The organism is Helicobacter sp. T3_23-1056 (assembly GCF_053654535.1).
Map to the genome: position 1 here is coordinate 1 of NZ_JBSIUU010000001.1, position 57671 is coordinate 57671.

Sequence of the window (57671 nt, forward strand, 5' to 3'; positions counted from 1 at the left end):
GCAAGAAAGACAAAAAAGACAAGAAAGACTTAAAAAAGCTAACAAAATCACACCTAACACCTTTGCAACAATCAAACAAAACAAACCTACTACACCTAAACCCAAATCCCGCAGGCGATAATATTTCGCCTTTTTTATCCCTTAATCACCGATAAACACCGATTTTTTAGTTATTAAAGGGACGAATTTTGCAAAAATGATTTTGCACATTAAATCTGCGATAAAATCCACATTAACAATCCGTTTTTTTTTTTTTTTTGTAGCATTGTCCCTCGTGCAAATGCGCTACGCAAAAACAAAACCCAAACAGAAAGTCTTAACAAAGTTTTGATAAATTATCTTGCATAGGGGGTTATGTGGATTCTCGCTTTTTTACAAAAGATCTTTACAAATGGCAATGCGCCTAGATTTTGCAAATCCAACGCCACGATTTTACTCTTTCGCACCTTTGCTTTTTAGGTATTGCACTACTTCTAAATTCCCCTCCCCTGAAGCCCCCATTAGTGCTGTGTTGCCATCTTCATTTTTTACATTTATATTCGCGCCTTTTTGCACCAAAAATTCCACTACCTCTAAATGCCCCCACTTTGCAGCTCGCATTAGCGCAGTGAAACCATATTTGCTTTTTACATTTATATTCGCGCCTTTTTGCACCAAAAATTTTACCACTTCTAAATTCCCCTCCCCTGAAGCCCCCATTAGCGCGGTGTCGCCATATTTATCTTTTGCATTTATGTCTGCGCCATTTTGCACCAAAAATTTCACTACTTCCAAACGCTCCCAGCTTGAAGCCCCCATTAGCGCAGTTACGCCGTTTTCATCTTTTTCATTTACATCTGCGCCATTTCTTATCAGGGATTTTACTTCTTCCAAATTCCCTTCGATTGAAGCCTGCATTAGCGGAGAGATGTAATCCATACAAAGCCCTTGAATTGGGATTAGCCCTAGCATAAAAACCAAAAGCAGATTTTTTAGCGTTTTCATTTGTTTGTCCTTTTTTGGGATTTTTTGGATTTTATATTTTGGCTTAGAATCAGCTCGATTTAAAATTTAAAAGCCAAAAACAAAATCTAGGCTTTATGGCAGTCCCATTTTGTGCGGATTTAGGATATTATTTGGGTCAAAGGCTTTTTTTATCGCGCCAAAAAGCTCCATTTCCGCCTTGCTAAAGGCTAGGTGCATAAATGGGGCTTTAGATAGCCCGATTCCGTGCTCGCCACTTAGCGTGCCCTCTAGCTCCACGGCGATTTTGAAAATCTCCTCGATACATTTATGCCCGCGCTCTAGCTCGGCGTCATCTAGGGGCTTGCTTGGGTCGCCCACCATTACATTTGTATGCACATTGCCATCGCCCGTGTGCCCAAAGCAGGGAATCTTAAAGCCATATTTTTCACTCATTTGCCCGATTCTCTCTAGGAGTTCGGGTAGGCGCGAGCGTGGCACGGTGATGTCTTCGTTGAGCTTTTTTTTGCCATAGATATTGATGCTTTGGCTTACATTGCGCCTAGCGAACCACAAATCCTCCTCCTCTTGCGCATTTTGTGCGATTTTAAATTCTATACAGCCATTTTCTTGGAATTTGGATTCTAAAAGGGCGATTTGATTTTTTATTTGCACTTCCAAATCCCCATCAACTTGCGTGATGAGTATCGCGCCTGCTTCGGTGGGCAAGCCTTTGTGGAATTTCTCCTCCACCGCGCGAATGCTTAGATTATCCAAAAACTCCATTGCCACAGGCGTGATTCCGCTTGCCATACTTTTATACACCGCGTTCATCGCAGATTCAATGCTGGGAAACACGCCCATCGCGGATTGTTTGAGTTTGGGCTTGGCGATGAGTTTGAGCGTGATTTCGGTGATGACGGCGAGTGTGCCCTCACTTGCGATTAAGATTCCCGCGACATTGTAGCCCGCGACATCTTTTATGGTTTTTTTGCCCGCACGGATTATCTCGCCATTTGGCAAAACCGCGCGCAACGCCATCACAAAGTCTTTGGTGATTCCGTATTTGGCGGCGCGCATTCCGCCTGCGTTTTCGCTGACATTGCCCCCTAGCGTGCTATAATCTTGGCTTGCGGGGTCTGGCGGGTAGAAAAGCCCGCGTTTTTCCACTTCGTTTTGGAATATTTTATTTACCACAGCGGGCTGGACGCGGGCGATGAGATTTTTTTCATCGATTTCTAGGATTTTGTTGAAATGCTTTTCTAAGGCGAGGATTATCCCGCCTTGTGCTGGGAGCGCGCCACCTGTGAAGCCACTGCCCGCACCGCGCGGAATCACGGGGATTTTGTGCGTGTTGGCGTATTTGAGTATCGCGCTTACATCGCCTTCATCGCGTGGGAATACCACCGCTTCAGGCTCGTATCGTTCGCGCGTGGCGTCATAGCAGTAGGCGAGCAAATGGGCTTTGTCATCATAGCAATTCTCCTCGCCTACGATATTTTTCAGGGCTTTTATGTGGGTAGAATCTAGCATTTTCGTAGTCCTTTTTTATGATTTTGCTTTGGCTAAAAAGTTGTGATTTTAGATAGCGAAATATTACTGTAAATATCACAAAATAGCGCGTGCAATCAATCTTTTTATAAAACTTTAAGTTTTGATTTAAAAAAATTGCTACGCGATTTTAGTAAAAATACTTTTTGCAAAATCATTTTTTGTAAAAATCGCTTTTTTAGCAACGATTGCAACAAAATCTAGCAATGATAAAAAACGCCTGCAAAAATGCTAAAAAACCACAAAATACCCATAAAAAATCCCCAAAAAAAGCATAAAAAAGCGCATATAAAATCCCCTCCAAAATCCCCCCAAAAAAAATGCCATTAAATCCTAAAATCTATACGCATATCCTAGCGTGATAAAGTTGTTTGGCGCGGTGTCGTGGGCTTTTTCTACCCATTTACTAGAATAAGGCTTATACATATATGATAGCCAAAATTGATGAGTGAGATTGTGATAATAATGCACGCCTATCCTGCCCTGCCAAAAGTTAAATTTGCTTATGGTTTTGTTATACGCACCATCGCTATATGAGCCCGCGCTACTATCTTTTGCGCTAGAGCCAAAAAGCGTCATTCCCTCTATGCCAAACCCCACATCTGCGCCAAATGTCCTTTTTGTCGTGGCGATAAAATCATACAAATAGCTTACTTCTACGCCATAATGTATCGAATGATTTATCGCTTCTATCGAGTTTGTGCCACCATAGCTCATATTAGCAAAATGCGCGCTATATCCTAGATTGCCTCGCACGCGCACGCCCATATTTGCCAAAAAATACCACTGAAATCCGCCATTTATGGTTAGAGGTAGGCTTACCCCGCTAGAATCGCTAGGCGTCCTAGGAAATCCCTTAGTCCCCCATATATTATTTTCCACGCCAAAAGCCACGCCCACTTCTACGCCTACAAAGCACCCTGTGGGTGCGTATCGCCCTAGTTTGCCTTGAGTGCAGGGGCGATTTGTTTTCGTAGCTAGGCTATTTGTGCTAGCAACTTCGCTAGAATCGCTTATTGATTCTCCGCGTCTTAGCGCAGCATTTTTACGCTTTAGCTCTAGTAGTTCGTTTTCTTTTTGGAGGGCGTCTAGCTCTTTTAGCGCGGCATTTTTCTTTTGTAGCTCTAGTAGCTCATTTTCGGCTTTTAGCTTGTCGATTCGCTCTTGGACTTCATCGGCTTTTGATAGGCTAGCTAGACTTGCCAAACTCACAAAAGCCAAAACTAATACATAGGGCAAAATAGAAAAATGTTTTGTGATGTTTTTCATTTCACTGCCCCCTAAAATTTATACGCATAGCCTAGCAAAAAGGCGTGATTTGAGACATTTGAGATTTTGGTAGTGCTATATTCATCACTACTTTTTAGCTTGGCTGTGGGGGTGGTGCTGTATGTGCGGATTTTGTAGGAAGCAAAGACTTGATGATTGGCATTGTAGTAATAATGAAGCCCTATACTCGCTGTGTAGGCAAATTTTGTATGAGTTTCAAAGGCTGCACTAGCACTTCGATTATTAGATTCTGTAAAGGTATCTGGAAGCCCTGTAGTGTTTTGCCCTGTGCCAGTCCAAGTGTATGTAGTAGAGCCTGTAGTTTTGTATTTATATTTTGGCATATATGTGCTTGCTTCAAGCCCTATAGGTGCTATATCTAGCCCGATAGTGTGCTTGCCTTTGTCCAAAAAATCCCAAATATACGCTAGCTCTGCTCCGTATTGGATTCCGTGCGCATTTAATATATAAGAAAAATCATAATTGCCATAAGGTTGATTGGTGTCTGGGTCTATTCGCTCATCATAGCCCTTTTCTCTAAAAATCGTATAGTAGTAGTTAGAATATCCTACATAGCCTTTGGCTCGCAAGCCCATAGATTTTGTGAAATACCATTGATAGCCAAATTGGAAGTTTATGGGGAAGTGTGGGTAAGATTTTTTGGTTAGAGTAGGTTCGGTGGTGGTTATGCCTGTTTGGTCATCTGTGTAAGCCCCTTTTGTATTTGCGATTCCTATCCCTAGCTCAATCCCTACAAAGCCACCTTGCTTTGCGTTTTTAGCAGATTTTGCGCTTGAGTTACTCTCTCTCTCTCTCTCTCGTTTGCGCCCCTTAGTGATTGGTTTTTGCGCCGCTCATCATTTATCTGGCTTTGTAAATCCCCGTCTTTTAGCGATTTGTTTTTGCGCTCTAGCTCTAGTAGCTCATTTTCTTTTTTTAGTGCTTCGATTTGCTTTTGGATTTCTTGGCTGGTGGGCTCTGCGTGAGCTAATGTGCCAAATACCCCAAATGCCCCAAATATACTTGCAAACACTCCCGCTAGCGTGAATCTAGCTAGTTTGCTCTCTTTGTTTGCGTTATGGGCTGTGGTGGCGTTTGCCGAGTGTGCTATTTGTGTCGTTTGTGCTAAGAGTTTCATCTTAAGCTCCTTTTGTAAGTGAATTTTAGTGCAAAATGCACGCAAGATTATAACCAAACATTATCAAAGTCTCGCTACTTTTTATGATTTTGAGGTATTTCGCTACGCTCAATATGACAATATGTAATAACTTTTAGCCGTGATAATTTGGAGCTTCTTTGGTAATATCCACATCGTGGACATGGGATTCTCTCAAACCTGCCGAAGTGATTTCGACAAATTCTGCCCTCTCTTGCAAGCTAGATAAATCCTTTGCCCCTAGATAGCCCATAGAGCTTCTTAGCCCGCCTACAAGCTGATGGAGCACATCGCCTATGCGTCCTCTGTATGGCACGCGCCCTTCTATGCCCTCTGGGACTAGCTTTTCTTGGGCAGTGCCTTCTTGGAAATATCTATCTGCGCTTCCCTTTGACATAGCACCGATACTTCCCATACCACGATAGCTTTTATACTGCCGTCCTTGATATAGCACCAAATCCCCGGGGGATTCTTCCGTGCCTGCAAGTAGCGAGCCTATCATCACGCTAGAAGCCCCGAGTGCTAGTGCCTTTGCCACATCGCCTGAATACTTTATCCCGCCATCTGCGATTAGTGGCACGGCGTTTTTTATCGCTACTTCTGCGCAGTTGATTATCGCGGAGACTTGAGGCATACCCACGCCCGCTACGATTCTAGTCGTGCAGATAGAGCCCGGTCCTATGCCGACTTTTATCCCATCTGCACCCGCCGTAATCAAATCCTGCGTAGCTTGCGCCGTTACGACATTGCCGACTATGACTTGGACATCTAGTGTGTTTTTTATACCCTCCAATGTCGAAATGACATTTTTTGAATGCCCGTGCGCAGAATCTAGCACAAGCACATCTACCCCCGCTTCGACTAATGCCTGCGCTCTATCAAGCTGTCCAACCCCGATAGCAGCCCCCACGCAAAGCCGTCCTTGCGCGTCTTTGTTGGCGTTTGGATATTCGATTCGCTTTTGAATGTCTTTTATGGTGATAAGCCCTTGCAAGACATTGTGTTTATCGACTATGGGGAGTTTTTCGATTCTGTGGGCGTGCATTATCTGCTGTGCTTGCTCTAGGCTTACGCCTACATTTGCCGTTACAAGAGGCATTTTTGTCATCACATCGCCTACTTTTTTGCTCAAATCTTTTTCAAACCTCATATCGCGATTGGTAAGAATCCCTATAAGTAAACCTTTTTCATCTACCACAGGCACACCTGAAATCTTGTAATTATCCGTGATGATTTTGGCATCTGCTAGTGAGCGATTGGCTTGGATAGACACGGGGTCGCGGATAATCCCGCTTTCACTTTTTTTGACTTTATTTATATGCTCTGCTTGCATTTGTGGGGGCATATTTTTATGGATAATGCCTATGCCACCATATCGTGCCATAGCAATAGCGGTTTTATACTCGGTGACGGTATCCATAGCGGCGGAGATGATGGGGATATTTAGGCTTATGGTGCGGGTAAGTTTGGAAGTGGTATCTACTTCTTTTGGCAGGACTTGCGAATACGCAGGGATAAGCAAAATATCCTCAAAAGTCAAAGCCTTTGGGAATGACTGAAACGCTATTTTTGGGGGTTTTTGCGGAGTGGATTTTGGTGTGTGAGATTTTTGCAAATGTGATTTTTGAAAACTAGATTTTGTTGCGTGAGATTTTTGGGGGCTAGATTTTGCGTTTGGTTTTGTCGTGGATTTTGCTTTTGTAAATTGCTTTACGGGGTTTGTGGATTTTGTCATTGTTGCTCCTTTTGTGGTTTTTGGTTTTTTAAATCACTTTTAATAAATACAAAATCATTTTTTGTCCAAAATTGCTTGTATTTCTTTAGCGAGGTTTGGTAAATTGCTACGGATAATATCCTCAATAATTGCAAAATTTATCCCATCATAATCGTGTGAAGCAATATTTCTAACCGCCAAAAGCCCCCTTAGATTTTCTTTTGATATTTTTTCTAGCAATGCAAATTCTGCGTCATTTTGAAGTTTTGTAATCTGCTCTTGCATAATGATAAAGTGCATCATAATAGCAGGCTGGGCACTAAGAGAATCACTTAGGGCTTGGCTTATGCCACCACTTTTTTGGCATAACTCTTGTATTTTTTGGATTCTATCTAGCATTTCGCTAAATCGTTGTATCGCATTATTCATTACACGCCTTTTTGCGGTTGTCATCGTTGGTATTATACACCCAAATGGCGTTATCTAGCAATCTTGCTTGTTTGGTATCACTAAGACTAGCTATATCACACAAATCAACTTCTCTTTTAAAATGCTGTGCCAAATCCGCCCTCAATGTATCCAAAAAAATAAATGCCTTAAATCCAATATATTTTTTGCAAAATGTATGCGAACTTTTGATAAAAATATCTATATCACTTGCATTATCTGCGCTCCCTTTGGCAAATGAGCCAAAAAGCCCCAGAGCTTCTATCCCCTCTTTTTGTAGTCGTGGTTGCAAAGATTCCAAAAACTCTAATATAGATTTTTGTGAAATCTTTTGTGGTGTTTTTGGCGTTTGAGGTTTCATATTTTTTCCATAGTTATGCGTAAATTAGCTAAGCGCGCTCTCTAAACTATAAGCACAATCTAGCACACTTTGCTCATCAAAATGCCTGCCGATAAGCTGCATACCGATAGGCAATCCCTCGCTATCATTCCCCACAGGCAGGCTGATAGCAGGCACACCTGCTAGGTTTGCACCAATGGTATAAATATCGTTTAGATACATTTGCAAAGGCGTTTGCATAGCGCGAAATTTGGGCGCAGTAGTCGGCGCGACAGGGCATAAAATCAAATCCGCTTCTTTAAATATTTCCTCAAATTGTGCGCGGATAAGTTGTCGCATTTTTTGTGCTTTTAGGTAATACGCGTCATAATACCCGCTACTAAGCACAAAACTACCTAGCAAGATTCTATTTTTTACTTCATTTCCAAAGCCATTTGAGCGGGTGGAGAGGTATAAATCTTTTAATCCCTGTTTGCTTGCATCGGCATTTTGGGCGCGATTGCCATAGCGCACGCCATCAAAACGAGCTAGATTTGAGCTAGCCTCCGCTGTGCAGATGATATAGTAAGTAGAGATATGCAAACTTGTGTCAAGCATTTGTTTTTGCAAGATTTCATTGCCGCTAGATTCTAGTATTTTTATGGTGCTTTCATACGCTTTTGCCACGCTAGAATCCGCATCTTTGATAAAATCCTTTAACACCGCGATTTTAAACCCTCTCTCTTTATCTAGCTTGCTAAAAGAATCTAAAGGGGGCTTTTTCACGCTTGTAGAGTCGCGCTCATCGCCACCGCTTATCGCATCTAGCAATAGCGCGCAGTCTTCTACATTTTGCGTGATAGGTCCTACTTGGTCTAGGCTTGAGCTATATGCTACTAGCCCATATCGGCTAACGCGCCCATAAGTAGGCTTTAGCCCCACGCACCCACAATAGCTAGCAGGCTGACGGATAGAGCCACCTGTGTCGCTACCAAGTGCTGCGATAGCTAGCCCGCCTGCTACTGCTGCGGCACTCCCTCCAGAGCTACCACCGGGGACGCGTGAGGTGTCGCGTGGATTTTTGGTGCGACCATAGCAGCTAGATTCTGTCGTGCTACCCATAGCAAACTCATCCATATTTGCCCGCCCAAATGCACTCATTCCATTTGCGTGTAGATTCTCTATCGCAGTGGCGTTGTATGGGGATTTGTAGCCTTTTAGGATTTTGCTAGCACAAGTGATTTCCCAGCCCTTTACATTGATATTGTCTTTGATTAAGATTGGCACGCCTTCTTGCCCATCATCGCTAAAATCAATATATGCGTTTAGCTCGGCATTTTGGCTTTGTTGTGCTAGATTTTTGATTTTGGATTTTAGCTCGTTTTGTTCTTCTTTGCTAAGGCTTAATGCCTGCTTTAGCGTTATCATCATTGCTCCTTAGATTTTGCAATTTTTTAAAATGCTTTAAGCATTGTTTGATTTTCATAAAATTTGCGAAATTATAGACAAAAATAGCTTAAAGATTCTAAAATTTGCAGGCTTTATCCTAAGGAAATGTCGCTAGATTTTGTTGTTAGAAATGATTTTATAGCGTTGCTAGATTTTGCTCTAAAAATTCTACGCTGATTTTGCATAGCGATTCTAGCGTTTGATTTATGGATTCAAAGTCTATGGGCGTTTTTATTTGCGCTATAAAATCGCTCAAATTATCCACAAGGCGATTTTACAAACCAAAAAGTTCTAAAACTTGAAAAATTTGCAACGAAAATTAACCCCCTGCATTTGCGTAAATAATGCCCCCTCTCGACTTCAAAATAGCTTAAAAATCTCTCTTGTTTTGCTTTAAGAAATTTTTGCAAATGTTTTTATGCGTATCAATATACTTGTTTTTCATAGTCGCAATCACAACTCAAAGCCCCTTTATGTTAGTTTTTAAGTTTGAGAGAGTTGCTTTTTACTTTTTTAGTTTTTTAGAGGTTTTTACTTTTGGAGTGGGCAAATATGGCAATGTAGCTTGTATGATTATGGAAAGCAATTCTGTGTTTTCAATATCGATTATATAATGCTCCCTCGCACCATCAAAAGGGAATCCAAGCGAAAAATACGCGCTAAAATCCCGCGTGATGTGCTCCAAAACTTCATATTTTTTGATAAACACTTGCTCATCGCAGAGCAAAAACAGCACTTTTTTACGCCCATTTTCGCCCGACACACAGCCACCAAATCCACGCAAATCCTTAATATACACGCAATATTCGCCAAACATTTTCCTCGCGCTAAAGCTAAAATCCCCACTCAGATTCTCATTTAAGCATTCACGCGCACATTGCTCTAATCTATCTAAGACAAAATCTTTAAACTCCGCGCTTGTCGCCATATTTACCCCTTATAAAATCAAAATTCTGCCTAAAAAACCTCTGCTAAAAATGTGTAAGCGCATTGTTTTTCAAAGCATTTTCACAATTCACACCTCAAATTTCCCGCTTGCGACTTCCCACAGATAGAGGCTTGCGATACTACCATAGGGGCTAAACTTCGCCTTATATTTTGCAAAAATCTCTTTTGGGATTTTGCCCTGCTTGCCCTCGCCATTTATCCCATAGAGTAATTTTAGGGCGCGTTGCAATGCCAAATCATCATAGCTTACAATATCCTTTCTCTGCAGGCAAAAAAGCAATATCATCTCCGCCGTCCAAACCCCAATCCCACGCAGTTTGACTAGCTCATCTATCGCCTCTTTATCACTCATTTGCTTCACACGCTCTATGTCAAACTCGTGCGCTTGCACCTTGCGCGCAAAATCGATGATATACTCCGCCTTGCGCGCTGAAACCCCACAAGTGCGCAGATTATCACTCCCTGCGCGAATGAGAGATTCTATGTTGAGCTTAGATTTTGGCGTGAGATTTCGCGCTTTTTGCTTCATATTTTCCTTTGTGCCAAATCTCTCGCAAAAGCGCGCCCAAATGCTCTCTTGGGCTTTTGTAGAGATTTGCTGGGCTATGATATGATGCACCACGCTTGCGATTAGGTCGCTATCTACCTCGCGCCTAATACGCCCGATTTTTTCAATCACCCCCGCAAGCCTTGTATCTTTGGCTTTGAGAGAATCTAGCTCCGCATCACTATAAGCAAAGTAAGTCAAATCGCTCAAATATAGCCTCCATTGCTAGCAATTATTTTGCAATTATAAAACAAAAGAATAACGCCATTTCAATCAATCACAATCCTCGCACCTATATCGACAAAATCACTCACCACAGGGAAATTTGCCATACCAAAATCTTTGACATTGATTTGCCCGCTAAGCGTGATGATGTGTTGAGATTTGGCATTAGATTCTAAAAGCGCGTTTAGCTGTATCGCTTTGGTTATGCCATTTAGCGTGAGATTGCCTTTGATGAGTGTTGGAAATGTTGGAAGTGTTGGGGCAGAATCCTTGCTATTGCTTGTTTGACTTGACTTCACAAACTCGCTCATTTCAAAGGTTATGCGCGGATTTTGCGCGATATTGAGCAGTTTTTCGCTACGCACTATTTCATCGCGCTTCTCACTTTGGCTATCCACAGATTCCGCGCTTATCTCGCCTTTTAGTTGCGTAATGCTGGCATTTTCTACCCTGCCTTGAGCGTGAAACTCCCTAAACTCGCCCACCACTTCGATAAAACCAAATTTTATCACGCGAAAGTAGATTCCCTCTTTTTGTGCGTAATTTGGCATTGTTTGCAATTTCGCGACAAACTCGCCACGATTCGCATTGCTAACCACCACCGCTCCACCAAACGCGATAACCACCGCCACTACAAATCCTACGAAAATCTTTGCTGCTTTTTTCATTTTTTATCCTTTGTTAGATTTTATTTACGCTTGTTATGCAAAATCCGCGCTTTGACACACGCCATTTTCGCACGCAAAGCTACTTGCTACGCCACGCGCCACGCTATGAGGTAGGCTAATAAAATAGCTATCCCCACATTGTTGTGTTTCTAAAACCCCTGCGTTTTCTAGCGTATTTACGCGCTCGCGTAGTCTTTTTGTGTCGATATGTAGCGCAGTGCTTGCCTCACGCTCACTCACGCGTTTAAATCGATTTACAAACGCGACTAAGCCATCATCGCTAAATTCTGCTTCGCGCAAGACACACTTTCCATCGCTAAGCCTTGTGATAATGCGCTTTAAGCCCTCATACTCGATAAAGCCTTGCAAAATCTGGGATTTCTCGCCATAGATGAGCTCTAGCGTGGGAAATGCGCGGATAGATTTTGCGCTCACGCGTTGCAAATCGCTTTGCAACGCCCTTTGTGCCTCGCCATTTTCTAGCGCATTCTCAAACGCCTTTCGCTCATCAAAATCACGCAAAAACTCGCCTGCTAAATCTAGCAACACGGCTTTATCGCTCGTATTTAGCCCATCGCTATGAAATGCCTCGCGCACACGGCGCAAATACGCGCTTTGAGATTCGCTATGCACTAGCTTCATAGCCATTACACAGAGGCTCGCAGGAAGAGAGGTAATATCACTCGCCTTTTTAGAATCTAAATGAGAAATATCAAGTGGCAACCCCGCTCGCGCCCCCGCGTCTAAAAAATGCGCCCTCATTTGCTCTTTTAGCTGTGTAAAGCGCAATGGCGCGAACTCATCATCGCCGATAATCTCTTTGCTATCGCGCACCAAAAGCCCTAGCACATTGTGCATCTCTACATTATCGTTGCTAAATTCGATTTTACGCAACGCCACATCTAGCCCATAGCACCAAATACACATAGGGTCGGTGTATTGGATAATTTTGAGTGTTTTATTTGTATTCATTTTTGCTCCTTTAAAATTTAAATTTTAAAATGTGTGAAACCCACGCACGCATTTGCGCTATGTGTCAAACTACGCCTTTATGCGCATATTTTGCTCAATTTTGCGTGGATTTGCCCTAAGGTGCTGATATACGCTTGATAATCCCTCGCAAAGTTCGCTGTATCGCGCCTGCGGCAAAATCCCTAAAGCCTCTTTTTGCGCTTTGGCAATGTCTTTTTGCAATTTGAGTGCTAGATTTTGCCCCTTTTTGGTAAGCAAAATAAGGTTTTCTTTGCGGTTTTTGGGGTTTTGTTTGCGCTCTAGCAATCCACGCTCTTGAAGAGAATCTATCATTACGCCGATAGTGTTTTTATCGGTGCGGGCGAGCTTTGCGATATGGGTTTGGGAGAGGCTTGCGCTTAATCCCATAAACAAAATCCCAGCTTGGCGGAAATCTAGCTCATATTTGGCATATATGGGCTCTAGCGCGTCATAAAGCAGGAGCGAAATCTGCTTGCAAATAAAACCTAAATGGATAAAATCCTCGCTCAAATCGTGCGTGGCTGTAGTTGTTTTCGCGTCTTTGTTGTTTGGCATTTACGCCTCCTTAAAATAGATTTTACAAATTATGATTTTTATATTATATGAAAATCATAAAATATAAAAATATGATTATATAAAAAATATATTATTAAGTCAAGCGGTTTTGTGAGATTTTGCAAAATATTTTGAAGTGTCGTATAAGACGCTTATGGCGATGGGAAATGGCAAAATCTGCGTAGCGGAGGGAAATGGAGTAAAATATAATTGACTATGATATTGCTTTTATCGTCAATGTTTCATACACTTCGCCAAACTCACTTCCAAGCAGACAATTCTCTAAACTCCGCTGTGAGAACAAAAATCGCCCATCGCACACAAACCCTAGCTCTTCCCAATCTACATTATTGAGCATTTCACAAATCTTTTGCAAACTCGCATTATCCACTTCAAAGCGCGGGAAAATAGCTAGCACCGAGCCATCATAGGCGTTGCAAGGGTGCAAGAAAAAGGGCTTTTTATTGCGTGTCTTGCTATTTACATAGATTCGTGGCGATTTGCTTTTGTAGTAGTCGCGCCCCCATTCCCACCAATTCTGCTCATCAAATTTTTTGATTTTGCGCGCTTTTAGTTGCGATTTAAATTCTGCCAAATACGCGCAATTTTTGCCAAAATCCCCATAAATCATTTTCTTTGTCTTGCCCGTCTTTGCGCTAAATGAGCAGACAAAATCCATATTGCCAAATTTTTCATTTGCAAAAATGCTATCCGCCCCGCTTACCGCACCCACTTTGACAAAAAATAGCGAATTAAATGGGATTTTATAGCGTTTGCGCGTAAAAATTATTTGCCCACTAATGCAGTTAAAAATCTTTTTTTCGTGGCAATCTTGCAGGTTTTGGTAATTGCACTTGCGCGAAAAATCACCCTTTTCAAATCGCCAAATAACGCAATTTGGCTGAGCCTTGCTAAAAATCCGCTTATCGCCAAGTTCCACAAAATCCGTGATACTGCCTTGCCCGTGGAGAGAGGCATTTAGCTTCACGCTTGCCGTGCTTTTTAGAAAATCGCGTGGCGTTATGAAAATTAACTCGCCCCTGTCGCGCAAATGCAACACGCATTTATAAATAAAAAAGAGATAGAGATTGCTCCGCAAGTCAAATATGTCGCTAAAAGGCTTTAGAAGCGACTTTGTAGAATCTAGTATGTCTTGGTAGCGCACATACGGGGGATTGCCGATGATTGTGTCAAATTTTTCGCTCACAGGGTAGGCAAAAAAGTCTGTATTTAGGATTGTGCCGTCATTGCGAGATTTTGTGATTGTGTCAAATATTGCAAAATCGTGGCAATCTATGGATTCCCCCTCCCTTGCGGAGGGGGCTAGGGGGTGGGTAGATTCTATTGCCAAATCATAAAACCCACCCCCTTTATCCCCCTCCGCAAGGGAGGGGGAAATTGTTCCATTGTGAGTGGTTTGCAAAAACGCATAGCAATGTATTTGTGCTTTATCAATCTCTATGCCGATTTTGTTGCTTGGCAAATGTGCAAAAAACGCGCCATTGCCACAGCTTGGCTCTAAAAATCGCGGATTTTCTACGCGTTCCACGCTTCGCACAAGTTTTAGCATATCAGCGACAATATTTTGCGGAGTAAAAACCTGCCCTAAACTTTTAATATTAAGCGAAAGCGTGGCATTTGGCGATTGCAAATGTGGCGTTAGATTCATTTCATAATGTAAGCTAGTTATAGATTAGACAAACAGCGCGTGATAGCCACCCTAATATCATCTGCTTCTGTTGAGCCTTGACCTTCTGCTGTGCAGGTATATACAGGCTCTTGTGTTTTTGCGTCAAGGATTTGGATTGAGACTTCTAAAGTATAGCCACCAATCCCACCTACGACATTTCTTTTTCCACTTTGTCCATAATTTACAACTAAAGCGTTTGTTTCATCTGTAAGTTTTTCCACAACCACTAAACCTTTTTTCATAAGGATTCCAGCGATAGCGTCTCGGGGATTTATGGATTTTTTGACAGAGTATCCATACCCACCATAAGTGCCATATCCAGAATGTCCAACGCCAGAATCCACCGTCGCAGTTTGGCTAATATAAGCAAATCTATAGCCCTCAATGTCTTTGTATTTTTGCGATTGGATAGGTTCTAAAATCGCAAAACACCCAGCGAAAAATATACTAAATAAGATTACAAAAGCAATGTTTTTCATTTTTTATCCTTTTGTGTTTTTGTAACAAAATCTCATTTCCAAAAAACATTTTTATATGCGAAATTATAACCAATGTTTGCAGGGATTTTCAAGCATTTTACATTGTCAAAATCTATGCAAAAACCCCGACAAATCGCTTAAATCTAGCTTTATTAGCAATTCAAGCAAAAAAGCGTGTTTTACTTCGTTTTTTGCTTCGTTTTTTTGTGTTGATTTTTGTGCTTTTTTTGCGTGGGATTTTGCATAAAATCAAGCCTTGCCATATTTTAGGGGATTTTTAGACAATGCTACAAACTCCCCTAAAAGCGCGATATTATTGCTACTCATAAAGTGGATTTTGGGGTGCAGAGCGCGTAAATCCTCCCATACTTTGCGCGAGAGCTCTAAGCCCACTTCGCGCTCATAGTCCTTGCCTTTGGTGCTTGCTACTTCTAGCTTCTCTAGCCAATTTTTGGGGATATACACCCCGGGCAGCTTATCGCGCAAAAACACTGCCACGCGGTAGCTAAGCACGGGGAAAAAGCCAAAAATGATTTGCGTGTTTTGGATAGATTTTCGCGCACAATCCCTGCTAGAATCTGATTGTAACTTTGGCGCGAAATCTTGGCTAAAGTCTTTATTTGGCGCGATGTGTTGCCCCCTATCGCTTAGATTTGCCTCCCCTTTGCCCTCCAAAATCTCGCGCTTTACTTCCTCCAACGCCTCTAGCAAAAACTCCGCAGATTCTCTCTCAAAAATAGGTTGCGTGAAAAACGCGCAAATCGGCGCATTTATTAGCTTGCGCTTGAGCTTTGTTTTGAGCGAGGCGGGGTTGTTGGCGTAAGAATTTATCGTGCTAAAGGCAAATATTTCGCGTGGGCGTGCGATTAGAGGCTTGCCATTTATCGCGATTTTAGAATTTAAATCCGCGATTATGCGCGTGAGTTTGAGTGAATTATCCTCAAAGACACCTTTGGAATCCGCGCAATCCCCGAGCTTTATAGGGTCGCCCGTGAGGGTCAAAAACGCGCGCAAATCAAACTCATTTGCCGCGAGAATCTCCCCGCACAGCGCGATTGAGTTTCTATCGCGCATTGAGAGCGTGCAGATAAGTGGCTTGCCTAAGGCATTTTGGAGCTTTATAGAGCTTAGAATCGAGCTAGGCTTAAAGCGTGCCAGCGGGGAATCCGTGCAGACAAACGCATCGATTGCTTGGCTTAGCGTTGCGCGGGGCATTTGTTGAGAATCTAGATGGTGTGCCGTGCTTTTGCAATGCAAATCTTGCCCTGCGACAGAATCCGCGCTAGATTTTATCGCGCTTGTAGAATCTGCATTGTGCTTAGAGAGATTTTGCGTGAGCGCGGATTTGATTGTGGTGATAAACTCGCTTGTGTCCGCGCTTAGCGGAGGCGTTATCTCAAAGATCAAAAACTCCCTTTGAGCGCGGATTTTATCGATAAGATTTTCAATTTGCTTGCCCATTTATGTCCTATTTTTCGTTTCAAAGATAATATACGCTATTTGATTGCTTATTGATTTTGCTTAACCCACCTCAAACGGATTTTCTTGTCGTTTTTTGGTGAGGTTTGATACAAATATTGACCTTGCGTTGTTGGTATTATATCTAAATTGAAGTTTCTTTATAAATGAAGTAAAAAATTCTCTTTTTTGATTTCTTTAAAACTATTTATCAAAGATTGATTTTATCAACAAAGAATCAAAAAGGAAAGTTTATGCTTCATAAAAAAGAGGTAGTATTTAGATACAATACAAATCCAAAAATAAAGTTTTTATTAAAATCTTGCTAACATTCCGCTTAAGGCGGATTAAGACTAAAATCATTTTTTTTAGAATATGATTTTTACGAAGTTGTTTAAAATGCCAAAATGTATGTTGAAAAAATAGCGTTAGCAAATAATTAGCGCAAGCGACAGAAAATCAATGGCAATGAGTCATAAAAAACCATTTTTAGCACAACAAATAAGGACAAACAATGATTTATCTAATTTCAGATACACATTTTTACCACGACAATATTATGAAATATTCCAACAGGCATTCTGCAAATATCGATAAGTATATCTATGGTTTGATTCGCCATTTAGAATTTATCAACGATGATGATATGTTGCTATTTTTAGGCGATTTGGCTTGGTCGGCTAGAAAAACGCTAGATGGTTGCAAAAGGTTAGTAGCACAGATTCGCGGGCAAAAGCATTTTATTCGCGGAAACCACGATAAATGGCTAAAAGATGTTGATATTTTTGATATGGGATTTTTATCTGTGCAGGATTATATTTTGATTGATGGGACGCTGTTTTGTCATTATCCATTTGTTGATGATGAGTTTAGGTATGAAAAATGCAAGCACGATTATTTGTGGGAAATGTTTTTTGCAAATCCTAAAATCAAAACAATCTATCACGGACATATCCACGATGGACATATCCATAATGGCGAAAATACAACAAATAATTGGTTAGATGTGAATCGCATAAATTGTTGCGTAGATAAAAATCCACAAGGTTATAATGTAGTGAATCTCACTGAATTAGATAACAAAATGGCAGGAAAGCTAAAAGAATATTTGCAGGGAAATTTGGCGTGATTATCGTAATAACTTAACTTAAAATCCCTTTTTGTGTGTTTAATTTAATCTAGCTTTAAATTTTGTTATGCCTTACACATTGTCCCCGCCACAATCCCCCCCGCTTTATTGTCAATGGTAAAATTATGCGTTGCTTGTGGTATTTGGTAAAAATGTGTGAATTTTTGCGTCATTACTTCGATAAATAAACATAAAATTTTGGCACAGGTTTTGCTTTGTCCTTGCTAACTTTTCACAAAGGATTTTCCAATGACAAGCAGGACACAGAAGTTTAGGACCATATCAGCTAGCCTTGCGGCAGCACTTGCGATGGTGGCTTGCACCCCAGCGCAAAATCAAGTAGGGCTTACGCCTCCTAGCGCAGATTTTCAGCCTGTGGGGCTAGATAGACCAAGTTTTGGTGGCTCTTCAATTATGGGCAACCCACCTATGCAAACGCCTATGCCACCAAATGCGTTGCTACAAAGTAGCCTTGTAAATGACGATGAGGACGATGTGCTAGGTGCAAATGGTGCGCCATTGCCAAAGGGTGCAGAGCCTATTATCCAAAATAATCCAAACCTAACGCCTAGCAACTTAATCGAATTGCAAGTCGTTGGCACGGGTGTCGCTCCGCAAAATGCGATTTCGCCCGCGCAATCTACCGCGCTTGCCAAACGCGCTGCGATGATTGATGCGTATAAACTTTTGGGCGAAAAAATGTATGGAATCAAGCTAAACGGACAAGATACCGTGGAAAATATGGCAGTAACAAGCTCTAGCGTAAAAGCAAAAGTCCAAGCCCTTGTGCGTGGCGCAGATGTGGTAAATGTGGATTGCAAAGCGGGGCTATGCCAAGTAACGATGGAGCTAAAACTTGATGGTCGCGTGTGGTATCGCGCTTTGGGCGGGCGATAAAAAAACGGCGATAAAATAGCATAGATTTTAAGCAGATTCTAGCATTTTTGATTAGCGTTTTGTTGCTAGGATTTGTGGCTATAAGTTTTAGATTTTGCCTTAAAGATTTGTGAAAAATTTGTGGCGATTGTGGCTGTGAAACTATGAAAACACGGATTTTAAGGAAAATCTTTTTTGCGAGGATTTTGCAATAATCGTTATAGAATCTTTATGGCAGAATCGTTGTAGAATCTTTTTTAGCAGAATCTTTTTTAGCACAATCGTTGGCAAGTTTTACATTTTCAAAACTTGCAAAAAAGCGCAAAAAAGATTGCCTAAAAATTTGATTTTGGCACAAATGCTCTTTTAAAAAAACGCTTCTATCATTTTATAAGGGAATAAGTTTGAAACATTTAGCACAGCGGATTTTTTCTCTCAAGCGAATGCAACAGCCTATAAACCTGCAAAAAAGCCGATATTTTTGCCAAAAATTTTTTAGCATTGTAGGTATTGTGGCGTTGGCTTTTTTTCTCACAGGTTGCGCTAAAGGGGCGTTGCAAGATTTTTTTACAAATCGTCCTGTAAGCAAAGAGGGCAACGAAAAGCAAGCCAAAATCCAAGCCCAAAGCACCCCTAAAAATACTTCTAAAAAACTTCTTTATATCAACTCAAAAATGTTTCGCTACTACGATTATGCGACTTTTGGCGTGAATGATAAGCAAGAGATTGTTATCGAGCTTTTTGGTGCGGGGAAGAGCATCGGCAATATCGAAATAACCAAGCGCAAAATCTGCATTTTGGGGGATTGCGTGCGCAAAATCCCTGCGGCAAAACGATTTTTTGGCAAGGTAAGTTATGGGGATTTGTTTGATGATATTTTGTTTGGGAGAGATATTTTTCGCGCTGAAGGGCTAGTCGTGGAGGGAAATGACGCGTTTGTGCAACGATTTCAAAAAAATGGCGAGATGATTTATTATCGCCGCACAAAAGAGGGCGTGTTATTTAAAAACACCACCACAGGCGTAACCCTGTCGCTTTTTAACTACGAGCCACAAAAAGTCATCGACTATGAGGAAGACGAGGAAGAGGAAAGAGAGAGGCAAATAATGCAGCGAAAAAATAACGCAACGCCGTAGCGTTTTGAAAGCAAAATTTGCAAAATCTTGTGAATCTAAAATCTATAATAGCAGGCAAAAATATGCAACTAGGCACGATAGAAATTATGGGGCTTGTCGGGTTTGCGCTATTATGTGCGGTATTTTTTTATAAACTTTATTTAATGTTTAAATAATGCGTAAAATCTATCATTTGCGCTAGATATGTTTTTGGCAATGCTAGTTTTGTTTGGCAAAGATTCTATTTAGATTGATTGCCACTAACTCTCATAATGTAAAAAAACACAAACATCAAAAAGAGGAAAAATGGATTTTTTTGCTAGGCTAGAATCTGTGCTTTTTTGTGAGGATATAGATTCTCGTTATGGGCTTTTTAGGGATTTGTATGAGGATTTTTGCGCTGAAAAAATCACACTAAATCATAGCGAAACGATAAAGAAAGATTTTGCGTATTTTTCGCCCTGCGATATGGTAGAGCCTAGCAAAATCCATCGCCACCACGCTATAAAATCCACCACAAGCCTAGCAAAAACCCTGCATTCTGTCGCACATATTGAGTTTTGTGCGATTTCGCTAGCCCTAGATTCTGCCTATCGTTTTAGACATTTGCCAAAAAAATATTATGTAGATTGGCTAGGTGTGGCAAATGAGGAATTTAGACATTTTTTCTTGTTGCGCGATTTGTTGGGTGAGATTGGGTTTGGTTATGGGGATTTTAGGGCGCATTTTGGGCTATATGAGGCGATGAGTGCGACAGGGGAAAATCTTATTTATCGTATGGGCGTGGTTCATCGCGGACTAGAGGCAAAGGGGCTTGATGCAAATCCTTTTGTGAGGGAAAAACTGCTAGAAACTCCGCGTCCTATCAATGCCAAAATCTCTGCTGTGCTTGATGAAATATTGCGCGATGAGATAGGGCATGTAAGCAGGGGAAGTGAGTGGTGGGATTTTGCAAATGCAAACAATGAGGCGCAAAAGCAAAAATGCGTAATAACAAAAAAAACAGAGAATCAAACAGCAAATCACAAAACAAATCAAAAAGAAAATCAAAAAGAGAGAAAATCTAATTTTAGCAAGGAATTTTTGGGGATTTGCGAGAAGTTTAGCGAGTTTGTGCTAGCGGGCAAGGTGCTAAATATGCAGGCTAGATTGCAAAGTGGGTTTAGCAAAGAGGAATGCGAACAAATCGATAGATTTTATCAAAAGAGGTTTGCCAAATAATTTTGCAAAAATGTTTTGCCAAATTATTTGGAATCTTGTTTGGGGTATTGTTTGTGATAGTGTTTGTAAGATTTGGGTTATAATGCACTTGCAAGATTTAGATATTTTTGCCACAACAATACAAAAACATAAAGAATCAAAATGCAACGCAAACAAACACAAAAATCACTAGCCAAAAATCATCATTTTACAGATTTTGTCTCGCTAAAAAAAGCCCTAGATTTTCACTACCACGCGCATAACTCACAAAACGCCATAAATAGGGAAAACCTAGACCCTTTGCTAAAAGTCAAAGAATATATCAATGGGATTTTAGATACAAAAACACAAAATCTACAAATAACTAAGGGCGCGCAAAATCTACAATCTTTGCCACAATCACAAACTCTACAAACTCTACAAAAATCACAAAAACTACAAATGCTACAAAATCTGCCCGCGACAAAATCCACCACAAACGCCACGCAAATATCCAAAAGCAAAATACATAACATTCCCTATATCGCGCTTATTTGCGCCCTTTTTGCTTATGGAAATGTGAGGGCGATTTTGCGCTTTTTGGATAGTTTGGATTTTTCTTTGCTAGATTCTAGGGAGGGGATTTTGGCGAGTGATTTTCCGTATTATCGTTTTCAAAATTCCACCGAAGTAAAGCTATTTTTTTTGGCACTTTGTGAGATGAGGGAGCAAAATACACTAGAATCTCTGCTTGAAAAACGCGATAAATCTGCACCGATTTATTGTTTTATCAATGATTGTATAAAAACGATTTGGCAAGCGGCTTCAAAATGGGCTAACAAGCTAGATTATGCCCTGCCTCCCCATAATCAAAGCGATTTAGGCAAAAATCATTTTAATGGTTTTGCGTTTTTGGTAGGCACGCCTTTGTCAAATAAAGCAAAGTTGCCTAGCTCGCCACTTAAACGCTGGAATATGTTTTTGCGCTGGCTTGTGCGGAGTGATAATATTGATTTGGGATTGTGGGGAGAATCTATCAAAAAAAGCGAATTACTTTTGCCTCTTGATACGCATACTTTTAGCGTGTGTCGCTCTTTGGGGCTTTTGGAGCGCAAAAGCTATGATTTTAGGGCGGTGCTTGAGGTAAGCCAAAATCTAGCCCTTTTTGATGAAAACGACCCGATAAAATATGATTTTGCCCTGTATCGATTGGGGCAAAAAGGCATAATAAAAAAGGGAGAAAAAGTAGATTTTCTTTGTCAATGAGATTTTTAGCAAAAAAGCACAAAAAGCAAAATCTACGCAAAAAAAAGGCAAGACAACAAGAATCAATATTTTTAAAAAAATTTTAAAAATATTTTTAAAAAGCCATCTTAAATGCGCAATTATTTTTTGATTTTTAAAACGATTTATTTTTCTTCTTCTACGACAATATAGAGTTCTTTTAGCCCCTGTGCTTGGAGTGTGTCCATTACCTGCACGAAACTATCAAGATTGCTTTTTGAGTCGCCATTTAGGATTATTGGCGTGTCTTTTTCATAGCTACGAAGTGCTTTTCTTAGTTCTTCTAGGGAGACATTGTCATTATCGATATAGTATTTTCCCTCGCTATCGATGGTGATATTTACAGGCTTTTTGGGTGTATTTTCGTTTGAGTGTTCGCCATCGCTTACCTTTGGGACATTGACTTGTATGCGCGAAGTGTGGATAAAAGATGCGGTAGTTAGCACGATGACAAGTAGCACAAGCATAATATCAATAAAAGGCACAAGATTCATAGAATCAAACTTTTTCATCGCCATTATCTATCCTTATCGTTTTTTAGATTTTTGTTTGTTGTTTGGTGCTATCTTAAACGCGAGGCGTTGCATTGGAGGTGCTTGCCGTGCTTTGTGCCATTGTGCTTTGTGATTGTAGATTTTGGGTGGTGGTGTTTATGCGCTGCATAGTTGGCTGGGTTTGTGTGGTCTGTCTTTGCGGTTGGGAGATTTGCTGTGGATTTTGTGCTGTGGGCTGATATGTGGCATTTGCTTGGCGGTTTGGCATTGTTTGGGTGGGTTTTGTGTTTGGATTATGATGAATATCCCATTTTGTCAAAATCACATCGGCTGACCTTGTGAGTAGGTTGTATGCTACGATACTTGGGATTGCCACGATTAGCCCTGCGGCTGTGGCTTTTAGCGCGAGAGATAGCCCCGTCATTATCGCGCCTGTATCTACAGAATTATCCGCACCGATTTCTACGAAAGTTATCATAATGCCCGCCACCGTGCCTAGCAAGCCCACATAGGGCGCATTTGAGCCGATAGTGGAAATAAGCGTCAAGCGTTTGTGTAAATCTAGCTCCAAAAATCGCTTATCATCATAATCGCTAACGCGCAACGATGAATAAAACCATACGCGCTCTATCGCGATAGCGACAACTAGCACGGATAAAAACGCCAAAAATCCCAACACTCCATAATCTACCATTTCTTTCATAAAAGTCCTTTTTCAAACATAAAATCACAAAATTAAAGCAAAGGATTATAGCACAAACAGAGGGAAAAATATCATATTTGCATTGTTTATAGCTTTTTGCCAAAATCTTTAAAATTTGCCCGCGCTTCTCTATCAAGGATTTTTTTCTTTAGTGCTTCTCGCTTGTCGTGTAGATTTTTGCCTTTTGCAAGGGCGATTTGGATTTTGACTTTGCCTTTTTTGTTGAAATAAATCATTAGCGGGACGATAGTTAGCCCATCTTGTGCGACTTTGCCAAGCCATTTGTTGATTTCTTTTTGATGAAGTAGCAATTTTCTAGCGCGTTTTTCATCGGGGCGAAAATGCGGATTTACGCTTGAAAGAAATGAGATGTGCATACCAAAAATAAACGCCTCCCCTTTGACAAATCGCACAAAGCTATCTTTTAAGTTGCAGCGAGATTTTCGCAGGGATTTTACCTCTGAGCCACGCAGGACTATGCCCGCTTCTAGCTTTTCGATAATCTCATAATCAAAGAGTGCTTTTTTATTTTGTGCTATCATTTTTTTATGTGTTTTTTTAATGTGGATTTGCCTAGTTTGCCTAGCTTGTCTAGTCAAAGAGTGTTTTTGGTTTGCTGGATTCTAAAGGCTTTTGATTTGATTTTGTCGCGCTAGAATCGATATTTGTTTGTTCGCTAGAATCTGCATTAGATTTTACATTAGATTTCAAATTAGATTCCAAATCAGATTCTACATTAGATCTTGTGCTAGATTCTATTTTTGCGTTTTTTACGCGGAAAAAGCTACTTCCGCTACCAGAGAAAAACCACCCATTGCCAAGACTATCAGCCACCTCTAAAAGCTGTGGATATAGCGCGCACGCAGGGGCAAATAAATCATTTAGCATAGCGATATTTGCAAACCTCTCACACGCAAAGGAAGTTTGCTTAGATTTTGTAGCTTTTCCTCCCAAGCCCAATGCCTCAAAATCTAGCCCCTCGCCAATGTCTAAAATCTGCTGATTGCTAAAATCTACAAACATATTTTTTTGGCTAAGTTTTAAGATTTGCTTTTCTGCCATTTGGCGATATTGCTTATACACTGCGCGTGTATCGCAAAACATATTTGGCGTATAGATTTCAAATTCATTTTCATCATTATCGGTGTAAATGGGGGAGATTTTTTCCCCTATGCCTTTGACTTCGGCGATTTCTGCATTGCTGACAAAAAACGCCACATCTGCTCCCACGCCTTTTGCCACTGCGTTTAGCTCCTCACTGCTTAGCCCTAGACAAAACATAGAATCTATCCCATTTAGCACACACCCCGCATCTGCACTGCCTCCGCCTAGTCCAGAGCCTTTTGGGATTTTTTTATCCACTTTGATATGCACAGGGGGGAAGTGTTTTGGGTATTTTTCGCGCAACAAATGAAGCGCGCGCCACACGGTAGAATCCCCCACTTCGCAACCAAAATCCCCTTCGATTATGTCTTTGCCATTGTTTGATTCTAGGATTTGGATTTCATCGTAGAGGTTGCCTTTGATACGACAAAAGCGGGATTCTAGCAAGTGAAAGTTGTCATCAAAATCGATGATTTTTAAGTATAGATTGATTTTGGGGTATGCTTTTAGAGTCATTGTAGTTTTTGTGAGTGGGGATATGATTAGCGTTTGATGTGCTTTGATAAATCTGTGAAAACTTCATCGCTAGCGATTTTCACGGCTTTTTTGTTTTCTTTGATGACGGCATCTTTTAGCTCTGCGCGGAGGATAAGCATTTTGGGGGGTGCTTCAAAGCCTAGCTTTACGCTCCCTCTATCGATAGATACGACTTTTATCATTATATTATCGCCAATGACAATGCTTTCATCTTGCTTTCTAGAGAGTATTAGCATAGCAAATCCTATTACATAGATACTTGATGTTGCCATCTTTTAAAACCTCTATTATAGAAAAAAATTCGCTAAAGCGAACTATAAAAATGCCATTTTTGGTGTTTTTTAGGCAAATTTTTGCACCATTTTTGACTAATTGCGCAAAGCTAGAATCTAGCTTTAATGTATCAAAAGGCAAAATCTCTAATGGATTTAAAAATATATCCCTGTCATTATAAGCGCGCAAATCCCCCTCTTTTGTGCGTGTCAATGCGCTAAGGATTCCGCTTGTGCCTAGCTTTTTGGCGATTAGATTTCCTAGAGAGCGCACATAGCCACCTTTTGAGATTTCACAAGAAAAATGCAAAAATGGGTGATTGTATGACAAAAATCGCAGGGAAAAAACCTCCATCGTGCTTTGTGCTAGCTCTACTTGCTCTCCGTTTCTAGCAAGCGCATAAGCTCGCTTGCCACCTACTTTTTTGGCACTAAAGCTAGGGGGAGTGTAAGTGATTTTGCCTTGCAAGCTATCTAGCACGCGTTTTATCTCCCCCTCGCTAAAAGGCTTTACTTGCTCCACACCTAAAAAATTTTCTATATCAAGGCTTTTTGATTTTGCCCCAAGCCATAGCACCGCTTCATAGCATTTTGGCGAAGTGGGCAAAAATGGCAAAAGTTTGGTATAGCTCCCACTTGCGATTAGTAGCGCACCTTTTGCAAACGGGTCTAAAGTCCCGCTAAAACCTGCTTTTTGTAGGCGGTATTTTTTCTTTATGGAGGTCAAAAAAGCATTGCTTGTGATAAAAGCTGGCTTATATGCCAAAATCAATGCGCTTGTGGCGTCGTCTGTGCTTTTTGTGATATTATCGTGGGGCTGATTTTGCATTGTGTTCCTATGGCGTTTATTATGCTATTTGCGGTGCTTGTGCGGATTGATTTTAGTTTTGCTTTGCGAAATCCGTTTTTTGTTTTGTTTTGTTTTTTTATTTCTTTGTTTGTGTTTTCCTTTTTTTTGTTTTCTTTTTTTTGATTTTTTATTTTTTATTTTAGATTTTATATTGGCTTTTTTTTGGCTTTAGATTGTCATTTTTTTAGGTTGGCATTTTTGTTATATTGGCATTTTTTGGCTTCAGTTTGATTTTTTTGTTTCAGATTAGAATTTTTGGTTTTTAGATTGGAATGTTTTATATTGGCTTTTTTGCTTTTTATATTGGTATTTTTCGGTTTTATTTTTTTATTTTTTATTTGTTTTAGTTTTTAGAATTTTGTTGTTTTTTAGAATCTTACCACTTTTGTTGCGTTTAGCATTTTTGTTATTTTTAGGAAAAATATGTTTTCGTAGATTTTGGCAATGTCTAAACCGCATATTATCACACAACTGCATAACATATTTGCAAATTGCATAAATTTTTGTAAGCATACACATCACAATGCGTGGTATGACAAACATTCGTCATTGCAAGCAAACGCGACTTTGTCAAAAGTAACATTTGCGTAGCAATCCACAAAAGAATTTTGTCATACTGAACGAAGCGAAGTATCTCAAAAAAACCATAGATTGCCACGCATTGCATTACAAATGCAATGTTCGCAATGCCGGAAGCAAATCCTTGCTTGCAATAACAAGATTTTCTTTGTCATATTGAGGCTTTTTTTAACCAAAATATCCAAAAACTTTGCGCAAAAATCACATCAAATTGCAAAATCGCGTTATTTGCAAAATGTCTTTTTGGATACTTCGCTTGGTCTTGCAAGCGTTTTTATTTTTGGATACTTTGATTTCTTTTGCAACATTATTATGACAAAAACTACGCCCAAAGCCCCCTCCACAAGCCAAAGCCCCCTCCACAAGTAAGTGAGGGGGGAATCTTTTTATAAATTTTACATTAGATTGCAAATTAGATTTTGAAAAATCACGCTAGATTTTCTTCTATCAGCTTATGCACGCGTGAGTTAAAGTCTTTGACACTTTGCAATCCACCAGATTCTAATAGCACCGCGCAATCATACAGCAAATGCGCACATTCCTGCACTTTGGCAGAATCCGCCCCCTTTAGCTTGCTAAAAATGCTATGAGACACATTGATTTGCAAAGTCTTAGGCATTTTTGGTGGCTCTTGCCCCATTTGTCGCATTAGATTTATCATCATCGCGTTTGATTCCTCGCCCACAAGCGCGATAGGTGAGCTCAAATCATCGCTTAGCTCCACTTCTTTTATCTCACTTCCCAACGCCTCTTTGAAGTCTTTTATGATTCCATCAAACTCTTTTTTCACACCCTCATCTATGGTGTTTTGCCCTAGCTCTTTTAGTGCCTCACTTGAAGAGGCGTCTTTTAGCGGGGTTTTGTCATATTCATTTACGCTAGGCATCACAAAGCTATCGATTTCATCGCTCAAAAGCAGGACACAAAATCCTTTTTTGGCATATTTTTCCAAAATCGGCGATGCTTTTAGCAGTTCTTTATTTTCGCCAATGAGATAATAGATACTTTTTTGCTCTTTTGGCATAGATTCTTTGTAAGATTTTAGGCTTAGATTTTCGCTTAGTGCGCCATCGCTAGCCACGCTATCAAATCGCAAAAGCTCCAAAATCTTATCTTTGTTTTCAAAATCGCTATAAAGCCCCTCTTTTAGAGCCCTGCCAAATTGGCTATAAAAAGTCTTGTATTTTTCGGCGTCTTTGGCTAGATTTGCGATTTCGCCCAAAATCTTTTTTGTGGAGGCGGATTTGATATTTGCTAAAATCTTATTTTGTTGCAAAATCTCACGGCTGACATTTAGAGGCAAATCCTCACTATCAATCACACCGCGCACAAAGCGCAGATATTGGGGCAATAGCTCTTTGTCATCATCAGTGATAAACACGCGCTTTACATATAGCTTTACCCCGCTTTTGTAATCCACTCGAAACAAATCAAATGGCGCAACGCTTGGGATAAAAAATAGCGTAGTGTATTCTAAATTACCCTCTACACGCGTGTGGATATAGCTTAGAGGCTCGCTATTATCGTGGGCAAAACCTTTATAAAATTCTTTATAATCCTCCGCTTTTAGCTCATTTTTAGGGATTTTCCAAATCGCTTTTGCGCTGTTTAACTGCTCGGTTTTAGATTCTTTGACTTCTTTTTTAGATTTTGCTTTGTCATCGCTTTTTGCATCGCTAGAATCCGCTTTTGATTCTTTTGATTCTGCGTCCTCATAGCGCGTCTCTTCATAAGTCAAAAATATCGGAAAAGCAATGTGTTCAGAGTATTTTTTGATGATAGATTCTATCTGCCATTTGCTTGCAAAATGTTTGTCATCATCTTTTAGATATAGCGTAATTTGCGTGCCGTGCGACTCTTTTTGGCAGGGGGTGATTTCATACTCGCCACTACCATCGCTTATCCAGCTATACGCCTCATTTTGCCCCGCTTTTTTGGTGGTTACCACCACTTTGCTAGCCACCATAAAAGATGAGTAAAATCCCACGCCAAATTGCCCTATGAGCGCGCTATCTTTCTTTTTGTCCCCGCTTAGCGCGTTTAGAAAGCTTTTTGTGCCAGATTTTGCTATCGTGCCTAGATTTTGGATTAGCTCATCTTCATTCATACCGATACCAGAATCCGCCACGCTTAAAACGCCCTTTTTCTCATCGTAAGTGATGTCTATGCGTGGATTAAACGCGATTTTTTTGTAGTTTTCATCGCTGATTGTGAGGTAGTTTAGCTTATCAAGCGCGTCTGAAGCGTTGCTTACCAGCTCGCGCAAAAAGATTTCTTTATTAGAATAAAGCGAGTGAATCATCAAGTCTAACAACTGCTTTATTTCGGTTTGGAATGCCATTTTTTTGCTCATTTGAAGCTCCTTTTATAAAAAATTTGGCAATTATAGCATTTAATTGATAAATATTTATAAACTTTATAGATATATTATCAACTTTAATTAGCCACTTTGTATAAAGTTTTTTATGAAAATCAAGTCAAAGATTAGCCCAAAATCTAAAAAACACAAAATCTGCTACAATACAAAACTTAAAAATCAACCTAGCATTGCCCAAAAAAAAACCAAAAAAGCCCAAAAAACAATCTCAAGGACACAAATGCAAAATCTACATTGCAAATACATAGGAAAATGCGGTGGCTGCACGATAAAAGCACCATATAAAGCCCAGCTAAAATCTAAAAAACAACGCATTTTAAGCCTTTTTAGCGATGAATTAAAACAATCAAATTTTAAGCCAAACGATTTAGAAGTGTTTGCTTCGCCCCCTACTCATTATCGCGCAAGGGCAGAATTTCGCATTTTTAGAGAAAATGCCGAGCCTATCGCGCTTATCTCCAAACAAACACAACACCAAACAAACCCCCCACATAAGCCACAAAACAAACAACCAAAAATCCACCTAGCAATGATGGGCAAAGACAACCAAAACAAAACCATCAAAATCCCCATAAAATCCTGCCCGATTTTGTTGCCAAATATTAGCGCGGCACTTAGCGCGCTTATGGATTTTATCAATGATTTGGCATTGTGCCACAGCAAAGAGGATTTTGAGATTTTGTCCCACAAACTCTACGCCATCGAAGCACTAGGCGTGATAAATCCGCCCAAACAAACAAAACAAACAAGCCCAATAAACCCAAAATCTAGCCAAAATCTATCAGTGATTTTTACGCTAATCTACCATAAAAAGCTAGAATCTAAATGGGAAAAAACCATAACAAACCTAGCACAAAAACTCCCGCCAAATATCGCAATCATCGGGCGAAGCAAACATCAAAAAATTATCTTGCAAACAGACTCCCTGCTAGAATCTATAACGCTAAAAAATGCGCAAAAAAGCATTGTAAAAAATGCTAGCCAAAGCAATAAAAAATGCGACATAAACAAAAATTTGATATTTTTGCGCTCTGAAGGGAGGTTTAGCCAGCCAAATGCCTTTATCAATCCACAAATGATTAGCTTTGTAAAAAGCGCGATTGCAGGGCATAGCAAAGAAGATTTGCTTGAAATGTATTGTGGGGAGGGCAATTTTTGCGTGAGTTTGGCGGGGGATTTTAAAAAAGTGCTAGCCACAGAGGTGGTAAAATCCGCTATCCCAGCCCTGCAAACAAATGCTAAAAATAATGGCATAGAAAATATCACGGCATTGCGACTAAGCGGGGAAGAGAGCATAGAGGCGTTGGAGGGAAAAAGGGAGTTTTTTCGCGCTAGGGAAGTGGATTTGAGCTCTTTTAGATTTTCGCATATTTTGATAGACCCGCCAAGAAGTGGAATCAGTGGAGGCGGCATTAGTGGAGGCAAAATCAGTGGAGGCGGGATTAGTGAAAATGGTGTTAGCGAAAATTGCATTGTCGAAGAGGGAATCAACGGAGGCGGAATCAACGGAAGTGAGATTAGCAAAAATAGCATTAGCAAAGGCGCAATGAGTGTAGGCGAGATTAGCAGAATCAAAACTAGCAAAGAAACAATCAATAAGGACAAAACAAACAAAACCCAAACAAGCCAAGATAACCCCAAACACCAAAAAGATGCAAATATCTCAAACGCCTTAAACACCCCCAAACAAAGCGCATTAAAAATGCTAGATTTTATCGCCACTCATCGCTATATTATTTACATTTCTTGCAATCCTTTGAGCCTCAAAAATGATTTAGGGATTTTGATAAAAAGCCATAAAATCACGCATTTTGGGCTTTTTGACCAATTCCCACATACTCATCACATAGAATCCGCCCTAATCTTAGAAAAACGCTAGAGGCTACAAAGCGCGTGAATCATTGATTACTACTATACAAAAATTTGATATAATCCACACTATGTGTAACCAAGACCACCAACAACATCTCCAAAACGCCCCCCTATCTTCGTTATATGGCTATATCTCACGCCGTATAGAAGCCCATCTCACTACCCTTTTGCGCCCTTATGGAATCGGGCTAGAACAAATGATTGGGCTATTGATTCTCCAAAAAGAGGGCTGCATAAATGTCTCTCAACTAAGCGAATATATGCTAAAAGACAAAACCACCACTTCTAGGCTTATCACTTCGCTAGAATCAAAAGGCTTAGTCAAAAAATGCCAAGACAACAAAGCAGGCAAAAAAGACAAACGAATCGTCTATCTGCACCTAACCAAAAATGGCGAAGAAAAAATCGCCGAAGTAAAATCTAGCCACATACAATCACAAATGGAACAAATCTTTGAAAACGCGCTAGGCACGACACAAAAAAAAGAATTTAAATCTATGCTACTAAAAATCATAGAGGTGCTAGATGAAAGAAACTAGATTTTGCAGATTTTGCGTTAGCGATTGCGCTTTTAATGGCGTTGTAATCCGCATTGCTAAAATGCGTGATTTTGCGATATTTTTATTTGCATTGTTTAGTATGGCTACAAATCCCACACTAGCGACAAATGCAAAAACTCAAAGCATAGCCCAAAAAGGCATAGCCATCGAGGCAATCCCCATAAAAGAGGGAAGTTTAAGCAAAAAAGAATCATTTATCGGCAGTGTGCGATTCAAAGAAATAAGCTCTATTGCTTCAAGCGGGCAAGGCGTGGTAAAAAGCGTGTTTTTTAGCATAGGGCAAAGCGTGAAAAAAGGGCAAAAACTACTAAGCCTTGATAGCGATTTGCTAACCCAAGACATCGCTATCAAACACGCCAAAATTGCCGATGCGCGCTACACCCTAGAGCGACAAAAAAACGAACTAGAGCGATACAAAAACCTACTCCAATCCCAATCAATCTCTATCCAACAATACGAAAATCTAGAATACGAAGTAAAATCCCAAGAAGCTAGAATCAAAGCCTTAGAGGGCGAGCTAGCCATATCCAAAACCCAAATCGCGCAAAAAACGATTTACGCACCATTTGAGGGAATCATAGTCGAACAAGGCGTGCGAGTGGGCGAATGGGTAAAAGAGGGGCAGGCGATTTGCCAAATCCTAAATTCACGCGACACAGAAGTGATAATCGATGTCTCAAGCGCAGTCGTAGGCAAGCTAGCACTAAACCAAAAAGTAGATTTATCCATAGGCGGCAAATCATACAGCGGGCAAATCTCAGCCCTAATCCCCAAAGCAGATTCTCTATCGCGCACTTTTCCTGTGCATATTTCTGTGCGAAATGACGGGAGTTTCTTAGATGGTATGGCTGCCCAAGCTAGGCTTGATATTTCAGGGCAGACAAATGGCGAAAAAGGATTTTTAATCCCCCGCGATAGTGTCGTATATGCCTCTGGCAAGCCCCATATCTTTATCGTGCAAAAACCACAAAGCAACGCACAAAATCCCCAAAATATGCAAGCTAGGATTGTGCCTATCTCTATCATCACTACGCAAGGCTCTTTTGCGCTGATAAAAAGCCTAAAACAACCGCTAAAAGAAAATGATTTAATCGTAGTGCGTGGGCAGGACAACCTAAAAGACGGAGCACAAGTGTGGATAACAAATAAGCCTAAAATCTCACAAAATCTAATGCAAGATTTCGCTAGCACAATCTAAGCCACAATTTAAGCGACACTTGAAGCCACACTTGAAGCGATTTGCCACAAAATCTATATAAAAAGCCAAAATCAACAAAACAAGCAAAATCCACCAAAAGAACGCCAAATGAATGTCATAAATCTATTTTTAAAAAATCGTGTTTTATGCGCTGTTTGCGCAGCATTTATTTTGCTTTTTGGGTTTATCTCATCTCAAAAAATCCCCTACCAGCTTTTGCCACAAATCACCAAACCAACCATTAGCATTTACACTTCGTGGGCAGGTGCTTCGCTCTATCAAGTCGAAAAAGAAATCATCGAAGTCCAAGAAAAACACCTAAAAAATCTAACCCATCTTCAAAGCCTAGTTTCCACCTCACGCGATGGTATGGGAATCATAAACTTAGAATTTTCGCTCCAAGCGGATATGAAAAGTGCTTTTTTGCAAGTAAGCTCCAAGCTAGAAGAAATCAGTGGCTACCCAGAAAATGTCCAAAAACCCATCATCAAAGCCACAGGGGAAGTAATCCCTATTAGCATTTATTTGTTTGCAAAGGGGGTGGATTCTAGTGTGGCGAGTGGGGCGGGTGTGCCGCGTGTGAATATAGAAAAGCAAAAAGATTTTATAAATGGCGAAATAGTCCCGCTATATGAGCGCATAGATGGCGTAGGCGAAGTAGTAATATCAGGTGGAGTCTCCACCCAAGCACATATCTATCTAAACGCCCAGCAACTAGCCTACAACAACATAACCATAGAAGAAATCATCTCCGCAATCAAAACCCAAAATCGCAATATCTCTGCGGGCAATATCGATTTTGACCAGCGAAACTATCGCTTGCAAACTATCGGGGAATACCGCTCACTAAATGAAGTGCTAAACACCATAATAAAAGTCCAAAATGGCAAAGTAACTAGACTAAAAGACACCGCCCACATAGAAATCACGCACGAGAAAAAAACAAGCCACAATATCCACAACAACGATGAAACCATCTCTATCCAAATCCGCCCAACCGCAGAAGCAAATATATTAGAGCTAACACAAAAAGTAGAGGATTTAACCAACTTTCTAAATGCCGAGATTTTGCCTAAATCAAATCTAACAATCGAGTGGGGACGCGACCAGAGAGGATTTATCCTAAATGCCATCTCCCAGCTAAAAAGCTCCATAGCATTAGGAATGCTCTTAGCAATCATAGTTCTATGGCTTTTTTTGCGAAATGTTGCTTCGCTTTTTATCATCGTCCTTGTGATTGCGCTAAGTATCATCGGCACTTTTATTTCTTTGCATTTGTTTAATAGCACGCTAAATATCATTTCCTTAGCAGGCATTTCTTTTGCCATTTCGATGGTGATTGATTCAGGTATCGTAATGCTAGAATCAATCCTGCGCAACCAATCCAAAAACCACGCCAAAAATCCACCAAACGACACCACAAGCACAAAAACAGCAAGCACCCAAAATCATACCCCACATACCGAGCTAGAATCCACGCTAAAATCCACCTCCAAAGGCATAAAAGAAGTGCTAGGCGCGCTTTTTGCATCTAGCATCACTACGATTGGAATCTTTGTGCCGATTTTGTATTTGCAAGATGAGAGCGGGCAACTTTTTGCAGACATTGGCATAGCGGCAAGTAGCGCGATTGTGATTGCGTTTTTTGTATGCGTGTTTATTTTGCCCGCATTTTTGGTAAAACGCACAAACAATGAATGTAAAAACGCTTTGACAAACCCTACAAATCTAGCAAATCCACACCCCACACCCCACTATACAAAGGAATATTTTGAAGCCAACCACACAAAGACAAATCCGCTAAAATCCCCCATAAAAGCTCTAATAAATGCTTATCAAAATATTTGCGCAATATCTAAAAAAGCTATTTTGTCTAAAATCCCTCAAAATCTAACCAACATAAAAAACACCATAAACCCCACCAAAAAAACTTACTCCACTGCAAAAAAAAGCACGCAAAACTTTACGCAAAATTTAACGCAAAAATATGCGCAAAAATATATTGCCCATATTTTAAAATACACAAAACCACTTGCCAAAATCTGCAAAAACTCCGCACAAAATCTTATAAAATCTACCAAACTAACAATCACAAAATCATTGCAATTTTGCAAAAATTTATACGCAAAATCTAGCCAAATTTTTAAAGAAAAATGTAGCTTAAAAATGCAAAAATATTTACCTAGCAAAAACTTTATCACGCATATAGCCACGCGTATAAAGGCGTTTTTGACTACTACAAATCAAAAAAAAGATAGATTTTATAAATGGCTTTTTGAGCTTGGAGATTATTTGCGTGCAAACATAATGCGACTGCTTTTTGCCTGCGTGCAAAGCCCAAAATCTAGGTTTATTAGCATATTTTCTTTTCTTGGCATTACGATAGGATTTAGCTTTCTTGCGTTTCCAAAAAGTGATTATATGCCAAAAGGGGAGCAAAACTTTATCATCGCCTATCTAAACCCACCGCCCGGGCTATCTCTAAACGAAAAACAATATATCGCAAATGCGATTTTTGCGCATATCTCGCCATTTTTGCGTGTAAATGGCTACACAAAAGAGCTTCAAAAAGACTGCGAAAAACAGGCAAAAAAACACGCAAAAAAAAGCACGCAAAATCTTGCGCAAAATTCTTTACAAGATTCTTTACCAAATCCGTTGCAAGATTCTGCGCAAAATCCTACGCAAAATTTTGCACAAAATCTAGCGCAAAATCCTATGCAAGATAATAACCCACAATGCGTGCCTGTGATAAAAGATTTTTTTGTAAGCGTGGGAAATAGCATTTATTTCTACCTTGTCGCAGAAGAGCCAAAAGAGGCAAAAAACCTCATCGATTTTGGTAGAAATATCATCGCTCAAATCCCAAATGTATCAGGCGTAGTCCTGCGACAAGAGATTTTTAGCGTGGCTGGTGGTAGCAGTGTGGATATAAATATTAGCGGTGGGGATTTAGGCAGGCTAGCAGATGCGGCTTTGCAAACCCAAGAGATGATAAATGAAAAATTTCCCAATCTAAATGTCCGCATAGTCCCATCCCTTGCGGAAAATAACCGAGAGCTAAATCTCTATCCAAATCCATATTCGCTTAGCACAAATGGCTTAGATGTCGCTAGCTTTGGCAACATAGTCGAAGTTATCACAGAGGGCAAAAATCTAGGAAGTGTCCGCCTTGCAAATACGGATATTTTGGAGGGACATAGCGCAAATGCGGGGGATTATATAGAATTAGTGCTAAAAGGGAGCGAAGAAGAGCAAAATCGCTCACCTGAAGACATACTCTATGCCCAGATATACGCGCCAAGCGGACATATACTAATGCTAGGAAGCCTAAGTGAGGTCAAAAACGAGCTAGGGGTGGCTAGGATTAGACATTTTGAGCAAAAGCGCAATATTTTACTCATACTAAATCCCACAAACACGGCAAACACGGCAAAATCCCCACCGCTAGAAGAGCTACTAGAATCGATAAAATCTAGCATTATCACCCCTCTAAGCGCGGAATTTAGCGATTTAGACATAAGCCTAAGTGGCAGTGCAAATAAGCTAAGCAAGCTAAAAACTGAACTAGCGTTTGGATTTGGTTTGGCAGTGGTGATTACTTATTTGATTTTAAGCGCGCTTTATGGTAGCTTTTTTTATCCATTTTTTATTATTTTGTCCGTGCCTTTGGCGACAAGCGGAGGGCTTTTAGGACTTTTTGTCGTAGATAAACTAATCGCCCCGCAAAATCTAGATGTCCTCACAATGCTAGGATTTATAATCCTTGTAGGAAGCGTGGTAAATAACGCCATCTTAATCATCTATCAAGCCAGAATCAACTACAATGACTATCAAATGTCGTGGTGGGATAGCGTGTTTGATTCTACTAGCACGAGGCTTAGCCCGATATTTATGAGTATGCTTACAAGCGTGCTAGCCCTACTCCCCCTAGTCGTTTGGGCAGGGGCAGGTAGTGAAGTGTATCGCGGGCTTGGAGCGGTGCTTATCGGCGGGCTTATGGTGGGTGGGATAGTTAGCATATTTTTGATTCCAGCCTTATTGCTTAGCTTTCCACCAAAAAGTTTTCACATAAGCGATTTTGCAAAATCGCTAGCAAAAATTTTTGCTACAAAATCCAAACAATAAAAGGCAAATAAATGAGATTTTGCGTGTTTTTTAGCGTTGTTTTTATTGTATTTGCTAGCCGTGCAAATGCCCTAAATATGCAAGAAGCCATCGACAAAGCCATAGAATATTCAGCCAAAATCTCTGCCCAAGCTAGCACCACAAAAGCTGCCAAATATTACAAATATTCTACTTACGCAGGATTTTTGCCAAGCGTTAGCGGGGGCTACACTTTTAGCCACAATGCCCCAAGCCTTAGCCCCACTTACGCGCTAAATAGCCTAAATATCACGGCAAATATGAATGTGTTTCGCGGTTTTAGTGATTATCTAAATTTCGCAGAAGCTAGGCAAAATCTATCACGGCAAAATCTAGGGCTTAGCAGTGTCAAAGCAGATATTATCCTAGCCACCAAGCTAGCCTATATCAAAGTCTTGCAAAATCGCGCCCTGCTAGCCACAGCTAGAGAATCTGCGCGCTTGCTTGAAGAGCAACTAAAAAAGGCAAATTCTTTTTATCAGCAAGGGCTAAGGGCAAAAAATGAAGTCCTAACAATGCAGCTCCAGCTATCAAACGCACAAATCACCCTAGAATCTGCCAAAATGAACCTAACTTATGCCCTAGCAGAATTAAGCAATTTGCTAGGCATAGACACAAAAGATGAAGAAGTAAGCGAGATAGATTCCATAGAATTAAAAGAATACAACAAAGATGAGTTGCTAAACCTAGCACTGCACAACAACCCCGACTACCTAAGCCAAAAATCGCGCCTAGAATCCGCAAATATCGAATTTAGACGCGCTAAGGGGGCGTTTTTGCCACAAGTGGATTTGGTGGGCGTGAAGTATTGGTATATAGACGGGGCTGGGCAAGCAAGCGCAAACTACGGGCTACAAAGCCAAGTGCGCGTAAATATAAGCCTAAATTTGTTTAATGGACTAAAAGATGGATTTTCCTACCAAGTCAAGCGATATGATGTTTTATCCTCAAAATCCACTCTTAGCCAATACGAGCGCAATCTAGAAATAAGCCTGCAATCTTTATTGCGCGACTATCAAAACGCCAAACATCAATTCCAAATCGCCCAAGATTCCCTCCAAAAAGCAAAAGAAAACTACCAAATCATCAATAACCGCTACTTGCAAAATCTATCCACCTACACCGAGCTAATCAACGCCCAGCTACTTCTAACCACAATGCAAACGAGCATAAATCAAGCCAAATACAACCTAATCTCTATCCAATCCAACATCGAGCGACTAAGCAAACCATAATGCCTTTTGCCAATCCAAAATCTAAACGCAAATCCACATTACAAAAATGTAAAATATTTAGCTTATAATGCGTTTTTGATTCTGCCAAAATCCACAAAATCTATGCTAAAAACCTAACAATACGGATAAAACGGATAAAAAATGAATAACAACTTTGCTTTAATGATATTGTTTTTTTTTAGCTTTATGCTATCAGGCTGTGGGTTTGTGATTCCAAGCACGCATTATCTAAACGCCACTCAACAAAGTGATTTTGAAAGCAGGGATTGGCTATCTACCCCCATAGCCCTGCCTTATATCGAAGAATTGCAAGATGAAAACAAAAGTGGCGCACTGCTAGTGAGCGAGGGACGAGAGGCGATATTGCACCGCATAAGCCTAGCGCGAATGGCACGCTACTCCATCGAAATCCAAACTTACATTTACAAAAATGAGCTTGCCTCACGCGTGCTTATGCACGAAATCTATGAAGCCGCAAATCGTGGCGTAAAAGTAAAGATTTTAATCGATGATAATGGGCTAGATTCGGATTATTCTGATGTCATCGCGCTAAATCATCACCCAAATATACAAGTGCGGATTTTCAATCCCTACCGCAATAGAATCAAACTTTTTCGACTAGGGGAGATGATTTTCCGCTTTGATAAAATCAACCGCAGAATGCACAACAAACTTTTTATCGCGGATAATATGGCACTAATCATTGGCGGGAGAAATATCGCTGATAGCTATTTTGATTCTAGTGTGAATGTAAATTTTGCCGATACGGAGGCGTTTTTCATCGGCAAAATCGCACAAGATGCCAAAGAGAGTTTTAAGCAATATTGGCAATATCATCGCGCTATTCCTGTGGAGTTTTTGCCATCAAAACGCAAGATGAGAAAGTTTATGAAGCATTATCCATCTATCATCAAATCCCTAGAATCTGATGAGGAAAAATGGCAGCAATACTCTCAAGCCATCAATGAGGCGATTGAAGGCTACCAACAAAAAAATAATAAAATGTATTGGGGGGAGGCAAAACTAATCGCTGATGATGTAAAAAAAATCGATGAAAAAAACCCCACAAGCAAAATCTATGAAGAGCTAAAAGATATTTGGGAGGGGACAAATGATAGTATCTATATCTCATCAGCCTATCTTGTCCCGGGCAAAAGAGGGCTAAGCATAATGCAAGATTCCCTCCAAAATGGGCTAAATCTATTTGTGCTTACAAATTCTCTCTCAAGTATGGACGCTTTGCCTGTGTATGCGGGGTGGGAGCGATATAGGGACAATCTTGTGCGACTTGGAGCGCAAGTATATGAATACCGCAGGGGCGAAGACAAAGTCAAAATCCGTGGGCGCACCTCACGCGGTGCTAGCCTGCATAGCAAAGTGCTTGTCTTTGATAAACAAATCACTTGGATAGGTAGTTTTAATCTAGACCCGCGCTCAAGTGTGATAAATACCGAAATAATGGCGACTTTTGATAACAAAGAGTTTGCCACAGAAGCCACAAAACTAATCCATATCGATATGCAAAGGGCGTGGAGGCTAGAGCTAAGAGGTAGCAAAATCCACAAAAATGGCACAACAAAAGGTGGCAAAATATGGTGGTGTGCGCCTGAATATGTGGAGGATTTTGCAGATGATGGCAAGCAAATCTCTTTGATAGATGATGTGGTGCGCGAGGGTGGAGAGCTATGCTATAAGCGTTCGCCCGATACTAGCGTATTTTTGCGCTTGCTAAATGTATTTATGCGACTTTTGCCAGAAAATCAAATCTAGCAAATGCTAGCAAATATACTTAAAATCTAGCAAACTCTATCAAACGCATTATTTTGCCACACGCTATATTACCAAATGTGTTAAGTCGCTACGCATTATATCGCCATAAGATTTTAAGGCTACTTGCTTGCATTAGTGTTTTTGCGCGTAGCGATTTTGCGATAACTATTGAAGCGATAATAAGATTTTGGTGAAACGATAATAGGATTTTGGCTAGCATTTTGCCATATTTTTCGTGTTGTCCCTCGCTTATGTATTGTGTATAAAAATTTCAAATTTTCGTCGAAATTCAAAATCACTAATCGCGCTAGATTGTGTATCTTGCTCTTTTGGCACAAATGGATAATATCTCGCCCCACGCCCGATTAGTTGCGCTCCTTTTGTGGTGTCATTTATCGCGCCTTTATTAAGGCGGACAATGTCAAAAAGATTTAGCACATCCCAGCCCTCATTTAGCTTATCCACCGCAAAAATCGCGCGAATCTCATTATCTTTTGCCTCCAAACTATTTAGCAATATTTGCTGATTTTGTATGTCTTTGTCATTATTTGCGTTGATAATATGCGCAGGACTAAACAGCTCTTTTATCATAAAGCAAAGTTTTTGGCTTGTGATTTTTTGCGCTTCAAAAAACTCTCTTACCTGCCTAAAAAGCACGATTTCATCATCATCACTTTTGGAGAGATTTGCATACGATTCTATAAAATCCGCCACTTGTGTAGAATCTAGATTCTCTACAAACTCCAAAAACGCCTTTTCATTTGCCAAAGTTTGCTTAATGATTGCTTAATCATCTTGCTTTTATGCAAAATCACTATTGTCTTGCCACTGCGTGTCGCCCTATTAGACATTAGATGATTTGTGCGCGGATTTTGCCTTTGCAAGAGTTAGTGCTTTAAGGCTTTTGATTTGATATTGTCGCAAGGTTTTGCTTAGGTTGTTTGTGATATGGCTTGGGATTTGTATATCGTTGCCAAAATCTAGCACATTATCCTGCGCCATCATTGCGAGCGTTGCTATGCCACGCGTGGCAATCTATTTATTAGTTTTACAAAAAGTGTTTTTTTTGCATTTTATAGCGATAGATTACCACGCTTAACTAGCGTTTGCTCGCGTTGACGGAAGCAGAGTCATTGTCTGCGATGACGGAAGTTTCTTTGTAAGTTCTGCAATTTGACTATTGAGGGCTAGAAAGATTTTGCGCGGGAGTTACTCTCTCTCTCTCTCTCTCTCGTTATTGGCAGGCGTGGCATTATTTGTGGTTGTCATATTTTGGGTTAATGTGTCTTGGACTAATGCGATATGATTAGCAAAACCACACGCCAAAGCCACACTTACAAACGCTAATGCTTTATCGATTTTTATACCATACAAAACCATTTCAAAACCCCTTTTTGCACAATCTTTGCACAATCGTAACAAAAACTTTTTAGCGCATTTTAGATTCTTATAAATATGATTTTCTCATTATGTTTAGGATTTTAAAAAAATAAGATTCACAAGCAAAATACTAACAAATTGCAAAATCTTTATATTTAAATAAATATAAAATTACTACCGCATTATCAAAAAATTATCAAAAACACATTTATACTTTTACTTTACGCTTTTTACCATTTCTTAGCCATTTTTAGCTACAATTCAAAGATTTTAATGGCAAAGATTTTAATGCGCTTTAGATTTTGCATAAAAAACTGCAAATCCACGCCAAAAAGTTCAAAAAGCCAAAAAGATAAAAAAAGGCTCAAAAAAGCTCAAAAAAGCAAAAGGCTAAAAGTTAAAAACGCAAAAAAAACAAAACGCAAAAAGCCAAAACTAGGGCAAAAAAAAGCTAAAAAACTAAACAAGGCAAAAAACTAAAAACCCCAAAATTTACCAAAACCATAATCACAAAAATCACAAACCAATACAAAACCACGACACAACAAGGCTAAGCACAGATGGCAAGCACAGCACAAAACATTTCAAAACGACTTTTTTCTTTCTTTGGCGCATTACAAAAATCCAAAGACTTAACCGTCGTAGCCTTTTTGCTCTGCATTTTGTTTATCATCATTGTCCCGCTTCCCCCTGCGATTTTAGATTTTCTCATCACCATTTCGATTATGCTCTCAATCCTTATCATTTTCATCGCCCTATACATTACTAAGCCTACCGATTTTTCGGCATTTCCCACGCTTTTGCTTATCGTTACGCTATATCGCCTAGCCCTAAATGTCGCCACCACGCGAATGATACTCACAGAGGGCTACAAAGGACCAAATGCCGTTAGCGATATTATCGCAGCATTTGGGGAATTTACCATCGGGGGCAACTATGTCATCGGCACGATTATTTTTAGCATTTTGGTGCTTGTAAATCTGCTCGTGGTTACCAATGGCTCTACGCGTGTAACCGAAGTGCGTGCTAGGTTTGCCCTAGATGCGATGCCGGGCAAGCAAATGGCGATTGACGCGGATTTTAATAGCGGGCTTATAAGCGAAGATGAGGCAAAGGCTAGGCGGGCAGCATTGGCACAAGAGGCTGATTTTTATGGCTCTATGGATGGTGCTAGCAAGTTTGTCAAAGGCGATGCAATCGCTTCTATCATCATCACTATTATAAACATTATCGGCGGATTTCTTATCGGAGTTTTTCAGCAGGATTTAAGCATAGCAGAATCTGCTAGCACTTTTAGTATTTTGACTATTGGCGATGGATTAGTGGGGCAAATCCCAGCCCTAGTCATCGCCACAGCCACAGGCATAGTCGCTACGCGCACCGCCGTTAGCGAAAACACAAAAGAGAGTTTTGCGCAAAATCTTATTTCCCAGCTCACTTCCCAGTCAAAAACCCTAATCATCGTAGGCGCGATTTTGCTACTTTTTGCCTCTGTGCCCGGACTTCCTACTTTGTCGCTTATGTTTGTGGGATTGCTTATGCTATTTATCGCGTGGATGCTCTCTCGCGAGGACAAAAGAAGCCTTTTTTCTATCCTCATAGATTGGATAAATAAGCGATTTAATATGAATATTGCTTTGCCAGATTTTGAAGAAGAACAGCAAAAAGAGATAGCCCACTCTCCCCCTCCAAAAGAGGAAAAATCCCCAGAAGAAATCAAAAAAGAAGAAGAGCGAAATCTAAATGACGCGCTAAAAATCGACTTTTTAGAACTAGGGCTAGGATATGAGCTTATCGGGTTAGCAGACCAAAAGCAAGGTGGTGTGCTTATCGAGCGGGTGCGCTCTGTGCGCAAAAATCTTGCGTCAAATTTTGGATTTTTGATGCCACAAGTGAGAATCCGCGACAATTTGCATTTGCCACCTCAAAACTACGAAATCAAGCTAAAAGGCGTAGTCATCGGCGAAGGCTCGGTGATGCCGCATAAATTTTTGGCAATGGATACGGGCATTGTCGGCAAAAAAATCGATGGCATAGAGACAAAAGAGCCTGCATTTGGTATGAATGCGCTATGGATAGAGCCAAAAGACAAAGAAGACGCGCTAATGAGCGGATACACGACAATCGACCCTAGCACGGTCGTATCCACGCATATAGGCGAGCTAGTCAAGCGACACGCAGAGGAGTTTATCACGCGCGATGCAGTCAAAGAAATCCTAGATAGAATGGCTAGCGACTATCCAGCCCTAATCGAAGAAGCACGCAAAATCCCCGCGATGATTCGCTCCGTGCTACAAAAGCTACTATCCGAGCAAGTGCCAATACGCGATATGCTAACTATCCTAGAAACGATTGTAGATAAGCAAAATATGGATATTGATTTTGTAGTAGAAAATGTCCGCTCCAAGCTTGCACGCGTAATCACACACACTTTTGCCGCTGAAGATGGTAGCCTAAAGATTCTCACTTTTGCTCCAATTGATGAAGAGTATCTAACCTCCAAAATCCGTATGGACACAGATTTTGGGCTTATCTTAGAGCTAAGCACGGGCGATACGCAAAAGCTACTAGAAGAGTGCGAAAGCAAAATAGGCGAGCTAAGAGCAAAAAATATCTCGCACTTTGTCATCATAGCAGGACCCAAGCTCCGCCGTCCGCTATATTACAAACTGCGTGAATTGCGCATAGATGTAACACTGCTTAGTTCAGCAGAAATCGACATAAACTCCAAATATGAATTTGTAGGAATCATAGAGCCAAATTTTAGAAGCATACAAAAAACGACATAAATCTAGCTCTGCAAAATCCCACAAAATCTAAACAAAATCTAACACCAAAAAAGGAACAAAATGCAAGTCTTTCATCTCTCACACACCGATTTAGACGGCTATGGCTGCCAATACATCGCAAACAAAGTGTTTGATAATATCACATTTTTTAACTCAAACTACGGCAAAGAAGTAACCACCCGCTTGCAACATATCTGCACCAAAATCGACTCCCAACTAGCACAGGGCGACATATCTAGCACGCTTAGCCTGCTAGAGTCAAAGTTTCGCGCCAAAATCACCGACAAATCTAGCGACAAACGCACCAAAGATTCTACCAAATCTACCCAACCAAATGACGCAAAATCCACAAAATCTAATAAAAAAGAATTTTTGATTCTTATCACGGATTTAAACCTAACCCTAAGCGAAGCAAAATGGCTAAATGACAAAATCGCCTCATATCAAGCAAATGGACACTCCGTGCAAGCCCTACTGCTAGACCACCATATCAGCGGGGAAGAATGCGCTAAAATCTATGAATGGTATCACCTCGATGATACGCGCTGTGCTAGCAAAATCACTTATGAGACATTGCCAAATATGTTTTTAGATTCTGGTGTGATTTTGGATTCTAGCGCGTCTTTAGACAATGCAAAAAACGCAAAAAATGCCAAAAAAAGAGAAAATCTAACCGCCTTAAAAGATTTTGTAGAAATGATAAATGCGGTGGATATTTGGCTAGAAGATGGGGAGTATTTTGAGTTTGGCAAAGTCGCGCTTGGTATGATAGCCCTAAGCAATGAGCTAAATCGCTTTATGTTTGATGAGCCTCATAGGGCGTATAAATTCGCGCTTTTGGATTTTGCGTTTGAGTATCTGCCAAAAGGCGCGGTAGAGTTTGATAATGCGGTTTTTATGCTAAAAAAGCTAGCGTTAAATGGAGAGCCACAAAAAGAAACGATGGATAGTATCTGCTCGCGCAAACAATGTGAATTGCTAGAGGGTATGAAAGATAAATGCACGATTTTTTATGGCGATAAAAAAGGGTTTTTGAGCTATGGTATGGGCGGGATTAGCGTGCTTGCAAATCGCTTTTTGCGACAAAATAGCGACTATGATTTTTATATGGATATAAATATGCGCGGGCTTATTAGCCTGCGTGCAAATGGAGAATGTGATGTAAGCGAGCTAAGCAAAGAAGCGTTTAATGGCGGAGGGCACAAAAACGCCGCAGGTGGCAAGCTGGATAATTTTAAAGAGAGTTTTGCCTACGAAGATATAAAATCCCAAGTCCAAAACGCATTGCAACAAAACTCTTAAATACGCCAAATATTTTTTAAATGCCAAAATCTTTTCAATGCTAAAAACACTTAGAATGCGTAAAATCACTGAATATTGCGTCTTTTAAATAGCATAAAATCTAGCAAGCTTTCGCACACCTACAATGCGAGATAGAAACAAAAAAAAGCAAGATAAAAGCAAGATAAAAAGTAAAATCTAAAAAGAGTCAAAAACCAAACGAAGTTTTTTTGACAAAAAGTTTTTCAAAAACCCCAAAATCTAACGCTATAAATAAGCCCTACCACCGATACCCTAGCGAAGCCGTGTAGATATATAGCCCGCCAAGCCCCCCGCTATGATACATTGAGCTCATTGAGGCTTTGTATGTCCAGCTACCTGCTAGCCCAAAGTCAAATCCCTTAAAATTCCTCTTTAACCCCACGCCTACCATATATCCATCGCTATCGGGTATGCCGATTTTATCCTGTGGGCTAGGGGCTGCATCATACGCCACAGAGCCCATAAGGCGATTTTTTTTGCCTAGATATGTAGCCCCTAGTCGAAAGGTATTGGTATCCCTCCACCCCGCACCCATATTGCTTACCACACCAAAATCCGCTATGCTTACCATATCTTTTAGTGTCGCCCCGCCTTGCGTCTCCCATACATCGCGGTAGCTTACTATCCCATTTAGCCCCTCATATTTTGCGTTTTCAAAATCTGGCGTTACTCTAAATTTCCACCCCCTACTCCAAAATGTCCGCTCATACACCCCCTCTAGCCTCACTCGTTTGGCAAAAAACTCTTGTGCGTAAGCCACAGTTAGGATTTCAGGCATTTGCACTTCGATTTTTAGCGGAGCGGTGGTAAGCACATTGCCCATAGCACCGCCTACATAAGTCGTGGCTTTTACCTCGCCACTCATATCAAATTTTACAGGGGAGTTATACACCACGCTAAACATACCACTATCCACCACACGCATAGATACAGCCAAGCGATACCCTACGGACAAATCGCTTCCCTCGCTTTTTTGATAGACTTTGGAAGTGCCATAGAGGTTTGTGGTTTCGCTTTTTACCGTGCTCATTAGCGCACCCCAATTCACGCATTCTACCCTATCGCCCGTGCAACCATCTACTCGTAGTTTTATTCCCCCAAACGCATCTGCTAACGCCTGCACAAAACTAGAACTCAATAAACTTCCTACAACGCCATCTCGTATAGATTTTGGGATAAGAATATCTAGCGATTCTGGGTGTTTGGCTAGATTTACGATTTGGTCGGTGGTAAGTGAGATGCCTTTGCCATCTTTATCTAGCGGGACATACACGACATTGTTAAATTTCCCCATAGCATACATTCCGCGCGCTCCAAACCCTATGCTAAATCTATCTGCCACCGTCCAAGATATGCTAGGGGATGCTTCAACCATCATTATAAACACATCTTGTAAAAACTCCCCTCCTTTGCCCGCCCACTCCATCGCTAGCCCCGAGCTAGCTACGAAGCTAAAACCTAGTGTGATTCCGTGATTTGTCCTTGTTTTGTAAAAAAATTTGGGCAGGATAAAATTTGTATCGCCTGTGCTACCTGTGATGATTTGAGAATCCGCTGGGGTATGGTCTAAAATAATTTCTTTTTGTAAATCTTGCAATCCTAGCCCGGGAAAAACTTTTCCCATAGTATCAATAAGTCCTTTTATGCCTTCATCAAACTGCAAAGTGGTCTTTGAATAAAGCCCCTGATTTGTCGTAGGCACATCAAAGCTAAATCCCGGAATCCGTATAAGTGAAGTAGCTAGCTCAAACTCACTTTTATTCTCCCCCCAATCGTTTTTAAACCCCATATTCGCGGGATTATAATAGCTCGCATCAGCACCGCGCGCACCCGCGATATATGTCGAGCTAAGCGCAGTGGCATTTAGGCTTTGCTCTTGGATTTTAAACCCATTTGCTAGCCCAAATCCACCACCAAAAAACGCGCTAAAAACAAGCGTATTTAGCCCAAACAGCGAAATATAAAAACCTGCCCTAAATCTCATAAAGCTCCTAAATATCACACAAATAAATTCACTAAATACAATCATTTTAAACATTGTTTAAGCATTTTTCAAAGATTATTTATCATTACTCAAACATTATTTAAGCATTATTTAAACATTATTAAACACAGCAATTTCAAGTCCAATCTATTATAACGACCAAATCTAAATCGACTATTTTTAGCGTCTAGATATTTTGCGTTGCTTAACGCTTACTAAACTTCCGCTAAAAATATCCACTAAAAACACCTACTAAAAAATATTTACTAAAAACGCCCACTCAACGCCCACACGCCCACTAAAAATACCCACTAAATACCCACTCAACGCCTATACGCCCACTAAAAACCGCTAAAAAATATTCATAAAACACCCACTCAATATGACAAGAAATTTTGATTTTGTCATTGCTAGATTTTGCATTGCCGTTATTGCTAGTTTTTGCATTGCCGTCATTGCTAGAATCTAGGCTTTTGTAAAAAAAGGCTAAAATCGTAGCAATCCACTCTCTCATCGTCATTACGAGCGTTTTAGAATCTGTTTTTAAAAACATATTCTAACGCGTGGCAATCCACACCGCAATCGTCATTCCCACGCATTAGATTTTGCGTTTTAACAAAATCTAATGCGTGGCAATCTATCCGCTTGTCATACGACAAACATTCCGTCATTGCGAGCGTTGCAACGCAACGCGTGGCAATCTATGCTTTTTATCATATTTTAGATTTTCCTTTGTCATTACTTAAAACCCAAGCACAATATCTAAAAACCTCAAAAACTAACATTTTTTAATCAAACCTGCCCAAACCATAATCCACAAAAATCATAAAAACACCCCCCAAAAAAACCTCTAAAATCCTATAATCAAAAAAAGCAAAAAAACGCCAAAAAATACCAAACCCCACCAAAATCCACATAAAAAATCCCAAAAAACTCACAAAATCCACCCAAAAATGCAAAATTTTAAATCCCCATAACCCCGCACACTACGCCACTCCAAAGCCTAGACCCCTTACAAACTAGCTATTTCAGTATATTTTAAGCTACACAAAGCTATAATACTCCCTGCCAAACGAGAGTTGCGAAGAGCCTGTTTGAGTATGACCTGATTTTACAAGGGACTAAAACCCAAATGAGCTGCCAAATGAGCTGCCAAATGTTTGAGTATGACCTGATTTTACAAGGGACTAAAACAAAGCAAGTATGATTAACTTGCAATGCTGGGTTTGAGTATGACCTGATTTTACAAGGGACTAAAACGCTCAAGCACTAGGATAGCAGAGTGGTTAGGTTTGAGTATGACCTGATTTTACAAGGGACTAAAACATGGTGTAATCCTCTAACATTTCCAAAATAGTTTGAGTATGACCTGATTTTACAAGGGACTAAAACCTATCAGCCGCTTGCTTTTCCAGTGCCCATGTTTGAGTATGACCTGATTTTACAAGGGACTAAAACCATCTTGTCGGTATTTCATTAGTTGCGCAGGGTTTGAGTATGACCTGATTTTACAAGGGACTAAAACTCAATGATTGCGTTCACATCATCGTTTATGAGTTTGAGTATGACCTGATTTTACAAGGGACTAAAACTTAGCTAAAAAATGCTTAGGCAAAAATTTTTAGTTTGAGTATGACCTGATTTTACAAGGGACTAAAACGCAATCGTGGCACACCTTTTTTTACTTTGTGTTTGAGTATGACCTGATTTTACAAGGGACTAAAACTCATCACACATAGCCCTGAAGAGTGCATAAGTTTGAGTATGACCTGATTTTACAAGGGACTAAAACACGCCGAAGAAGATAACATCACTTATGCAAGTTTGAGTATGACCTGATTTTACAAGGGACTAAAACTTTTTGTAAAAATATCACAAATGTGCATATGTTTGAGTATGACCTGATTTTACAAGGGACTAAAACAAGTAGGCTTTTAATACTCTGCCTAAGAAGGTTTGAGTATGACCTGATTTTACAAGGGACTAAAACATTCTTAACATCTCCCACTACAACTTCATTGTTTGAGTATGACCTGATTTTACAAGGGACTAAAACTAACCCCACACAAAGAAACGCAAATGAGAGACCCAAACGAACAGGAAGTGAAAAAACTACAAGAGAATTTTAAGAAGTCTTTTGAGTTGATGGCTGAGTATAGCGCATTGGAAATGCAAAGATGCAAGGAATTAGGCATAAAAGAGCCACCTTGTTTTGATATAACAAGTGGGGATATGTCCTCTTTTGATAAGTATTGGGGGGATAGGCTTATGTTTTATGCTAATAGCAAGACGCTTAATGGCAACAGGTTGCATTATCTCACAGAACAAAGAAAGCTAACTAAGGAAGCAGTGGGGAAAATACCGCCTACGCTATTCTTTTTAGGCAAAATGATACAATTTTGGTGGCAAACTTTTTATCTGTTTTTCTTAATGCTAGTGTGGGTTGAGCCTATCACAATAAAGGCAAATCAACCCTATCGTGTGCGTATGCTTGCAAAGCTAAGGTTTGCTTATAGGATAGCCAAATCGGCTAATGTATCTTTTTTAAGTGAATTGCTTGATTTTAATGAGATTGCTTTGACAAAGACTGATTATTGGGCTAGTGAGTATTTAGAGAAACACCCAAATGCTACAAAGCTACCATTATTTTTGCGCTTGCGATATGGGGTTTTGTTTAACCTGCATAAGTGGCACAAAAACGCAGAAAGGCTTGTATGGCATAGGCGTATAGAAACTAATCAAGCAAGAAAAAACCTTGATGATGCAAGAAAAGGTGGGATTTAGGAGTTTTGGGGCTTTTGAGACTTTTAGATGTGTGTAAAATATCTCAAATATTGAATCAAAATAGAGATATTTCGCTTCGTGCTTCGCTCAATATGACAAAGAAAATAGATTGCCACGCTCGTTTCACTCGCTCGCAATGACGGCGTAAGTGTGGATTGCCACGCAAAAATTCACTTACGCTCATTTTTGCTCGCAATGACAGAGATATTTCGCTTCGCTCAATATGACAACAACATAAAACAAAGGATATAAAAATGAATACTCAAAACTTAAGTCAAAAATTAGCAAATGTGCTGGAATTTGGTAATGATATACAAATCCCCGAGTATATCACGCACAATCTCTCTAAAACATTGCGACAATATCAAATCCAAGCCTTAAAGCACTATCTCTTGCAAAGGCAAAATCCGCGCACAAATCATTTAATGTTTAATATGGCGACAGGCAGTGGCAAGACGCTCATAATGGCTGCGCTAATGCTAGAATGCTACAAGCAAGGGTATAGAAACTTTGTCTTTTTTGTCAATAGCACAAATATTTTGGAGAAAACAAAGAGCAACTTTTGCGATGAGAGAAGTGAGAAATATCTCTTTGCGCGTGAGATTGTCATAGAAAATCAAAAGGTTGAAATAAATGCGGTTGAGAGTTTGGGCGAGTGCAAAGAAAATGCGATAAATGTGTATTTTAACACGATTCAAGGGCTGTATAATCTTTTTACGCAAGAGAGAGAAAACGCGCTATCGTTGCAGGATTTGGCGCACCAAAAAATCGTGCTTTTAGCCGATGAGGCACACCACCTAAACGCAAACACAAAAAGCGATGAAAATGAAAAAGGCTGGGAGGGAATCGTGCAAAAAGCATTTAGCGCAAATGCGGAAAATTTGCTTTTAGAATTTAGCGCGACAATCCCAAAGTTTGAATCCGTGCTAGAAAAATACAGCGATAAAATCGTGTATGAATACGCTTTGAAACAATTTCATAATGATGGATTTAGCAAAAAAATCTACTTGCTAAAATACAATGGATTAGAGATTGGCGAGCGGTTTTTGGGGAGTGTGATTCTTAATATTTATCGAATGCTTTTAGCGCAAAAACAGGGGATTTTCTTAAAACCTGTGATTTTGTATAAAAGTAAGACTATTAACGAATCTTTGGCAAATGAAAAGGCGTTTTTGGAGTTTGTAGAGAATCTAGATTCTACACAAGTGGCGGATTTTATAAAATCGTATGCAAATCTCTCCAAAAGTGATGATGATGAAATCGTGCTTTTTAGGCAGGTAAGAGAGTTTTTTGAAGCGCAAAAAATCACAAGCCAAAATCTTTGCTTTATGATAAAAGAGCTGTTTAGTCCTGCGCACATTATCAACGCAAATAATGACAAAGACATACAAAATCAGCAAATGTTGCTAAATAGTTTGGAGTCAAAAGATAATGAGATTCGCGCGATTTTTGCGGTGGATAAACTAAATGAGGGCTGGGATGTGCTAAATCTTTTTGACATTGTCCGCCTTAATAAAGGCGCGATAATCCCCACCACAAAGCACACAAAAGCACATTATAAAAAGGCATTGTTTTTTTGATTCCCACATTACATTTTCCACATCTCCACATCTCCACATTTTCACATAGACTTTCGCTGTTTTTTACTTATTTTCGCTGATTCTCGCCCATAGATTCTCATTCTAGGATTTTTTACTTAGTTTTTTATTTTTGCATATTTTTTGGATTACTTTTGGCATACTTGTTGCTTTTGACTTGCTAGCAAATTTCTCTCAAAAAGGACGAAAATGTTACGGTCATTGTGGTCAGGCGTAAGCGGTATGCAGGCTCATCAAATCGCACTTGATGTAGAATCTAATAACATAGCAAATGTCAATACGGTAGGTTTCAAATACTCTAGGGCTTCGTTTGTAGATATGCTATCTCAGACAAAGCTAATCGCCACTTCGCCATACAAAACGGGGCGAGGCGGGCAAAACGACTTCTCTGTCGGGCTTGGCGTGAGTATCAATGCGACAACAAAGGTATTTTCACAAGGTAGCACGCAAAATACCGATGTCAAAACAGATATTGCCATTGAGGGCGAGGGCTTTTTTGTCATTTCGCCAGATAGGGGTATCACGCTAAATTATACGCGTGATGGAAGTTTCCTCTTTGACGCAGATGGCAATCTAGTTACCACAGGTGGCTATGTCGTGCAAGGGTGGCTAAAGGGCGATTTGAAAAATGCTTCTAAAATGAGTGAGCAAGAGTTTTTCCAAATCGATAGCACAGGACCGATACGAAATATCCAAATTGACCCAAATATGGTTATGCCCGCTCGCGCTTCGGCAAATATCAAACTTCGTGCAAATCTAAACGCAGGCAGACATGTCGATCAAAATGCTAATATTTACGCGCTAGATTCTACCACTAGCACGCCTGCTGATGGCGTATATCCGCTGTATGATTCTGCGGGCAATCGCACTCAATCCCAAGAAGATATGGGAGCGTTGTTTAACCAAGATGGCGATGCGTTTGGGCTCACAGAAAATCAAGGCATTTGGGTAAGCTACAAAACCTCCACGCTTGTAAATAGCCTAATAGATACCAATGAAGTAAGCACCGTGTCGATAAATGGCAAAAAAGTATCTTTTAGAAACGATTCTGCGATGAGCGGAATCTCTACGCTTACTTCTGCGATAAATGCGATAAATGCTATCACAGAAAAAACAGGTATCGAAGCCTACCCAGAGGGCAAAATGCTAAAAATCATCAACCGAAATGAAATGGACGGCGATGAAAAAACCAAAAATATCTTTATCACCGTTAGTGGCACGGGGGCGTTTGCAAACCTCGTAGAAGGCGATGCAGATATTACCTCCTTCCGTTATCGCTATACCAAGTCTGAAACGCCAGATTCTACCACAGGGCAGTTTAGGACGACTGAAGAGCTACGCAGATTGCTCCAATATGATGCCAATATGATAAAGTATCCCGATGTAGAATACGCCGATAGCACCGCTTCTGTATCCGTCATCGTAAATGAATATGGTATGTTTGAAATGCAAAATAAAGCTGTTGAGGACGATGAAGATGATGAGACAAATCGCAATATGTCGATTTTTGTGTCCTCTTATGGAAGCGACCAGATTTCTACCAATGTGCTATTTAAAAACACGATGCGTGGGCTAAACACCGCAGCACTTATCGAGGGCGGGGCAGCGGTTTCTACGACTAGGATTAGCCACGCTACGCACGCTACGACTATCGAGCTATATGACTCCATAGGCTCAAAGCATACAATTAGGTTTGAATTTGTCAAAACAGGGCAGGCAGAATGGAGCTTTAGGGCTATCGTGCCAGAGCCCGGCGTGCTTTATGGCTCTTCGCCTATCCGTCCAAATATCTTTGAGGGTGGGCGACTTAGGTTTAACAAAGACGGAAGTCTAGCAGGTATGAATCCACCGATTATCCAATTTGACCCCAAAAACGGCTCTATCGCCCCACAACGACTAAGCCTAAGTTTTGGCGCGACAGGTGGATTTGGCGGATTGACAAGCGTGGATAAAGTCTCTGAGACCTATGCTATCGAGCAAGATGGCTATGGTGCGGGGGATTTGGTAGATGTGAGGTTTGACCAAGTGGGCGCACTTTTGGGTTCATTTAGCAACGGACGCACAATCGCGCTTGCCAAAGTCGCCCTAGCCACATTTGCAAACAACGCAGGCTTGCAAGCAGAGGGTGGGAATGTATTTTCCACCACAGGCAACTCTGGGCAAGCAATGATAGGCGCGGCAAATACAGGGCGCAGAGGTGGCGTGGCAGGCTCTAAGCTAGAGATGAGTAATGTGGATTTGTCTCGCTCGCTTACACAGCTAATCGTTGTCCAGCGTGGATTTCAAGCCAACTCAAAAGCCGTAACGACTTCTGACCAGATTTTAAATACCCTGCTAAATCTAAAACAATAATTTGGTGGTTTTATAAAGTTTTTTAGAGATTAGCGCAGATTTTGTTGTTGCGTGGTAGGTTTTTGGGGGTTTGGATTTTGGGATTTTGTGTGATTTTGGAGGGTTAGATAGGGTGGATTTTGTAAAAATTGGGTTTTTGTAAAAGTTGATTTTGTTGATTTTGTAAAAAGTGGATTTTGCATAAAATCTGCTTGCTAATTTATGCTGTTTTTATGTGTTTGTTGAATTTTCACACAAGGCAAAATTATTTACTATTTTTGCCTTACTTAGGTTTCTGTCTTACTTAGACCTCTTGTGTTGAAATTTTTTCACAGAATCCAAAAATATCTAAAAATTTTAATAGCGGATTTTGACATAAGCAAATTGGAATGTCAAAATCCGCTATACTAAAATCATTCACACACCTTTTGCAGTGCCAAACCTAGCTGATATTCATAGGTTTTTGCTAATTAGCTTTTTATAAATTCGCACATTGATTTACGCTCAAAACTATTGCCCAAATTCCCCAAAAAGTGCTAAGATTTGCCTGCTTTATGTCGCAATAGATTTTAAAGTAAAGCGGGAAAAGTGTTTGCAATTTTTCAAAAATTCATTTGTGGCGTAGTGTTGCGAAATCTTTTAAGCGCGCTAAAAATCCATCAGGTTTTTGATAGAGAAGTCTCTGTCATCGGCAATGTCAGCCTCTCACTATTTTTGGCATTTGCGATGATGAGTATAAATCTTTGGGAGCTAGTGGCGTTAGCCTTGCCTATGCTTGTGATTTTGTCTATACAATCGATTGCTATGGCGTTGTATGCGATATTTGTTACATTTAGATTTTGCGGGAGGGACTATGATGCGGCGGTTTTGGCAGCAGGGCATTGTGGATTTGGGCTTGGGGCTACACCTACGGCTATGGTAAATATGCAGACCGTTACTTCGCACTATGGGGCTAGCCATATCGCTTTTATCATCGTGCCTTTGACAGGTGCTTTTTTCATCGACATTATCAACGCTATCGTGATACAAGGCACACTTAGCGCGTTTATCAGTGGGTAGATTTTGCGCAATCTCAATCGCATTACACTAACTTGGATTTGTGATAATTGGGATAATCTAGCACTTTATGCAGAATCTATTTTTTGATAGATTTTGCATTTTTGCTTGTTTTTTTGTTTGATTGCAAATTGTTATGTTAAATCTCATTGGTATTTATATATTTGAGGATAATTTTATATATTGATTTTTTCAAATACAAATTATTCGCGCAAAATTTTTTAAATAAATTTAAAATAAAATTTAAATTATTTTCAAATTCTAAATATTCTTTATAATAGAGTTTATAATTTTTAGTATTTAAAATATTTTTTATTTCTTCGTTTATAGTTTTGATTCTAAATGTATTTGAAATAAGTTTAATTTTCAAATCGTCCAATAAAGTCGATAAATATTTTCTACACATTAAAAAAGAAGGCTTTTTATTAAATTTAATTTCTTTACAGATATACTTAAATAATCTATAAAATACTAATCCTATTAAATCCGCTTCCATTTTCTCGTATTCTTTTTTCAAATCCATATTTGAATTTCTTATATGAGTAATAGGCAAATTAAGTTCTTTAATCTTTCTATTAATTAAAATAGAATTAACTATAGCCCAATTAAAATCGCTTCTTCGATTATATTTGCCATTGTCTGGCGTAAAATTTTCAATTTTTAAAAGTTCTGGATTATGAATAATGGTATTCCCTCCTCTATATAAAGTATAGTTTCCTATTTCTCCTATTGAGTTAATATTTACTTCTATATTTCTTGTGGAAGAATAACCGCTTTTAAGGTTGTTTATAAAATTATTTATAGTAATATTAAAATTAAAAAACGGATATTCCAAAAAATCAAAATTCTTTGAAGAAATATCATAATAATATTCTTGCTTATATGTATCCAAATAATCGCGTATATTTTTTGTTTTACCATCAATTTTTATTTTAAAATATAAATCTAAAAGTTGAGTTCTTATCATAGAAAAAAACGGCAAAGGAGGTTCTCCGCAATTACCGCATACAAACGCGTCAATATTTTTATCGTTATATTTAGCAATATAATGCAAATAATTTATATCATAAGGTTTATTTTTATATAATCCGTAAAATACGCTATCGTCATCGATAACCCAACTTACAAAATTATTTCCATATTTTTTCATTCCCTCTTTATAAATAAATCTTTGCAAATATGTTCGATTTTTAGAGATTGAATATTTATTTTTAAGCCACTTTACTTTTATTTTGAAATTATATTTACTTATTATATCATTGAATATTTTAGGCTTTATTGCTTGAGACGAAGTTATTATGCAAATAAAAAAATCTTTTAAGTATAAAGAATCTTTTAAAACATTTTTAGAGAAAGAAAAAAGTATATCGTCAAGATTTTTATAGTCAAAACATATAAAACCCAAGATAAGATTAACTTTGCTCAAATTATTTGGCATTTTATTTATTTTGTTTTTAATTTCAATTTTATTTTTATCATTATCTGGTTTATAATTAAATAAAGTTTTAGCCCTTTCCAAAGATTTTGATTTGATTTTTTTATCGAATAAATGAGAATATTTGCGGTAAAATAGATTAAGTCCTTGAAATTTGCTGTCTTTATTTGTGGTAACTCTATTTATTTTATTATCGTAAAAATAATTAATCAAAGTTTCTTTTATAAATAATGTTTTTATATTCTTATTGCATTCTATAAATTCTACATATCTCATTATTAAATCTCTATCGGTAGCGCTTTTCATACTTTCGTCAAAACAGCCTATGGATAAAAATACCCATAGATTTATAAACAAGTTGCTTCCTTGTATATGAGGATTTTTAATAAATATATTTTCTTTGGTAATGGTTTGTTCGTTAGGATACAATTTTTTTATGCCGTTATCATTTATAAAGTTAATCCCGCAAGCTACCAAGCCTATAATATATTTCTCGTTTATATTTATAGCATTTATACATTTTTCCAAATAAGAATTTTCCCATTCATCGTCATCGTCCAAAAAAGCGAGATAATGAAAATAAACATTATCTAAATTTTTTAAATCTATGCAGGATAAAGCCGCACTATTCCAAGCTCCAGTGCCAGAATGGAATTTAGTTCGATAGTTTTTAATAATCTTTGTTGGAAATTTTTTCCCAATATTTATCCGTTTTCTAATGGCTTTTAAGTTGTTGTTAATGATATTATATTGAGTTTTATCTTTATTGTCGTCTACTATGATTACATTAACATTTTTTGAATATGTTTGATTATATACGCTTTTTAAAGCTCTATTAAATAATAAATCGGTTCTGTTATTACTCGTTGCAATTATAACCGTAATTTTTAACATCTTTTCTTCCTATACGAAAACGATTATTCAGTTCGCCTTTTATTGATAAGCAATATTCATATCCATGGTTTTTGCAAAATTTATATAAATCATTATCGCTCTTTCCTTCGGGATAGACAAATATTGAAATTTTATCGTTAATAATTTTTTCTAAAATATTTTTGGATTCCATTATTTCAATATCGCTATCTTCTTTGTGGAAAGTTAAATCTCTATGAGTAATTCCATGCGAACAGATTGTGGCAATTTCGGATAATTCTTGTATATCTTTATTGTCTAAAAAATCTAAAGATAAATCGATAGAAAATGCATTATAAAAATCTAATAAAATATTCGAAGGTTGTTTAATATAATGTTTTTTAAATATCTGAATATTAGCATATAAATTATTACTCGGCATTTTAAGA

The 57671-nt window shown here is 39.5% G+C and carries 52 protein-coding genes, 2 pseudogenes and 1 CRISPR repeat array (1 of these 55 running past the window's edge); of the genes and pseudogenes, 19 read left to right on the forward strand and 35 right to left on the reverse strand.

Translation table 11 applies throughout. From position 1 onward, the window contains the following. Positions 1–432: 432 nt before the first annotated feature. The 18 genes from ACWIUO_RS00005 to ACWIUO_RS00090 all read right to left on the reverse strand — a co-directional run bounded on the left by ACWIUO_RS00005 (position 433) and on the right by ACWIUO_RS00090 (position 16167). Entirely contained in the window at positions 433–984 is a 552-nt protein-coding gene (locus tag ACWIUO_RS00005) for an ankyrin repeat domain-containing protein (protein WP_454175901.1), read from the reverse strand. Between the two features lie 93 nt (positions 985–1077). Beyond that, positions 1078–2475 (reverse strand): FAD-linked oxidase C-terminal domain-containing protein, encoded by a 1398-nt coding sequence (locus ACWIUO_RS00010; RefSeq protein WP_454175902.1) that lies wholly within the window; start codon positions 2473–2475, stop codon positions 1078–1080. A 351-nt stretch (positions 2476–2826) separates the two neighbouring features. Further along, positions 2827–3762 carry a cell division protein ZapB gene (locus tag ACWIUO_RS00015; RefSeq protein WP_454175903.1) on the reverse strand — a complete coding sequence of 312 codons (936 nt, stop codon included), beginning with the start codon at positions 3760–3762 and terminating at the stop codon, positions 2827–2829. Positions 3763–3773: 11 nt separating this feature from the next. Further along, positions 3774–4358, reverse strand: a complete 585-nt coding sequence (locus ACWIUO_RS00020) for a hypothetical protein (RefSeq protein WP_454175904.1) — start codon at positions 4356–4358, stop codon at positions 3774–3776. A gap of 155 nt (positions 4359–4513) precedes the next feature. Next, positions 4514–4900 carry a hypothetical protein gene (locus ACWIUO_RS00025; RefSeq protein WP_454175905.1) on the reverse strand — a complete coding sequence of 129 codons (387 nt, stop codon included), beginning with the start codon at positions 4898–4900 and terminating at the stop codon, positions 4514–4516. Between the two features lie 133 nt (positions 4901–5033). Continuing rightward, entirely contained in the window at positions 5034–6653 is a 1620-nt protein-coding gene (guaB, locus tag ACWIUO_RS00030; RefSeq protein ID WP_454175906.1) for an IMP dehydrogenase, read from the reverse strand. Positions 6654–6707: 54 nt separating this feature from the next. Beyond that, complete coding sequence (locus tag ACWIUO_RS00035) at positions 6708–7061, reverse strand: HepT-like ribonuclease domain-containing protein (protein ID WP_454175907.1); 354 nt, start codon at positions 7059–7061, stop codon at positions 6708–6710. Further along, positions 7054–7440 (reverse strand): nucleotidyltransferase family protein, encoded by a 387-nt coding sequence (locus ACWIUO_RS00040; RefSeq protein ID WP_454175908.1) that lies wholly within the window; start codon positions 7438–7440, stop codon positions 7054–7056. Before ACWIUO_RS00040 ends, ACWIUO_RS00035 begins: the two co-directional genes overlap by 8 nt. Before the next feature lie 24 nt (positions 7441–7464). Then, complete coding sequence (gatA, locus tag ACWIUO_RS00045; RefSeq protein ID WP_454175909.1) at positions 7465–8826, reverse strand: Asp-tRNA(Asn)/Glu-tRNA(Gln) amidotransferase subunit GatA; 1362 nt, start codon at positions 8824–8826, stop codon at positions 7465–7467. 157 nt (positions 8827–8983) lie between these two features. Next, on the reverse strand, positions 8984–9112 hold the full coding sequence (locus ACWIUO_RS00050) for a hypothetical protein (RefSeq protein ID WP_454175910.1): 129 nt from the start codon (positions 9110–9112) through the stop codon (positions 8984–8986). A 240-nt stretch (positions 9113–9352) separates the two neighbouring features. Beyond that, positions 9353–9775 (reverse strand): transcriptional regulator, encoded by a 423-nt coding sequence (locus tag ACWIUO_RS00055; RefSeq protein ID WP_454175911.1) that lies wholly within the window; start codon positions 9773–9775, stop codon positions 9353–9355. Positions 9776–9862: 87 nt separating this feature from the next. Further along, complete coding sequence (locus ACWIUO_RS00060) at positions 9863–10552, reverse strand: DNA-3-methyladenine glycosylase family protein (protein ID WP_454175912.1); 690 nt, start codon at positions 10550–10552, stop codon at positions 9863–9865. A 59-nt stretch (positions 10553–10611) separates the two neighbouring features. Next, complete coding sequence (locus tag ACWIUO_RS00065) at positions 10612–11235, reverse strand: YceI family protein (RefSeq protein WP_454175913.1); 624 nt, start codon at positions 11233–11235, stop codon at positions 10612–10614. A 33-nt stretch (positions 11236–11268) separates the two neighbouring features. Next, on the reverse strand, positions 11269–12207 hold the full coding sequence (locus ACWIUO_RS00070) for a DsbA family oxidoreductase (protein ID WP_454175914.1): 939 nt from the start codon (positions 12205–12207) through the stop codon (positions 11269–11271). Between the two features lie 69 nt (positions 12208–12276). Continuing rightward, the gene (locus ACWIUO_RS00075; protein ID WP_454175915.1) at positions 12277–12783 is read right to left on the reverse strand and encodes a MarR family winged helix-turn-helix transcriptional regulator; all 507 of its coding nucleotides are present in this window, start codon (positions 12781–12783) and stop codon (positions 12277–12279) included. Positions 12784–12997: 214 nt separating this feature from the next. Beyond that, the gene (locus ACWIUO_RS00080; RefSeq protein ID WP_454175916.1) at positions 12998–14452 is read right to left on the reverse strand and encodes an Eco57I restriction-modification methylase domain-containing protein; all 1455 of its coding nucleotides are present in this window, start codon (positions 14450–14452) and stop codon (positions 12998–13000) included. A gap of 17 nt (positions 14453–14469) precedes the next feature. Next, on the reverse strand, positions 14470–14952 hold the full coding sequence (locus ACWIUO_RS00085) for a DUF4136 domain-containing protein (protein WP_454175917.1): 483 nt from the start codon (positions 14950–14952) through the stop codon (positions 14470–14472). 249 nt (positions 14953–15201) lie between these two features. Then, complete coding sequence (locus ACWIUO_RS00090; protein WP_454176102.1) at positions 15202–16167, reverse strand: methylenetetrahydrofolate reductase; 966 nt, start codon at positions 16165–16167, stop codon at positions 15202–15204. 757 nt (positions 16168–16924) lie between these two features. Between ACWIUO_RS00090 and ACWIUO_RS00095 the strand changes: the two genes are divergently transcribed. From ACWIUO_RS00095 to ACWIUO_RS00120, 6 genes are all read left to right on the forward strand, one after another. Continuing rightward, the gene (locus ACWIUO_RS00095) at positions 16925–17539 is read left to right on the forward strand and encodes a metallophosphoesterase (RefSeq protein WP_454175918.1); all 615 of its coding nucleotides are present in this window, start codon (positions 16925–16927) and stop codon (positions 17537–17539) included. A gap of 249 nt (positions 17540–17788) precedes the next feature. Next, positions 17789–18436 carry an LPP20 family lipoprotein gene (locus ACWIUO_RS00100; protein ID WP_454175919.1) on the forward strand — a complete coding sequence of 216 codons (648 nt, stop codon included), beginning with the start codon at positions 17789–17791 and terminating at the stop codon, positions 18434–18436. Positions 18437–18819: 383 nt separating this feature from the next. Next, positions 18820–19551 (forward strand): HP0838 family lipoprotein, encoded by a 732-nt coding sequence (locus tag ACWIUO_RS00105; RefSeq protein ID WP_454175920.1) that lies wholly within the window; start codon positions 18820–18822, stop codon positions 19549–19551. 17 nt (positions 19552–19568) lie between these two features. Then, the gene (locus ACWIUO_RS00110; RefSeq protein WP_454175921.1) at positions 19569–19706 is read left to right on the forward strand and encodes a hypothetical protein; all 138 of its coding nucleotides are present in this window, start codon (positions 19569–19571) and stop codon (positions 19704–19706) included. Positions 19707–19836: 130 nt separating this feature from the next. After that, the gene (locus ACWIUO_RS00115; protein WP_454175922.1) at positions 19837–20751 is read left to right on the forward strand and encodes a ferritin-like domain-containing protein; all 915 of its coding nucleotides are present in this window, start codon (positions 19837–19839) and stop codon (positions 20749–20751) included. A gap of 141 nt (positions 20752–20892) precedes the next feature. Then, the gene (locus tag ACWIUO_RS00120; RefSeq protein ID WP_454175923.1) at positions 20893–21975 is read left to right on the forward strand and encodes a TIGR02757 family protein; all 1083 of its coding nucleotides are present in this window, start codon (positions 20893–20895) and stop codon (positions 21973–21975) included. Positions 21976–22118: 143 nt separating this feature from the next. Here the strand turns inward: ACWIUO_RS00120 and ACWIUO_RS00125 are convergent, their stop codons facing one another. The 6 genes and pseudogenes from ACWIUO_RS00125 to truB all read right to left on the reverse strand — a co-directional run bounded on the left by ACWIUO_RS00125 (position 22119) and on the right by truB (position 25932). Next, the gene (locus tag ACWIUO_RS00125) at positions 22119–22505 is read right to left on the reverse strand and encodes an ExbD/TolR family protein (protein WP_454176103.1); all 387 of its coding nucleotides are present in this window, start codon (positions 22503–22505) and stop codon (positions 22119–22121) included. Positions 22506–22767: 262 nt separating this feature from the next. Further along, positions 22768–23190: pseudogene (gene exbB / locus ACWIUO_RS00130) on the reverse strand (TonB-system energizer ExbB); the annotation flags it as partial. Positions 23191–23276: 86 nt separating this feature from the next. Then, positions 23277–23753: an SsrA-binding protein SmpB gene (gene smpB, locus ACWIUO_RS00135; protein WP_454176104.1), complete on the reverse strand. Its 477-nt coding sequence runs from the start codon at positions 23751–23753 to the stop codon at positions 23277–23279. A gap of 28 nt (positions 23754–23781) precedes the next feature. Then, positions 23782–24810, reverse strand: coding sequence for a 4-(cytidine 5'-diphospho)-2-C-methyl-D-erythritol kinase (ispE, locus tag ACWIUO_RS00140; protein WP_454175924.1), 1029 nt, complete (start codon positions 24808–24810; stop codon positions 23782–23784). A 26-nt stretch (positions 24811–24836) separates the two neighbouring features. Next, on the reverse strand, positions 24837–25067 hold the full coding sequence (locus ACWIUO_RS00145) for a carbon storage regulator (RefSeq protein WP_454175925.1): 231 nt from the start codon (positions 25065–25067) through the stop codon (positions 24837–24839). After that, the gene (gene truB / locus ACWIUO_RS00150; protein WP_454175926.1) at positions 25051–25932 is read right to left on the reverse strand and encodes a tRNA pseudouridine(55) synthase TruB; all 882 of its coding nucleotides are present in this window, start codon (positions 25930–25932) and stop codon (positions 25051–25053) included. The genes ACWIUO_RS00145 and truB overlap by 17 nt, the downstream gene beginning before the upstream one ends. A gap of 465 nt (positions 25933–26397) precedes the next feature. On the opposite strand from truB, the gene ACWIUO_RS00155 reads away from it, so the two are divergent. Further along, positions 26398–26544 (forward strand): hypothetical protein, encoded by a 147-nt coding sequence (locus ACWIUO_RS00155; protein ID WP_454175927.1) that lies wholly within the window; start codon positions 26398–26400, stop codon positions 26542–26544. Positions 26545–26959: 415 nt separating this feature from the next. Here the strand turns inward: ACWIUO_RS00155 and htpG are convergent, their stop codons facing one another. Next, positions 26960–28885 (reverse strand): molecular chaperone HtpG, encoded by a 1926-nt coding sequence (gene htpG, locus ACWIUO_RS00160; RefSeq protein ID WP_454175928.1) that lies wholly within the window; start codon positions 28883–28885, stop codon positions 26960–26962. A 112-nt stretch (positions 28886–28997) separates the two neighbouring features. On the opposite strand from htpG, the gene ACWIUO_RS00165 reads away from it, so the two are divergent. From ACWIUO_RS00165 to ACWIUO_RS00190, 6 genes are all read left to right on the forward strand, one after another. Further along, positions 28998–30788, forward strand: a complete 1791-nt coding sequence (locus ACWIUO_RS00165) for a hypothetical protein (RefSeq protein ID WP_454175929.1) — start codon at positions 28998–29000, stop codon at positions 30786–30788. A gap of 22 nt (positions 30789–30810) precedes the next feature. Continuing rightward, the gene (locus ACWIUO_RS00170; protein WP_454175930.1) at positions 30811–31320 is read left to right on the forward strand and encodes a MarR family winged helix-turn-helix transcriptional regulator; all 510 of its coding nucleotides are present in this window, start codon (positions 30811–30813) and stop codon (positions 31318–31320) included. Further along, positions 31307–32539, forward strand: coding sequence for an efflux RND transporter periplasmic adaptor subunit (locus tag ACWIUO_RS00175; RefSeq protein WP_454175931.1), 1233 nt, complete (start codon positions 31307–31309; stop codon positions 32537–32539). Before ACWIUO_RS00170 ends, ACWIUO_RS00175 begins: the two co-directional genes overlap by 14 nt. A 108-nt stretch (positions 32540–32647) precedes the next feature. Beyond that, complete coding sequence (locus tag ACWIUO_RS00180; RefSeq protein ID WP_454175932.1) at positions 32648–36667, forward strand: efflux RND transporter permease subunit; 4020 nt, start codon at positions 32648–32650, stop codon at positions 36665–36667. Between the two features lie 11 nt (positions 36668–36678). After that, positions 36679–37920 carry a TolC family protein gene (locus tag ACWIUO_RS00185; RefSeq protein ID WP_454175933.1) on the forward strand — a complete coding sequence of 414 codons (1242 nt, stop codon included), beginning with the start codon at positions 36679–36681 and terminating at the stop codon, positions 37918–37920. A gap of 141 nt (positions 37921–38061) precedes the next feature. Beyond that, positions 38062–39690, forward strand: coding sequence for a phospholipase D family protein (locus ACWIUO_RS00190; RefSeq protein WP_454175934.1), 1629 nt, complete (start codon positions 38062–38064; stop codon positions 39688–39690). A gap of 249 nt (positions 39691–39939) precedes the next feature. On the opposite strand, the gene ACWIUO_RS00195 is transcribed toward ACWIUO_RS00190, so the two are convergent. From ACWIUO_RS00195 to ACWIUO_RS00205, 3 genes are all read right to left on the reverse strand, one after another. Next, a complete protein-coding gene (locus ACWIUO_RS00195; RefSeq protein WP_454175935.1) occupies positions 39940–40458 on the reverse strand; it encodes a hypothetical protein in 519 nt (172 codons plus the stop codon). A gap of 75 nt (positions 40459–40533) precedes the next feature. Further along, positions 40534–40695 carry a hypothetical protein gene (locus tag ACWIUO_RS00200; protein ID WP_454175936.1) on the reverse strand — a complete coding sequence of 54 codons (162 nt, stop codon included), beginning with the start codon at positions 40693–40695 and terminating at the stop codon, positions 40534–40536. Between the two features lie 204 nt (positions 40696–40899). Further along, the gene (locus ACWIUO_RS00205; protein WP_454175937.1) at positions 40900–41070 is read right to left on the reverse strand and encodes a hypothetical protein; all 171 of its coding nucleotides are present in this window, start codon (positions 41068–41070) and stop codon (positions 40900–40902) included. A 560-nt stretch (positions 41071–41630) separates the two neighbouring features. Between ACWIUO_RS00205 and flhA the strand changes: the two genes are divergently transcribed. Continuing rightward, a complete protein-coding gene (gene flhA / locus ACWIUO_RS00210; RefSeq protein ID WP_454175938.1) occupies positions 41631–43859 on the forward strand; it encodes a flagellar biosynthesis protein FlhA in 2229 nt (742 codons plus the stop codon). Positions 43860–43919: 60 nt separating this feature from the next. After that, a complete protein-coding gene (locus ACWIUO_RS00215) occupies positions 43920–45161 on the forward strand; it encodes a DHH family phosphoesterase (protein WP_454175939.1) in 1242 nt (413 codons plus the stop codon). A gap of 259 nt (positions 45162–45420) precedes the next feature. On the opposite strand, the gene ACWIUO_RS00220 is transcribed toward ACWIUO_RS00215, so the two are convergent. The 3 genes from ACWIUO_RS00220 to ACWIUO_RS00230 all read right to left on the reverse strand — a co-directional run bounded on the left by ACWIUO_RS00220 (position 45421) and on the right by ACWIUO_RS00230 (position 47837). Next, on the reverse strand, positions 45421–47166 hold the full coding sequence (locus tag ACWIUO_RS00220) for an OmpP1/FadL family transporter (RefSeq protein WP_454175940.1): 1746 nt from the start codon (positions 47164–47166) through the stop codon (positions 45421–45423). Positions 47167–47464: 298 nt separating this feature from the next. Continuing rightward, complete coding sequence (locus tag ACWIUO_RS00225) at positions 47465–47719, reverse strand: hypothetical protein (RefSeq protein ID WP_454175941.1); 255 nt, start codon at positions 47717–47719, stop codon at positions 47465–47467. Then, positions 47697–47837 (reverse strand): hypothetical protein, encoded by a 141-nt coding sequence (locus tag ACWIUO_RS00230; protein WP_454175942.1) that lies wholly within the window; start codon positions 47835–47837, stop codon positions 47697–47699. Before ACWIUO_RS00230 ends, ACWIUO_RS00225 begins: the two co-directional genes overlap by 23 nt. A gap of 421 nt (positions 47838–48258) precedes the next feature. Then, a CRISPR array of direct repeats spans positions 48259–49222; the repeat unit is 36 nt; unit sequence GTTTGAGTATGACCTGATTTTACAAGGGACTAAAAC. 23 nt (positions 49223–49245) lie between these two features. Here ACWIUO_RS00230 and ACWIUO_RS00235 point away from each other — a divergent pair. After that, complete coding sequence (locus ACWIUO_RS00235) at positions 49246–49950, forward strand: hypothetical protein (protein ID WP_454175943.1); 705 nt, start codon at positions 49246–49248, stop codon at positions 49948–49950. 55 nt (positions 49951–50005) lie between these two features. Here the strand turns inward: ACWIUO_RS00235 and ACWIUO_RS00240 are convergent, their stop codons facing one another. After that, entirely contained in the window at positions 50006–50134 is a 129-nt protein-coding gene (locus ACWIUO_RS00240; RefSeq protein WP_454175944.1) for a hypothetical protein, read from the reverse strand. A 70-nt stretch (positions 50135–50204) separates the two neighbouring features. Here ACWIUO_RS00240 and ACWIUO_RS00245 point away from each other — a divergent pair, with 70 nt between their 5' ends. Both ACWIUO_RS00245 and flgE read left to right on the forward strand, forming a co-directional pair. Beyond that, on the forward strand, positions 50205–51530 hold the full coding sequence (locus ACWIUO_RS00245; RefSeq protein WP_454175945.1) for a DEAD/DEAH box helicase family protein: 1326 nt from the start codon (positions 50205–50207) through the stop codon (positions 51528–51530). Between the two features lie 207 nt (positions 51531–51737). Next, positions 51738–53900, forward strand: a complete 2163-nt coding sequence (gene flgE / locus ACWIUO_RS00250; protein ID WP_454175946.1) for a flagellar hook protein FlgE — start codon at positions 51738–51740, stop codon at positions 53898–53900. Between the two features lie 29 nt (positions 53901–53929). Here the strand turns inward: flgE and ACWIUO_RS00255 are convergent, their stop codons facing one another. Then, on the reverse strand, positions 53930–54082 hold the full coding sequence (locus ACWIUO_RS00255) for a hypothetical protein (RefSeq protein WP_454175947.1): 153 nt from the start codon (positions 54080–54082) through the stop codon (positions 53930–53932). Between the two features lie 415 nt (positions 54083–54497). Here ACWIUO_RS00255 and ACWIUO_RS00260 point away from each other — a divergent pair. After that, positions 54498–54938, forward strand: a pseudogene (locus ACWIUO_RS00260) (sodium/glutamate symporter); the annotation flags it as partial. A gap of 136 nt (positions 54939–55074) precedes the next feature. Here the strand turns inward: ACWIUO_RS00260 and ACWIUO_RS00265 are convergent. Next, a complete protein-coding gene (locus tag ACWIUO_RS00265) occupies positions 55075–57264 on the reverse strand; it encodes a glycosyltransferase (RefSeq protein ID WP_454175948.1) in 2190 nt (729 codons plus the stop codon). Then, positions 57230–57671: the 3' end of a polysaccharide deacetylase family protein gene (locus ACWIUO_RS00270; protein WP_454175949.1), read on the reverse strand. The gene runs 1211 nt beyond the window's last position; 442 of the gene's 1653 nt are visible here — the last part of the coding sequence; the start codon falls outside the window, past its right edge — the gene reads right to left on this strand; it ends in the stop codon at positions 57230–57232. The genes ACWIUO_RS00265 and ACWIUO_RS00270 overlap by 35 nt, the downstream gene beginning before the upstream one ends.

Bases quoted from the DNA above. Each gene is read 5' to 3' on its own strand.
- ACWIUO_RS00005 (WP_454175901.1), bottom strand. From the start codon at position 984: ATGAAAACGCTAAAAAATCTGCTTTTGGTTTTTATGCTAGGGCTAATC.
- ACWIUO_RS00175 (WP_454175931.1), top strand. From the start codon at position 31,307: ATGAAAGAAACTAGATTTTGCAGATTTTGCGTTAGCGATTGCGCTTTT.
- ACWIUO_RS00200 (WP_454175936.1), bottom strand. From the start codon at position 40,695: ATGATGGCGCAGGATAATGTGCTAGATTTTGGCAACGATATACAAATC.
- ACWIUO_RS00245 (WP_454175945.1), top strand. From the start codon at position 50,205: ATGAATACTCAAAACTTAAGTCAAAAATTAGCAAATGTGCTGGAATTT.
- ACWIUO_RS00120 (WP_454175923.1), top strand. From the start codon at position 20,893: ATGCAACGCAAACAAACACAAAAATCACTAGCCAAAAATCATCATTTT.
- ACWIUO_RS00125 (WP_454176103.1), bottom strand. From the start codon at position 22,505: ATGAAAAAGTTTGATTCTATGAATCTTGTGCCTTTTATTGATATTATG.
- ACWIUO_RS00065 (WP_454175913.1), bottom strand. From the start codon at position 11,235: ATGAAAAAAGCAGCAAAGATTTTCGTAGGATTTGTAGTGGCGGTGGTT.
- ACWIUO_RS00165 (WP_454175929.1), top strand. From the start codon at position 28,998: ATGAAAATCAAGTCAAAGATTAGCCCAAAATCTAAAAAACACAAAATC.
- truB (WP_454175926.1), bottom strand. From the start codon at position 25,932: ATGCAAAATCAGCCCCACGATAATATCACAAAAAGCACAGACGACGCC.
- ACWIUO_RS00230 (WP_454175942.1), bottom strand. From the start codon at position 47,837: ATGACGGAATGTTTGTCGTATGACAAGCGGATAGATTGCCACGCATTA.
- ACWIUO_RS00095 (WP_454175918.1), top strand. From the start codon at position 16,925: ATGATTTATCTAATTTCAGATACACATTTTTACCACGACAATATTATG.
- ACWIUO_RS00215 (WP_454175939.1), top strand. From the start codon at position 43,920: ATGCAAGTCTTTCATCTCTCACACACCGATTTAGACGGCTATGGCTGC.
- ACWIUO_RS00145 (WP_454175925.1), bottom strand. From the start codon at position 25,067: ATGCTAATACTCTCTAGAAAGCAAGATGAAAGCATTGTCATTGGCGAT.
- ACWIUO_RS00155 (WP_454175927.1), top strand. From the start codon at position 26,398: ATGTCTAAACCGCATATTATCACACAACTGCATAACATATTTGCAAAT.
- ACWIUO_RS00015 (WP_454175903.1), bottom strand. From the start codon at position 3,762: ATGAAAAACATCACAAAACATTTTTCTATTTTGCCCTATGTATTAGTT.
- ACWIUO_RS00070 (WP_454175914.1), bottom strand. From the start codon at position 12,207: ATGAATACAAATAAAACACTCAAAATTATCCAATACACCGACCCTATG.
- ACWIUO_RS00205 (WP_454175937.1), bottom strand. From the start codon at position 41,070: ATGGTTTTGTATGGTATAAAAATCGATAAAGCATTAGCGTTTGTAAGT.
- ACWIUO_RS00100 (WP_454175919.1), top strand. From the start codon at position 17,789: ATGACAAGCAGGACACAGAAGTTTAGGACCATATCAGCTAGCCTTGCG.
- ACWIUO_RS00025 (WP_454175905.1), bottom strand. From the start codon at position 4,900: ATGAAACTCTTAGCACAAACGACACAAATAGCACACTCGGCAAACGCC.
- ACWIUO_RS00240 (WP_454175944.1), bottom strand. From the start codon at position 50,134: ATGAGCGTAAGTGAATTTTTGCGTGGCAATCCACACTTACGCCGTCAT.
- ACWIUO_RS00255 (WP_454175947.1), bottom strand. From the start codon at position 54,082: ATGCAAAATCCACTTTTTACAAAATCAACAAAATCAACTTTTACAAAA.
- ACWIUO_RS00265 (WP_454175948.1), bottom strand. From the start codon at position 57,264: ATGTTAAAAATTACGGTTATAATTGCAACGAGTAATAACAGAACCGAT.
- ACWIUO_RS00035 (WP_454175907.1), bottom strand. From the start codon at position 7,061: ATGAATAATGCGATACAACGATTTAGCGAAATGCTAGATAGAATCCAA.
- ACWIUO_RS00010 (WP_454175902.1), bottom strand. From the start codon at position 2,475: ATGCTAGATTCTACCCACATAAAAGCCCTGAAAAATATCGTAGGCGAG.
- guaB (WP_454175906.1), bottom strand. From the start codon at position 6,653: ATGACAAAATCCACAAACCCCGTAAAGCAATTTACAAAAGCAAAATCC.
- ACWIUO_RS00020 (WP_454175904.1), bottom strand. From the start codon at position 4,358: ATGGGCTTGCGAGCCAAAGGCTATGTAGGATATTCTAACTACTACTAT.
- ACWIUO_RS00040 (WP_454175908.1), bottom strand. From the start codon at position 7,440: ATGAAACCTCAAACGCCAAAAACACCACAAAAGATTTCACAAAAATCT.
- ACWIUO_RS00075 (WP_454175915.1), bottom strand. From the start codon at position 12,783: ATGCCAAACAACAAAGACGCGAAAACAACTACAGCCACGCACGATTTG.
- ACWIUO_RS00235 (WP_454175943.1), top strand. From the start codon at position 49,246: ATGAGAGACCCAAACGAACAGGAAGTGAAAAAACTACAAGAGAATTTT.
- ACWIUO_RS00225 (WP_454175941.1), bottom strand. From the start codon at position 47,719: ATGTTTTTAAAAACAGATTCTAAAACGCTCGTAATGACGATGAGAGAG.
- ACWIUO_RS00080 (WP_454175916.1), bottom strand. From the start codon at position 14,452: ATGAATCTAACGCCACATTTGCAATCGCCAAATGCCACGCTTTCGCTT.
- ACWIUO_RS00190 (WP_454175934.1), top strand. From the start codon at position 38,062: ATGAATAACAACTTTGCTTTAATGATATTGTTTTTTTTTAGCTTTATG.
- ispE (WP_454175924.1), bottom strand. From the start codon at position 24,810: ATGACTCTAAAAGCATACCCCAAAATCAATCTATACTTAAAAATCATC.
- ACWIUO_RS00180 (WP_454175932.1), top strand. From the start codon at position 32,648: ATGAATGTCATAAATCTATTTTTAAAAAATCGTGTTTTATGCGCTGTT.
- ACWIUO_RS00185 (WP_454175933.1), top strand. From the start codon at position 36,679: ATGAGATTTTGCGTGTTTTTTAGCGTTGTTTTTATTGTATTTGCTAGC.
- ACWIUO_RS00115 (WP_454175922.1), top strand. From the start codon at position 19,837: ATGGATTTTTTTGCTAGGCTAGAATCTGTGCTTTTTTGTGAGGATATA.
- ACWIUO_RS00055 (WP_454175911.1), bottom strand. From the start codon at position 9,775: ATGGCGACAAGCGCGGAGTTTAAAGATTTTGTCTTAGATAGATTAGAG.
- flgE (WP_454175946.1), top strand. From the start codon at position 51,738: ATGTTACGGTCATTGTGGTCAGGCGTAAGCGGTATGCAGGCTCATCAA.
- ACWIUO_RS00085 (WP_454175917.1), bottom strand. From the start codon at position 14,952: ATGAAAAACATTGCTTTTGTAATCTTATTTAGTATATTTTTCGCTGGG.
- htpG (WP_454175928.1), bottom strand. From the start codon at position 28,885: ATGAGCAAAAAAATGGCATTCCAAACCGAAATAAAGCAGTTGTTAGAC.
- flhA (WP_454175938.1), top strand. From the start codon at position 41,631: ATGGCAAGCACAGCACAAAACATTTCAAAACGACTTTTTTCTTTCTTT.
- ACWIUO_RS00090 (WP_454176102.1), bottom strand. From the start codon at position 16,167: ATGCCCCGCGCAACGCTAAGCCAAGCAATCGATGCGTTTGTCTGCACG.
- gatA (WP_454175909.1), bottom strand. From the start codon at position 8,826: ATGATAACGCTAAAGCAGGCATTAAGCCTTAGCAAAGAAGAACAAAAC.
- ACWIUO_RS00220 (WP_454175940.1), bottom strand. From the start codon at position 47,166: ATGAGATTTAGGGCAGGTTTTTATATTTCGCTGTTTGGGCTAAATACG.